The 57671-nt window shown below is 28.5% G+C and carries 55 protein-coding genes (1 of these 55 running past the window's edge); 13 read left to right on the top strand and 42 right to left on the bottom strand.

The genetic code is table 11. From position 1 onward, the window contains the following. Together B5F09_RS07165 and B5F09_RS07160 are read right to left on the bottom strand one after the other, a co-directional pair. Positions 1–798: the 5' portion of an ABC transporter ATP-binding protein gene (locus tag B5F09_RS07165; protein ID WP_087373202.1), read on the bottom strand. It extends 60 nt beyond the left edge of the window; only the first 798 of its 858 coding nucleotides appear in the window; the start codon lies at positions 796–798; the stop codon falls past the left edge of the window. Positions 799–811: 13 nt separating this feature from the next. Then, positions 812–1189, bottom strand: coding sequence for a GntR family transcriptional regulator (locus B5F09_RS07160; RefSeq protein ID WP_087285801.1), 378 nt, complete (start codon positions 1187–1189; stop codon positions 812–814). 360 nt (positions 1190–1549) lie between these two features. On the opposite strand from B5F09_RS07160, the gene B5F09_RS07155 reads away from it, so the two are divergent. Both B5F09_RS07155 and B5F09_RS07150 read left to right on the top strand, forming a co-directional pair. Continuing rightward, a complete protein-coding gene (locus tag B5F09_RS07155) occupies positions 1550–2272 on the top strand; it encodes an MBL fold metallo-hydrolase (protein ID WP_087373199.1) in 723 nt (240 codons plus the stop codon). Next, the gene (locus B5F09_RS07150) at positions 2269–3171 is read left to right on the top strand and encodes a hypothetical protein (RefSeq protein ID WP_087373196.1); all 903 of its coding nucleotides are present in this window, start codon (positions 2269–2271) and stop codon (positions 3169–3171) included. The genes B5F09_RS07155 and B5F09_RS07150 overlap by 4 nt, the downstream gene beginning before the upstream one ends. 193 nt (positions 3172–3364) lie before the next feature. Here the strand turns inward: B5F09_RS07150 and guaA are convergent, their stop codons facing one another. Further along, entirely contained in the window at positions 3365–4912 is a 1548-nt protein-coding gene (gene guaA / locus B5F09_RS07145) for a glutamine-hydrolyzing GMP synthase (protein ID WP_087373193.1), read from the bottom strand. A 12-nt stretch (positions 4913–4924) separates the two neighbouring features. Beyond that, complete coding sequence (locus B5F09_RS07140; protein WP_087373190.1) at positions 4925–6202, bottom strand: adenylosuccinate synthase; 1278 nt, start codon at positions 6200–6202, stop codon at positions 4925–4927. 303 nt (positions 6203–6505) lie between these two features. Between B5F09_RS07140 and B5F09_RS07135 the strand changes: the two genes are divergently transcribed. The 3 genes from B5F09_RS07135 (at position 6506) to B5F09_RS07125 (ending at position 10296) form a co-directional block, all read left to right on the top strand. Then, entirely contained in the window at positions 6506–7399 is an 894-nt protein-coding gene (locus B5F09_RS07135) for a LysR family transcriptional regulator (RefSeq protein WP_087373185.1), read from the top strand. A gap of 70 nt (positions 7400–7469) precedes the next feature. Next, the gene (locus tag B5F09_RS07130) at positions 7470–9263 is read left to right on the top strand and encodes a flavin reductase (protein WP_087373182.1); all 1794 of its coding nucleotides are present in this window, start codon (positions 7470–7472) and stop codon (positions 9261–9263) included. 133 nt (positions 9264–9396) lie between these two features. Further along, positions 9397–10296 (top strand): restriction endonuclease, encoded by a 900-nt coding sequence (locus tag B5F09_RS07125; protein WP_087373179.1) that lies wholly within the window; start codon positions 9397–9399, stop codon positions 10294–10296. A 454-nt stretch (positions 10297–10750) separates the two neighbouring features. Here the strand turns inward: B5F09_RS07125 and B5F09_RS07120 are convergent, their stop codons facing one another. From B5F09_RS07120 to pyrF, 10 genes are all read right to left on the bottom strand, one after another. Further along, complete coding sequence (locus tag B5F09_RS07120) at positions 10751–11818, bottom strand: molybdopterin-binding protein (RefSeq protein ID WP_087373176.1); 1068 nt, start codon at positions 11816–11818, stop codon at positions 10751–10753. 103 nt (positions 11819–11921) lie between these two features. Beyond that, the gene (locus B5F09_RS07115) at positions 11922–12761 is read right to left on the bottom strand and encodes a DUF368 domain-containing protein (RefSeq protein WP_087373173.1); all 840 of its coding nucleotides are present in this window, start codon (positions 12759–12761) and stop codon (positions 11922–11924) included. A 78-nt stretch (positions 12762–12839) separates the two neighbouring features. Further along, on the bottom strand, positions 12840–14162 hold the full coding sequence (locus tag B5F09_RS07110; RefSeq protein ID WP_087373170.1) for a replication-associated recombination protein A: 1323 nt from the start codon (positions 14160–14162) through the stop codon (positions 12840–12842). Positions 14163–14241: 79 nt separating this feature from the next. Then, the gene (locus tag B5F09_RS07105) at positions 14242–16086 is read right to left on the bottom strand and encodes an ABC transporter ATP-binding protein (protein ID WP_087373166.1); all 1845 of its coding nucleotides are present in this window, start codon (positions 16084–16086) and stop codon (positions 14242–14244) included. After that, positions 16079–18307: an ABC transporter ATP-binding protein gene (locus tag B5F09_RS07100; RefSeq protein WP_087373163.1), complete on the bottom strand. Its 2229-nt coding sequence runs from the start codon at positions 18305–18307 to the stop codon at positions 16079–16081. The genes B5F09_RS07105 and B5F09_RS07100 overlap by 8 nt, the downstream gene beginning before the upstream one ends. Further along, positions 18307–18759 (bottom strand): MarR family winged helix-turn-helix transcriptional regulator, encoded by a 453-nt coding sequence (locus B5F09_RS07095; protein WP_087373160.1) that lies wholly within the window; start codon positions 18757–18759, stop codon positions 18307–18309. The genes B5F09_RS07100 and B5F09_RS07095 overlap by 1 nt, the downstream gene beginning before the upstream one ends. A 157-nt stretch (positions 18760–18916) precedes the next feature. Next, a complete protein-coding gene (locus tag B5F09_RS07090) occupies positions 18917–20143 on the bottom strand; it encodes a glutamate-5-semialdehyde dehydrogenase (protein WP_087373158.1) in 1227 nt (408 codons plus the stop codon). Beyond that, positions 20143–21276 carry a glutamate 5-kinase gene (proB, locus tag B5F09_RS07085; protein WP_087373155.1) on the bottom strand — a complete coding sequence of 378 codons (1134 nt, stop codon included), beginning with the start codon at positions 21274–21276 and terminating at the stop codon, positions 20143–20145. The genes B5F09_RS07090 and proB overlap by 1 nt, the downstream gene beginning before the upstream one ends. Positions 21277–21385: 109 nt before the next feature. After that, positions 21386–22018: an orotate phosphoribosyltransferase gene (gene pyrE, locus B5F09_RS07080; protein ID WP_087300352.1), complete on the bottom strand. Its 633-nt coding sequence runs from the start codon at positions 22016–22018 to the stop codon at positions 21386–21388. 16 nt (positions 22019–22034) lie between these two features. After that, complete coding sequence (gene pyrF, locus B5F09_RS07075) at positions 22035–22742, bottom strand: orotidine-5'-phosphate decarboxylase (protein WP_087373152.1); 708 nt, start codon at positions 22740–22742, stop codon at positions 22035–22037. Positions 22743–22918: 176 nt separating this feature from the next. On the opposite strand from pyrF, the gene B5F09_RS07070 reads away from it, so the two are divergent. Continuing rightward, on the top strand, positions 22919–24682 hold the full coding sequence (locus B5F09_RS07070) for a glycoside hydrolase family 2 protein (RefSeq protein ID WP_087373149.1): 1764 nt from the start codon (positions 22919–22921) through the stop codon (positions 24680–24682). 268 nt (positions 24683–24950) lie between these two features. On the opposite strand, the gene B5F09_RS07065 is transcribed toward B5F09_RS07070, so the two are convergent. The 7 genes from B5F09_RS07065 to B5F09_RS14865 form a co-directional block, all read right to left on the bottom strand. Further along, positions 24951–25166: a hypothetical protein gene (locus B5F09_RS07065; RefSeq protein ID WP_087373147.1), complete on the bottom strand. Its 216-nt coding sequence runs from the start codon at positions 25164–25166 to the stop codon at positions 24951–24953. A gap of 279 nt (positions 25167–25445) precedes the next feature. Next, positions 25446–25745, bottom strand: a complete 300-nt coding sequence (locus B5F09_RS07060; RefSeq protein ID WP_087373144.1) for a hypothetical protein — start codon at positions 25743–25745, stop codon at positions 25446–25448. 181 nt (positions 25746–25926) lie between these two features. After that, positions 25927–26421 (bottom strand): hypothetical protein, encoded by a 495-nt coding sequence (locus B5F09_RS07055; protein ID WP_087373140.1) that lies wholly within the window; start codon positions 26419–26421, stop codon positions 25927–25929. Positions 26422–26680: 259 nt separating this feature from the next. Then, complete coding sequence (locus B5F09_RS07050) at positions 26681–27208, bottom strand: hypothetical protein (RefSeq protein WP_087373137.1); 528 nt, start codon at positions 27206–27208, stop codon at positions 26681–26683. A gap of 15 nt (positions 27209–27223) precedes the next feature. Continuing rightward, positions 27224–28132: a hypothetical protein gene (locus B5F09_RS07045; protein WP_087373134.1), complete on the bottom strand. Its 909-nt coding sequence runs from the start codon at positions 28130–28132 to the stop codon at positions 27224–27226. Between the two features lie 373 nt (positions 28133–28505). Next, a complete protein-coding gene (locus B5F09_RS07040) occupies positions 28506–28790 on the bottom strand; it encodes a hypothetical protein (protein WP_087373131.1) in 285 nt (94 codons plus the stop codon). A 2-nt stretch (positions 28791–28792) separates the two neighbouring features. Then, positions 28793–28969, bottom strand: a complete 177-nt coding sequence (locus tag B5F09_RS14865) for a hypothetical protein (RefSeq protein WP_158095826.1) — start codon at positions 28967–28969, stop codon at positions 28793–28795. A 214-nt stretch (positions 28970–29183) separates the two neighbouring features. Between B5F09_RS14865 and B5F09_RS07035 the strand changes: the two genes are divergently transcribed. After that, positions 29184–29450, top strand: a complete 267-nt coding sequence (locus B5F09_RS07035; RefSeq protein WP_143357492.1) for a hypothetical protein — start codon at positions 29184–29186, stop codon at positions 29448–29450. A 17-nt stretch (positions 29451–29467) separates the two neighbouring features. Next, the gene (locus tag B5F09_RS07030) at positions 29468–29851 is read left to right on the top strand and encodes a tyrosine-type recombinase/integrase (RefSeq protein WP_087373125.1); all 384 of its coding nucleotides are present in this window, start codon (positions 29468–29470) and stop codon (positions 29849–29851) included. Between the two features lie 167 nt (positions 29852–30018). Here the strand turns inward: B5F09_RS07030 and rpsD are convergent, their stop codons facing one another. Both rpsD and B5F09_RS07020 read right to left on the bottom strand, forming a co-directional pair. Next, entirely contained in the window at positions 30019–30624 is a 606-nt protein-coding gene (gene rpsD / locus B5F09_RS07025; RefSeq protein WP_087300309.1) for a 30S ribosomal protein S4, read from the bottom strand. A gap of 281 nt (positions 30625–30905) precedes the next feature. Beyond that, a complete protein-coding gene (locus B5F09_RS07020) occupies positions 30906–31325 on the bottom strand; it encodes a very short patch repair endonuclease (protein ID WP_087373122.1) in 420 nt (139 codons plus the stop codon). A gap of 99 nt (positions 31326–31424) precedes the next feature. Here B5F09_RS07020 and B5F09_RS07015 point away from each other — a divergent pair, with 99 nt between their 5' ends. The 3 genes from B5F09_RS07015 to B5F09_RS07005 all read left to right on the top strand — a co-directional run bounded on the left by B5F09_RS07015 (position 31425) and on the right by B5F09_RS07005 (position 36445). Further along, positions 31425–34256: a DEAD/DEAH box helicase gene (locus B5F09_RS07015; protein WP_087373119.1), complete on the top strand. Its 2832-nt coding sequence runs from the start codon at positions 31425–31427 to the stop codon at positions 34254–34256. A gap of 81 nt (positions 34257–34337) precedes the next feature. Continuing rightward, positions 34338–36068: a M3 family oligoendopeptidase gene (locus B5F09_RS07010; RefSeq protein WP_087373116.1), complete on the top strand. Its 1731-nt coding sequence runs from the start codon at positions 34338–34340 to the stop codon at positions 36066–36068. Between the two features lie 95 nt (positions 36069–36163). Beyond that, positions 36164–36445: a CoA-binding protein gene (locus B5F09_RS07005; RefSeq protein ID WP_239404277.1), complete on the top strand. Its 282-nt coding sequence runs from the start codon at positions 36164–36166 to the stop codon at positions 36443–36445. 357 nt (positions 36446–36802) lie between these two features. Here B5F09_RS07005 and B5F09_RS07000 read toward each other — a convergent pair whose 3' ends face one another. Then, positions 36803–37558, bottom strand: a complete 756-nt coding sequence (locus B5F09_RS07000; RefSeq protein WP_087373115.1) for an exodeoxyribonuclease III — start codon at positions 37556–37558, stop codon at positions 36803–36805. Between the two features lie 140 nt (positions 37559–37698). On the opposite strand from B5F09_RS07000, the gene B5F09_RS06995 reads away from it, so the two are divergent. After that, positions 37699–38169: a TspO/MBR family protein gene (locus B5F09_RS06995; RefSeq protein WP_204215253.1), complete on the top strand. Its 471-nt coding sequence runs from the start codon at positions 37699–37701 to the stop codon at positions 38167–38169. Positions 38170–38203: 34 nt separating this feature from the next. On the opposite strand, the gene B5F09_RS06990 is transcribed toward B5F09_RS06995, so the two are convergent. The 6 genes from B5F09_RS06990 to B5F09_RS06965 form a co-directional block, all read right to left on the bottom strand. Beyond that, positions 38204–38611: an MG284/MPN403 family protein gene (locus B5F09_RS06990; protein WP_087300331.1), complete on the bottom strand. Its 408-nt coding sequence runs from the start codon at positions 38609–38611 to the stop codon at positions 38204–38206. Between the two features lie 106 nt (positions 38612–38717). Beyond that, complete coding sequence (locus B5F09_RS06985) at positions 38718–39452, bottom strand: tyrosine-protein phosphatase (protein ID WP_087300333.1); 735 nt, start codon at positions 39450–39452, stop codon at positions 38718–38720. Positions 39453–39508: 56 nt separating this feature from the next. After that, positions 39509–40153, bottom strand: coding sequence for a TatD family nuclease-associated radical SAM protein (locus tag B5F09_RS06980; protein WP_087300335.1), 645 nt, complete (start codon positions 40151–40153; stop codon positions 39509–39511). A 14-nt stretch (positions 40154–40167) separates the two neighbouring features. Then, entirely contained in the window at positions 40168–40980 is an 813-nt protein-coding gene (locus B5F09_RS06975) for a pyridoxamine kinase (protein ID WP_087373112.1), read from the bottom strand. Between the two features lie 195 nt (positions 40981–41175). Continuing rightward, positions 41176–41661, bottom strand: a complete 486-nt coding sequence (locus B5F09_RS06970) for a hypothetical protein (RefSeq protein ID WP_087373109.1) — start codon at positions 41659–41661, stop codon at positions 41176–41178. A 5-nt stretch (positions 41662–41666) separates the two neighbouring features. After that, positions 41667–42155, bottom strand: coding sequence for a Panacea domain-containing protein (locus B5F09_RS06965; protein ID WP_239404276.1), 489 nt, complete (start codon positions 42153–42155; stop codon positions 41667–41669). A 467-nt stretch (positions 42156–42622) separates the two neighbouring features. Here B5F09_RS06965 and B5F09_RS06960 point away from each other — a divergent pair, with 467 nt between their 5' ends. Further along, positions 42623–43246 (top strand): peptidylprolyl isomerase, encoded by a 624-nt coding sequence (locus B5F09_RS06960; protein WP_087300343.1) that lies wholly within the window; start codon positions 42623–42625, stop codon positions 43244–43246. Between the two features lie 47 nt (positions 43247–43293). On the opposite strand, the gene B5F09_RS06955 is transcribed toward B5F09_RS06960, so the two are convergent. From B5F09_RS06955 to aroF, 12 genes are all read right to left on the bottom strand, one after another. Then, a complete protein-coding gene (locus B5F09_RS06955; protein ID WP_087300345.1) occupies positions 43294–44187 on the bottom strand; it encodes a PEP phosphonomutase in 894 nt (297 codons plus the stop codon). Positions 44188–44256: 69 nt separating this feature from the next. Continuing rightward, on the bottom strand, positions 44257–45597 hold the full coding sequence (locus tag B5F09_RS06950; protein ID WP_087300347.1) for an MATE family efflux transporter: 1341 nt from the start codon (positions 45595–45597) through the stop codon (positions 44257–44259). A gap of 54 nt (positions 45598–45651) precedes the next feature. Continuing rightward, complete coding sequence (proS, locus tag B5F09_RS06945) at positions 45652–47088, bottom strand: proline--tRNA ligase (protein WP_204215251.1); 1437 nt, start codon at positions 47086–47088, stop codon at positions 45652–45654. Between the two features lie 66 nt (positions 47089–47154). Further along, entirely contained in the window at positions 47155–50187 is a 3033-nt protein-coding gene (locus tag B5F09_RS06940; protein ID WP_087373103.1) for an AAA family ATPase, read from the bottom strand. Continuing rightward, a complete protein-coding gene (locus B5F09_RS06935; RefSeq protein ID WP_087299237.1) occupies positions 50177–51313 on the bottom strand; it encodes an exonuclease SbcCD subunit D in 1137 nt (378 codons plus the stop codon). The genes B5F09_RS06940 and B5F09_RS06935 overlap by 11 nt, the downstream gene beginning before the upstream one ends. A 12-nt stretch (positions 51314–51325) precedes the next feature. Next, complete coding sequence (locus B5F09_RS06930; protein WP_087373100.1) at positions 51326–51730, bottom strand: GNAT family N-acetyltransferase; 405 nt, start codon at positions 51728–51730, stop codon at positions 51326–51328. Positions 51731–51866: 136 nt separating this feature from the next. Then, complete coding sequence (locus tag B5F09_RS06925) at positions 51867–52361, bottom strand: shikimate kinase (protein WP_087373097.1); 495 nt, start codon at positions 52359–52361, stop codon at positions 51867–51869. Between the two features lie 9 nt (positions 52362–52370). Then, on the bottom strand, positions 52371–53489 hold the full coding sequence (gene pheA, locus B5F09_RS06920) for a prephenate dehydratase (RefSeq protein WP_087373094.1): 1119 nt from the start codon (positions 53487–53489) through the stop codon (positions 52371–52373). A 3-nt stretch (positions 53490–53492) separates the two neighbouring features. Then, entirely contained in the window at positions 53493–54563 is a 1071-nt protein-coding gene (gene aroC, locus B5F09_RS06915) for a chorismate synthase (RefSeq protein ID WP_087299245.1), read from the bottom strand. Continuing rightward, on the bottom strand, positions 54541–55821 hold the full coding sequence (gene aroA, locus B5F09_RS06910; RefSeq protein ID WP_087373091.1) for a 3-phosphoshikimate 1-carboxyvinyltransferase: 1281 nt from the start codon (positions 55819–55821) through the stop codon (positions 54541–54543). Before aroA ends, aroC begins: the two co-directional genes overlap by 23 nt. 1 nt (position 55822) lies before the next feature. Next, on the bottom strand, positions 55823–56881 hold the full coding sequence (gene aroB / locus B5F09_RS06905; protein WP_087373088.1) for a 3-dehydroquinate synthase: 1059 nt from the start codon (positions 56879–56881) through the stop codon (positions 55823–55825). A gap of 61 nt (positions 56882–56942) precedes the next feature. After that, the coding region (gene aroF, locus B5F09_RS06900; RefSeq protein WP_087373083.1) for a 3-deoxy-7-phosphoheptulonate synthase at positions 56943–57671 on the bottom strand (729 nt) is incomplete at its 5' end.

Here is a 57671-nt window from a genome sequence, read left to right as displayed (position 1 = left end):
TATACAGTTTGGATATTTCTTTGCCATTTTTTCTCGGTCTTTAACCAAAATTTCTACTTCATAAGTTTTTATACGATAACGTATAATATCTTCCTTTTCAATCTTATCAAATTCATCATTACGACATTTCATTAGACCATATTCGTAAATAAGCTCATCTTTAGAGGTAGATAGAATAAGTTTACCTTCATGAATAAATGTAATGTAATCTGCAATTTTTTCTAAATCACTAGATATATGTGATGATAATAAAATTGCATGATTCTCATCTTGCACGAACTCCATAAAGACATCTAAAATTTCATCTCTCATAATTGGATCTAAACCACTCGTTGCTTCATCTAATATAAGTAGTTTAGGTTGGTGAGATAAAGCAATGGTAATAGCCATCTTCATTTTCATTCCTCTACTGAAATCCTTGATCATTTTATTTAACGGTAGTGCAAACTTTTGAATATAATAATCATAGACTTCATGATTCCATTGCTTGTAAACATCCTTCATAATGTTTTCAACTTGCTTTACAGTATAATTATCATAAACATCACTAGCATCTAATACTACTCCTATATTTTCTTTTAGTGATACATTGTTTTTGTCATTTTTTTGCCCTAAAACAGATATGCTTCCTGAATCCTTTTCAATGATATCTAAAATACAATTGATGATCGTTGATTTTCCTGCACCATTTTCTCCAATCAATCCCATAATATGACCACATGGTAAAACAAATGATATATCATCTAATTTAAAATTCTTATATGTTTTTGAAATATTTTTTATTTCTAACGCATTCATAACAATACCCTTTCTACTCATCGTCTTCATAAAACATTGTCAATAATTCACATAACTTATCTAACGGTATTCCATTGGAACGTCCTATATTTGCAGCTTCTTGAAGTTTTTCTTCAGCTAATCTCATCTGTTCTTCTAAAATAAGCTCTTTATTAGGAGACGAAACAAATGTACCTCTACCGGCAGCACTTTCAATAAATCCACTTCTTTGTAACTCCTCATATGCCTTTTGAGTTGTGATCACACTAATATGTAACTCTTTTGCTAGAGCTCTCATAGAGGGAAGTGAGTCACCGCATTTTAATTCTCCACTCATAATAGCACTTTTTATTTGTGTAATAATTTGTTCATAAATAGGCGTGGTTGTATTATTACTGATTAATATTTGCATTACTTCACCTCCCCTTGTACATGAATGTACATGTTGTACATGTACATTATATTACATCAAGATCAAATGTCAACACTAATTTAATCTATAAAATTTAACATATTTATTATATTTAGTTTTTGTTGCTAATTTAAATATTTTACATTATAGAAAAAAAGTGAAATTAGTCCTCTTCATAACTAAAATTATCACAAGTTCAGATTAGCTTGCGAATTTCTGTATTTTTTCAAGTCTTGTAGATTTTGTTGTATACAAAATCTACATAGTTTATAATGTACATGACAATTAATCATGCAGTACTTTTAAACAATCTTTGATTGATAAATTTGAATTTGTCAAATGGGAAAGTGAGAATTAACTATGGATATATATAATGCAGGAAGCAGGGTAATGAACACTTACATCTATCATACGGTAAATGGATATATTATGATTGATACAGGATATGAACACAGTATGAAAAACGTAGAGAAAAGAGCTAATAAGCAAGGTATAGCATTTTCTGAAATTAAATATATCTTTTTAACTCATGCTCACGATGACCATGCAGGTTTCTTAAACGAACTATTATCGAAATATCCCGAATTAAAGGTTATCATAAGTCACCTTGCTATGCCCACGCTATTAAGAGGACAAAATTCATTTGTTGGTGGTTGTAGCAGTTTGATTGCATTGATATTTTGTAAGTTCATGAGGATTGTCGGCCATGGTAATCATCTCTTCCCTGCAATCGACAAAAAATATATTAATAGGTTTATAGAAATAACCCCTCAAAATTTAACAGAATTGGAGAATATATTACAAGGAAAGATTTTATTTACACCAGGACATACTTGTGATTCCATTTCTCTTAAATTAGGTGATATTATTTTTTGTGGAGATGCTGCGATGAATGGTATACCGAGTCTAAGAAAAATCACGATATGGATTGAGGATAAAAATGCTTTTCGAAATTCATGGAATATACTGATTGACGAAAAAGCAAATTGGATTTATCCTGCACATGGAAAACCATTTAGACCAGATAATTTGAAAAAAAACATAAATTACATACGCAAAATAAAGCTTTATAAATTAAAATGATTTGTGCAAATCCTAATTTAAATTCTCGAGAAAACGATTTAATCTCATTACTTCAACATTTTTATAAATCAGCTAGATATGAAAGATACAATGTTAATGGAAATAATAATGTTGAAATAGATATGTTCAATACATATATTAACAAACATATTCATAAAATTCATAGAAGCGTCACTGATGGCTGTATTCTACTAACTGATGATATTAAAGAGTTTTTAGGAAGAGTAATTGGAAGTATTTTCAACAAATATTACCAATTAATCATAGAAGGAAGTAAAAAGAATAATACCTATACTTACGAACTTAGAAATGGATCAAAAGTTGAAAAAGTTTTTTTAGGAAAATATAGAAAAAATTCATTAATCGAAGGAAAATTGAATGAAAGAATTTCATTTAAAGAATTGTTAATATATTTAAGAAATTGTAAAGATCAATCAGCTTATTTGAAATTTATCGAAGAAATTCCACCTTTAGATTTTGATCCTCCTTTAGTCATGTGTTATATAGATAATATTTCAAAAGGAAACATTCCACAAGAGTTAATAGACGAAATTGAAACATTATATGATGAGAATAACTACAGTTATGAAAGAGTACAACTTGCTGATTTAATTGGATGTTCAAATGTAGAATTTGAGTATCCTTATATTGATGAATGCTTTCAAATATTAAATAATGTAATAAAGACTAAAAAAATTGATGACGATACTATCAAATCTATCAATGAAAATTTATATTATATTAACGATGATGAAATAGTTGAAATTATGGAAAAAATCAAAGCTTCATATAAATCATATGAAAAAGATATTAGTAGTTTAGATGAATTGTTGATTTTAATAAAAAACTATTATGATGAGTACCGTAAAATCATAAATGATGAATTTGATGAAATATAAAACAAACTATATATCATTCAAACACCTTTTAGCAAGTACATATTGAGTACTGCTTTAATCGCCGAATTTGGCAATTCTTTTTATCTAAGCAAAAAAATGACCCCTTCTTTGACTTTTTAAGGTCAATTTAAGGTCATTTTCTTTTTAATATTCAAAATATGCTTTATTTATCGGCTATTTTTAAGTTACCTTTTTATTCGAACTCGATTGTTCCTGGTGGTTTTGAAGTGATATCATACATTACTCTGTTTACCCCACGAACTTCGTTAATGATTCGAGACATAACTTTATTTAATACTTCATATGGGATTTGAGCAGCTTCAGCAGTCATGAAGTCAATTGTGTTTACTGCACGTAAAGCAATTGCATAATCATATGTTCTTTCATCACCCATAACCCCTACTGAACGCATGTTTGTAAGAGCTGCGAAGTATTGACCAATTGTTTTATCAAGACCGGCATTTGCAATTTCTTCACGATAGATTGCATCAGCATCTTGAACAATTTTAACTTTTTCTTCAGTAACTTCACCGATAATTCTGATACCTAAACCTGGTCCAGGGAATGGTTGTCTAAATACTAAGTATTCAGGAATTCCAAGTTCTAAACCTACTTTACGCACTTCATCTTTGAATAAATCACGTAATGGTTCAATGATTTCTTTAAAATCAACAGCATCTGGTAAACCACCAACATTGTGATGTGATTTGATAACTGCAGATTCACCACCCAATCCACTTTCAACAACATCTGGATAAATAGTTCCTTGAACTAAGAAATCAACAGCTCCGATTTTTTTCGCTTCTTCTTCAAAAACACGGATGAATTCTTCACCAATGATTTTACGTTTAGCTTCTGGTTCAGTTACTCCTTTTAATTTATTATAATATCTTTGTTGTGCATTTACTCTAATGAAGTTTAATTCATAATGTCCTTCAGGACCAAATACTGCTTCAACTTCATCACCTTCGTTTTTACGAAGTAATCCATGATCAACAAATACACAAGTTAATTGATTACCAATAGCTTTTGAAAGCAATACAGCAGCAACTGATGAATCAACTCCACCAGATAAAGCACATAATACTTTACCATTTCCAACTTTTTCTCTAATAGCTTTAACTTGTTCTTCAACAAATGAATCCATACGCCAATCACCAGAACAGTTACATACATCCATTACGAAATTAGATAAAATATTTTTACCATATTCAGTATGTAATACTTCAGGATGGAATTGAATTGCATATAATTTTTGCTCTTCATTTTCACATGAAGCTACCGGACAATCTTTAGTATAAGATGTAATTTCAAAACCTGGAGCAATCTTAGAAATATAATCAAAATGACTCATCCAGCAAATACTTTCTTTTGGCACATCTTTAAATAATTTAGATTCAGGTTTGCTAATAATAAGATTAGATTTACCATATTCTCTTACATCAGCACGTTCTACTTTACCACCTAAAACATGTTGCATTAACTGAGCACCATAGCATAATCCAAGTACTGGAATACCTAATTCAAATAATTCTTTTTGATATGTAGGAGAATCTTCTAAATAACAACTATTAGGACCACCAGTTAAAATGATACCTTTAGGGTTCATTTTTTTAATTGTTTCTAAATCAGTTTTATATGAATAAATTTCACAATAAACATTACATTCACGAACTCTTCGAGCTACTAATTGATTGTATTGTCCACCAAAGTCAATAACAATAACTAACTCTCTTTTCACACACTAACCTCCTTAAAATTTAATATCTTTTAATACTACTGTTTGTTCACGATCAGGACCAACTGAGAACATTACAATTGGACAATGAATTAATTCTTCAATTCTTCTAATATAATTTTGACAATTAACAGGTAATTCATCAAAAGATTTTACATTAGTAATATCTTCTTCCCATCCTGGCATTTCTTCATAAACAGGTTCTACTTCTTCAATACCTTTAATAGTTGAAGGTAATCCATGAATAATTTCACCTTTATATTTATAAGCAGTACAAATCTTTAAAGTTTCAAAACCACTTAAAACATCTAATAACATCAAACTAATCCCTGTTAAAGATGACATTCTTCTAGATTGATTAACTACAACAGCATCAAACCATCCAGTTCTTCTAGCACGCTTAGTAACGGTACCATATTCATGACCTCTTTCACGAATTAAATCTCCGATTTCATCATGTAATTCAGTTGGGAAAGGTCCAGCTCCTACTCTAGTTGTATATGATTTAATGATACCAATTGATTCTTTAATATATAAAGGTCCAATTCCTGTTCCTTCACTTACACCATTAGCACCTGGATGTGAACTTGTTACAAAAGGATATGTACCATAATCAATATCTAACATTGCTCCTTGAGCCCCTTCAAACAATACTTTTTTATCTTCTTGTAAATATTGATCTAATAACATTCCAGTATCACATACTAAAGGTTTAATTTCTTTTGCATATTCTTTATATTCATTATAAATACTTTCTACTGTAAATTTACCTTCTAATTCTGGATATTCTAATAATTTCATTGGGAAAGTTTCTTTTAATCTTTCTAAGAATAATTCTTCATCTACAAACTCACCCATTCTAATACCAATACGGCTATATTTATCAGTATAACAAGGTCCAATTCCTTTTTTAGTTGTTCCAATACTATTAGCACCTTTACGCTCTTCTTGAATAGCATCAATTTCTAAATGATAAGGTAAAATAACATGACAACGATCACTAACTTTAATTTTGCTTGTATCAATTCCTGCATCATTTAAATACTTAACTTCTTCTAAAAATGCTTTTGGATTAACAACCATTCCATTAGCCATAATTACTTCATGACCACTAAAAATACCTGAAGGAATCAATTTCAATGCAAATTTCTTTCCATCATAAACAATCGTATGTCCAGCATTATTTCCACCAGCATAACGAACTACTACATCAGCTTTTTGGGCAAGGTAATCAGTTACTTTTCCTTTACCTTCATCGCCCCACATACTTCCAACTACGACTACTCCAGCCATTAAATTCACACCTCTCTTATTTACTCTTACATTATATACAATAAACAAATAAATTGCATTAAAAATTAATCATAATCTAAGAGTTTATCTACTTTACTAACTAATTATATTATAGTCTTAGCTATTAGTAAAATTAATATATCATATTTATGATATAAGTAATACTAATACATTAATAATTATATAATAATACATCATTTAGTTATTTTTCTTTAATAATAAAATTGGCATTTTAATTTATAATATGTAAAATAATAATGTAGATCATTAAATATTAACACATCGTTATTAAGGAGAACTAAAATGTATATCAAATTAGAACAGTATAAAATTTTTAACGAAGCTGCTACCACCCTATCATTTTCTATTGCCGCTAGAAATCTATTCATTTCACAATCTGCTGTCTCGCAAACTATCAGCAGTATCGAAAAAGAATTACAAACCCAATTATTTATCAGGCATTCTAAAGGAGTCAGTTTAACTAAAGAAGGTAAGCTGCTCCATCAGCAGATCGATAAAGCACTAGCAATTATTACTAGTGTTGAAAATCAGATATCTAATTTTCATGAATTAAAAGATGGTCAATTAACAATCGGTGCTGGAGATACTTTTAGTGAATATTTCTTAACTGATTATATTGTAAAATTTAAACAGCTATATCCCGGAGTTAAAATTAAAGTTATAAATCGGACTAGTTTAGAAACACGGGAATTATTAAAAACAGATCAAATCGATCTAGGTTTTTTAAATCTACCAATCAAAGATGATGCATTGATCATTAAAGAATGTTTCCAAGTTCAAGATATTTTTGTTTCTAATAAAAAAGATCCGCATATATATACATTTGAAGAACTTGCGAAAAAATCACTAATTCTTTTTGAAAAATCATCAAATACTAGAAACCGAATTGATAACTTCTTTGCGAAAAAAGGAATTTTATTAAATCCTTCTATTGAATTGGGTGCCCATAATTTATTATTAGATTTTGCTAAAGCTGGCTTAGGAATTTCTTGTGTTATAAAAGAATTTTCTCAAGAATATTTAAATCAAAATATTCTTCATGAAGTTAAAACAATTTCCAGCTTACCAAGACGATCAATTGGTTATGCATATTTAAAAAGAAGGACTCAATCAGTTGCGACCAATAAGTTCATTGAACTTATTGCAAATGATAATCAAAACAATATTAATTACTAATATTATTTATTTGATTTAAATATACTAATATACTATAATTTTATTGACGGAAAAAGAAAGGAAGTTGAATATGGAAATTACAAAGGATATTCGTTATGTAGGTGTTAATGACCATCAGGTCGATTTATTTGAGGGACAATATGTAGTTCCTAATGGAATGGCTTATAATTCGTATGTTATTATGGATGAAAAAATTGCAGTTATGGATACTGTAGATATTCATTTTACTCATGAATGGTTAGATAATTTAGCTGATGTTTTAGGTGATAGAAAACCTGATTATTTAATCGTACAACATATGGAACCAGACCATTCTGCAAATATTCAAAATTTCATCAAAACGTATCCAGAAACAACTATTGTTGCTAATGCTAAAACCTTTACAATGATGGATCAATTTTTTGATTTAGATCCTAATGTAAAGAAATTACAAGTAAAAAATGGTGAATCATTAACTTTAGGTTCACATACTTTAACATTTGTTTTTGCACCAATGGTTCATTGGCCAGAAGTTATGGTAACTTATGATAATAAAGATAAAGTTTTATTTTCAGCTGACGGTTTTGGAAAATTTGGTGCTAATGATGTTGAAGAAGATTGGGCTTGCGAAGCTAGACGTTATTATATCGGAATTGTTGGTAAATACGGTGTTCAAGTTCAAGCTTTATTAAAAAAAGCTGCTGGTTTAGATATCGAAATCATCTGTCCTTTACATGGACCAGTATTAAAAGAAAACTTAGGATACTATATTAATTTATATGATATCTGGTCTTCTTACAGTGTTGAAAGTGAAGGAATTGTTATTGCTTATACATCAGTTTATGGAAATACCAAAAAAGCTGTTGAGTTATTAGCTAATAAATTAACTGAAAGAGGATGCCCAAAAGTATCAGTATTTGATTTAGCTCGTTGTGATATGGCAGAAGCTGTAGAAGATGCTTTCCGTTATGGAAAGTTAGTTTTAGCAACTACAACATATAATGCTGATGTTTTCCCATTCATGAAAGAATTCATCAATCACTTAACTGAAAGAAATTACCAAAAACGTACTATAGCTTTAATTGAAAATGGAACATGGTCTCCACTAGCTGCTAAAGTAATGAAAGAAATGCTTTCTGGATGTAAAAATTTAACATTTACTGACACAACAGTAACTATCAAATCAGCAGTTAAAAGCGACACTATTGAAGCACTAGATAATTTAGCTGATGAATTATGTCGTGATTATATTGCTCAATCTGACGACAAAGCTAACAAACATGATATGTCAGCATTGTTTAAAATCGGTTATGGTTTATATGTAGTAACAAGTAATGACGGTAAAAAAGATAATGGTTTAATTGTTAATACAGTAACTCAAGTTAGTGACTCACCTAATCGAATTGCAGTAAATATAAATAAACAAAACTATTCACATCACGTAATTAAACAAACAGGTAAGTTGAATGTTAACTGTCTTTCTGTTGAAGCACCATTTAGTATTTTTGAACGTTTTGGTTTCCAAAGCGGAAGAACAGCAGATAAATTTGCTGATTTCAAACCATTACATTCAGATAACGGTCTAGCATTCTTACCACGTTACATTAATGCATTTATTTCATTAGAAGTAGAAAATTATGTTGATTTAGGTTCTCATGGTATGTTTATTTGTAAAGTAACTGAAGCTAGAGTAATGTCAGATAAAGAAACAATGACATATACATATTATCAAGATCATGTAAAACCAAAACCTAATACAGAAGGTAAAAAAGGATGGGTATGTAAAATCTGTGGTTATATCTACGAAGGTGATACACTACCAGATGATTATATTTGCCCACTTTGTAAACATGGTGTTGCTGATTTTGAACCAATTGAAAATTAAGTATTCATAGTACCTACTAGAATCCAATTCTAGTAGGTTTTCTTATTTTATAAATAATTTGTGATAATTTTATAACAACTCTTCTTATTTTTAAGATATAATAATAGTAAACTATATTATAAGGAGACTTACTATGATACCTAAATATAACGAAATGTACAATGAAGTTCTAAAGGTTTTAAATAATCATGATGAAATGCGCTTAAAAGATATTGTTAGCGAAGTATCTGATCTATTAAATTTATCAATTGAAGATAGAAATTTAATGTTAGATAATAACAAATCAACAATTATATACTATCGTTTAGGATGGACTAAAACATATTTAGTCAAAGCAGGTTTATTAGAAACAATAAAAAGAGGAGTTTTCAAAATTACTCCTGAAGGTAAGTCAGTTTTACAATCTGGAATAAAAATAACTGATGAATACCTAATGAAATATGATAATTTTGTTGAATTTTTTCAACGGTATAAAGAAATGTCTGAGCGAAATTCTAATAAAGAGAATATCACCCCACTTGAAAATATTGACATGTCACTAAAAATGATATCATCTCGTTTAAGTGATGAATTATTAGAACTAATTTTTTCTAAAGAACCAATTTTCTTTGAAAAACTTGTCTTAGATTTATTAGAAAAAATGGGATATGCTTTTGATACCGAATCAATAATACGCACTAGATATGGTAACGATGAAGGAATTGATGGAATTGTAAAGGAAGATAAGTTTGGATTTAGAAATATTTATGTCCAAGCTAAACGTTGGAATAATAGTGTTGGAAGACCAGAAATACAAAAGTTTTTAGGAGCTGTCGCTGGTCAAGGTGGTACTAAAGGGTTGTTTATAACTACTTCTACATTTACTAACGAAGCTTTAGAATATGCAAAAAAGCAACTTCAAGTTAAACTTGTTTTAGTTGATGGAAAAATGTTAACTAATCTAATGATCCAATACAATTTAGGAGTAAGTGTTGTTAAAACATATGAAATAAAACAAATAGATGTTGATTATTTTAATAATGATCTTGTCTAATTATCTACTACTATTTTAAGATACCAACTTAATACTATTAAATTATAAAAAAACCTATGATCTATAGTTATACAACTAATTATCATAGGTTTCATTTACTTTAAACTAAGATTTAATTATTTTTATCAAATCTAAACCTGCAGTATTTGTTATTGATTTACATTTCATCAAATGATTAGATTAATAACCCGTTTTTTCTTAATAGCTTTAATAACGTTTAATAAGAATTAACAAACAAATATATTTATTCTATTATCATTTAGCAATAACCATAATAGTATTTGTATTATTTCATAATACACACAGTCGAACTCCGTCTTTATTTACATAATAGACATCGACAAATAGTTTTTGATATATTAATATCTTAACATATAAATATTATTAAAGAAAAATTTTGTAAATAATATAGTAAAATTATTTAATAAATATCTTTAAACAATCTAAAAATATATTAATTTAATTTTTGCGTTAATAAACGATAAACACGTTCAATTATTTTAGATTCTAATTTATTGTATGATAATGTCGGATCATTTAATAATGGTACTTTAAAGTAATCAACTTGATCATGATATTCTAATTTGATTTTAATAATAGTTCCTAATTTATGTTTTTCAGTGTCAATATAAATATTCATCAAATCATTTCTAGCACCATGACCCAAACTAAATCCATCACGTAATTTAAAATCATCACAATCATAATATATAAAATACGTTGGCATAATCTTAGCTAATGCTTCTTTTAAATTCTTTTCTTTAATAATGAAATTACCTAGTGCCTTTTCTATTTCAATTTTGATTGGTTCCATCTTTTTATCAGCATTCTCTTGATTACTAGCCTTACATCCCAAACGAATTCTTACCGTTTCTTCTGAAGCATATAATGCGATACTTACATCACTTTGATGATCTATTAAATCTGCTAGTATTTCATCAACTTTGCTTTCACCAATTCCCATAGTTAAAATATCCACAGTATAAATAATATCTTGTTTATATTTGCTTAAATAATCTTTTAAAACATGATCAACAACAAACTTCATCTCTTTTGGTGGCCCTGGCAAATTGATAATCATTTTTTTATCTTTTGACATGACACAACCATTAGCAGTTCCAACTTCATTTTCTAAGACAAAGCAATTTTCAGGAAAATAAGCTTGTTTAAAATTATTGTCTGGTACATCATCATTTCCATTAACAAAGCGACATTTTTCATAAACTTTGCTTGCTTCATCTTCTAAATATATTAACTCTAATCCTAAATATTCAGCTGACAATTCCTTAGTTAAGTCATCTTGGGTTGGTCCTAATCCACCTGTTGTGATTACACAATCAGCACCTCTTTTAAAAGCAATATCTAAGCATTCTTTAAAACGATCATGATTATCACCAACTGTAGTTTGAAAATATACATTAAAACCAAGCTCCTTACACATTTTTTGAATATAAGTAGCATTTGTATTAACAATTTCTCCTAATAAAAGTTCTGTTCCGACATTAATTATTTCTACGTTCATTTGCTAACCTCCTGGAATAACAATTATATTATAATTCTTTTTATATATTTTTCCACCATTAATCATTATAAAACAAAAGATTGCTACTCGTAGCAATCTTTCATTATTGAATTTTTGATAAACCAAATACAATTATACCACCAAAAAGTGCTGCTAATAATGATGTTAAAATCAAATTAAAATCATAACTAACATCAAAAGGAATCAATACCAATGAAGAAGCAATAATTAAACCTAAAATTAAACTTAAGAATCCTGCTTTATGTGTTCTAGTAAAATATTGACATAATTTAGCACTAACAACAATTCCAAAAGCAATTCCAATTGCCATAAAACCTAACGGCATAATTACATCAAGACTAAAACTTGTTACATGAGCTAAATATGACTTGAATAAATAGTATTCACCTAAAATCAATAACACCATACTACCACTAACACCAGGCATAATCATTGTTACTCCTGATATTGCTCCAATAATTACCATTTTAATAAAAAGCCCAGAACTAAGTGGTGGAAAATCAGGATTAACAACTGTATTTCCTTCACCAGGATTTAAAAATTCTAATCCAAAAATTATTGCTAGACCGCAAACAAAAGGAACAATAGCCAGCTTTTCACCTTTCATTTCTCCTTTTACAAATAATGGGATACTAAAAGCAATTAAACCAATAAACCAATAAATTGTTTGGGTAGGATAGTATTCGAATAATATTTCTAATATTTTTGCAAAACCAACAATCCCGATTGCTGCTCCAACTAATACTTGAAATATAAAGATAATATCATCCTTACGATTAGGATTTACTCGTTTAAAAATTCCACTTATCGCTTCCATCATCCGATTAAAGATTCCTAATATTACCATCATTGTTCCCCCACTGACACCAGGGATGACATTGGCAATACCAATAGCAATACCACCAATAATATTTTTTATCATTTTAACCTTCCCTTCTCGATACCTGCTTAATTATAATAAAATAATGGCTTTATCACAAGTTATTTTTAAGAAATTAAACTATCCATCTTTAAAATGTTTTTTTAAATAAGCAATCTGTTCCAATCTTTTTATTACTTTAGCTTCAGTTCCCTGATTGGTTGGATAATAGTAGCGATGAGTTTTTATATTATCTGGCAAACATTGCATATCAGTAATTTTATTACTATAATCATGAGCATACTGATAGCCTTTTCCATAATTTAATTCTTTCATTAATTTAGTTGGGGCATTACGAATATGCAATGGTACTGGATCAGCAATTGTTTTTAAAGCATCTCGTTTAGCTTTTTCATAAGCAACATATAAAGCATTTGATTTTGGTGCTAAAGCCAAATAAGTAACACAATGTGCCAAATTCACATTACATTCTGGCATACCAATATAATGACATGCCTGATAAGTAGCAACAGCAATTTCTAAAGCACGACTATCAGCCATTCCAATATCTTCTGAAGCAAAACGGATTAATCTACGAGCAACATATAAAGGATCCTCTCCTGCTTCAATCATTCTTGACATCCAATAAATTGAAGCATCTACATCACTATTACGCATTGATTTATGTAATGCGCTTATTATATTGTAGTGTTCTTCTCCTTTTTTATCATATAATAATGATTTTTGATTAATGCATTGTTCAATAATTTCTTTATTTATAAATGTTTGATTATCTTCAAATGTTCCATTAAAAACTGCCATCTCTAATGTATTTAAAGCTACTCTAGCATCACCATTGGCAAATCCAGCAATCATATATAATAGATCATCATCAATATTTACATTCAATGATTTTAATCCTTTAGGACTAATCAATGCATATTTTAATAACTTCATAATATCATCAACATTTAATGATTTTAAAACAAATACTTTACATCTAGATAGTAACGCTGAATTAACTTCAAATGAAGGATTTTCAGTCGTTGCCCCAATTAGAATAATACTACCTCTTTCTACATAAGGTAAAAAGGCATCTTGTTGAGCTTTATTGAAACGATGAATTTCATCAACAAAAACAATTGTTTTTTGTCCAGTATCTTGCAATTCCTGGGCCTCTTTCATTACTTTTCTAATATCTTTAATACCACTTGTTACAGCACTAAAATTAATAAACTTTGCCTTGGTTTGATTGGCAATAATCCTTGCCAATGTTGTTTTCCCAACTCCCGGTGGACCCCAGAAAATCATTGAGGGAACAATATCACTATTTATTAATTGATATAATATTTTTCCTTTACCAATTAAATGTTGTTGACCAACATATTCTTCTAGGGTTTCTGGTCGTAATCGATTAGCTAAAGGTTCTTTTGACATATCTTCAAATAACGATTTTTGTTTCACATTTTTCACTTCCATTCAACAATATTATAACCAATATAATTATCAATGGCAAAAAAAGAAACAGCTTAATAGCCGTTTCTTATTGTGATACACCTTCAAATTGAGAACGATATAATGAAGCATAGAAGCCGTTTTTAGCAATTAAATTATCATGATTTCCAAGTTCAACTATATCCCCATCTTTCATAACAATAATCGTATCAGCATCTCTGATTGTTGATAAACGATGGGCAATAACGAAGCTTGTTCTTCCTTCCATTAATTTTTCCATTCCTTTTTGAATCAAGACTTCTGTTCTAGTATCAACTGAAGATGTTGCTTCATCAAGAATTAAAATTTTCGGATTTTTCAAAAATGCCCTAGCAATTGTTAAAAGCTGTTTTTGTCCTTGAGAAATATTAGACGATTCTTCATCAATAATTGTTTCATAACCATTTTCCAATGTCTGAACAAAATGATCAACATAAGCTATCTTACATGCTTCTTGAATTTCTTCATCGCTAGCATCTAATTTACCATAAACTAAATTTTCTTTAATTGTTCCATTAAATAACCATGTATCTTGCAATACCATACCAAATAAAGAACGTAAATCATGGCGGCTAAAATCACGAATATCTTTACCATCAATCATTATGCTACCTTTATTTAATTCATAGAATCGCATTAATAATTTTACAATTGTTGTTTTACCAGCACCAGTAGGTCCAACAATCGCAACAGTTTGTCCAGAATGAACATGTAAACTAAAATTATGAATAATTGTTTGATCTCTTAAATAACCAAAGTTTACATCAGCAAAAGTTACTGAACCTTCAATATTACTAACTTCTTCACTAGTAATTTTAGGTGTTTCTTGTGCTAATTCTTCTTCATCCAAGAATTCAAAAACACGTTCAGCAGCAGCTGCTGTACTTTGTAACATATTCATTGTTTGAGCCAATTGACTAATTGGTTGATTAAATTGTCTTACATATTGGATAAATGCTTGAATATCACCAATGGTAATTGTATTACCACTAGCTAACATTCCACCTAGTAAACATACTGCAACATAACCAACATTTCCGACAAATCCCGTAATTGGTTGCATTAAACCTGAGAAAAATTGTGATTTCCAGGCACTTTCATATAAAACATCATTATATTCATTAAACTGTTTTACTGATGCTTCTTCACCATTAAACGCTTTAACGACATTATGTCCACCATACATTTCTTCAATATGACCATTAACATCACCTAAAGCAGTTTGTTGTCTAGCAAAATATTTTTGAGAGTGTTTCATTACAAAGCCAATCAAAATTACTGATACAGGTAAAACACATACTGCAATTAGTGTCATAATTGGCGAAATAGTTAACATCATGACAAAAATACCAACAACTGTAACTGATGAAGTAATTACTTGTGACATACTTTGGTTTAATGATTGAGCAATTGTATCAATATCATTAGTAACCCTACTTAAAATATCACCACTTGTATGCCGATCAAAATAACTTAATGGCATACGATCCATCTTCTTAGATATAGATGTTCTTAAATCAAAAGCAACCCGCTGTGATACTGTTGAAGTTATAAATCCTTGGATATAACTAAATAAAGCACTTACTAAATACAAACATACTAATATAAAGATGATATGACCAATGTATTCAAAATCAATACCGCCAGTACCAGCAACTTTAGCTAAAACACCTTCACTTAACTTATCAGTAGCTTTAGCTAATATTTTAGGACCAACAATAGAAAATACGGTTGAAGCTGCTGCAAATAAAATTACAACAACTAATTTAAAATAATATGGTCTTAGATATTTAAATAATTTTGTTAAAGTACCCTTAAAATCTTTAGCTTTTTCATTATTACCACGCATACCTCCGTGTCCGAATTTAGGGCCATTTCTTTTTTGATTACTCATGTCCTAATTCCTCCTTTGATAATTGTGAATAAGCAATTTCTTGATATACTTCACATGTATTCATTAACTCTTCGTGAGTTCCTTTCCCAACAATTTTTCCTTCATCTAAAACAATGATTTGTTGAGCATTCATAATTGAAGCAATTCGTTGTCCAACAATTAAAACAGTATTTTTAGTCTTTTTGATCATTTCATTTAATTCCTGTCTTAATTTTGCATCAGTTTTAAAGTCTAAGGCTGAAAAACTATCATCAAAAATAAAGATTTCTGGGTTTTTAGCAATCGCTCTTGCAATCGCTAAACGTTGTTTTTGACCACCTGAAACGTTAGTTCCACCTTGAGAGATTTCACTATCAACACCGTCTTCTTTTTGATCGATAAATTCTTTAGCTTGAGCAACTCTAATTGCTTCTTCTAATTGCTCATCACTAATATCAGGAGCACCATATTTTAAATTAGATTTGATTGTTCCTGAAAATAATAATCCTTTTTGTGGTACTAAACCAATTTTTTCTCTTAAATCATGTTGTTTAACATCACGGATGTCAACACCATCAACTTTAATACTTCCTTCAGTCACTTCATAGAAACGAGGAATTAGATTAATTAAAGTACTTTTTCCAGAACCAGTTGAACCAATAAAGGCAGTTGTTTCCCCTGGCTTGGCTGTAAAACTAATATTTTCTAATACCGCTTCATTAGCTCCAGGATATTTAAAAGTAACATTATTAAACTCTACTAATCCTTTTTTAGTTTCATCAAAAGATTTTGGATTTTCTGGATCTAAAATTCTTGGTTCCATTGATAAAACTTCATAAATACGATCAGCAGCTACACTTGCACGTGGTAACATGATTGCAATCATTGCAATCATTAAAAATGACATAATTATTTGCATTGCATATTGCATAAATGCCATCATTTGTCCAATTGCAATATTACCTAAATCTACTTGTTTAACACCATAGTATACGATTAATAGTGTAACAACATTAAAAATAAACATCATAATTGGCATTAAAGCCGACATCGTTCTATTAACAAATAAATTAACTCGTGTTAAATCACGGTTAGCTTTTTCAAATCTTTTTTCACTGTGTTCTTCATTACCAAACGCTCTAATTACTAACATTCCTGATAAGTTTTCACGCATTGTTAGATTTAAGCGGTCAATTAAAGATTGCACAATTTTGAATTTTGGCATTACGATTGCAAAAGCAACCCCAATAATACCAAAAATAACAATTAAAACTAGTCCAATAATCCATGTCATTGATGGAGTATTACTAAATGCTTTAATCAATGCTCCAATACCCATCATAGGCGCAAAACAAACTATTCTAATGAACATTACTACTACCATTTGAACTTGAGTAATATCATTAGTCGTTCTTGTAATTAATGATGCAGTTGAAAATTTATTAAATTCCTCATTAGAGAAACTTTCTACCTTTTTAAAGACTTCACTTCTTAGAATTCTTGATACCCCTGCACCAACTTTACTAGCTAAAAAACCACATGCAACAGCACAGATAGTACCCGCTAAGGCTACTCCTAGCATCTTAACACCGGTTTGTAAAATATATTCATTTTGAACTGTAGCACTATCACAGCCAAGTTTTTCATATTCTGCTTTAACACCATTTCCAGCTGCAATCTTTAAAGTAGATTCACCCATTGTTTCCATTTGGGTATCAATTTGACTAAACATCTGCTCTTTAGTAGCTTCATCCATCATTGCAATTGCATCATAAGGTGTCATTCCTGCAGGCAATGAACCAAACTGTTTTTGATATTCTTCACTGTTTACATCCATACTATCAATTGAAGTTACCATCAACATTGGTTTTACCATAATATCTTCTATGTCTTCAAACTCATCTGAATCTAAATCTTTTAATTCATAGATGCCTTGTTTTTGAGCTTGAGGAAATTTTTCTTTAGTATCCTCATCTAAATCAGCACTTTCAACAAAACGATAAGCATCCTCAAATTCCTTTTGATCATCTTCATCCATCATTACATATAAATGATTATAAGTTTCAATACTTAAAACATCACTTACAGCACTATCAAATCCACCAGCCTGGATTCCTACTGAAACAATATCAGACATATAATCTGGCAATGCTAATTCTGATTGTGACTGTAAAAATAATAATCCAACACAAAGTAAAATTGGAGCCCAAAACTTTTTAAAATAATGTTTTAATTTTAGCATTATTGTTCTCCTTTACATCTTTCAATATTTTTTTTCATGATGTCAATAACATCATTAATAACCATTATTTGTTCTTTAGAAACGCCATCAAAAATACTCATAGCTTTTTTCTGCATTACTTTTGTTGCTGCTTGAAAAAAGATTTCTCCATTTTCAGTAATATTTATAATATAGTTTCGTTTATCTTTTTTATCTTGAGTTTTGCTTACATAACCCATCTTTTCAAGTCTTTGTAAACGCACTGATAACGTTGCCTTAGTAATATTTAATTTTTTTGCTAAAACTTTTTGTGTTATGTTTTGATGACTTTTTAAAATCAATAATAATCTTGTTTGTTCAGGTGACATTCCAAATTCTTCAGTTTCTTTCATTAAAGTATAATGCATAGTTTTATTTAAACTTTTAAACTTTACTATTATTGCTTGAATATCATCAAAACTCAAATCAGTCATAACTCTCCTCCTTTCTCCTACACCACTAACAATTAGTTAGTATACTAATGATTATAGTTAGTACACTAACTAATGTCAATATTAATTATTTACCATATTTTTACATAAATATTAAATAAAAATAAGATCCGCTAAAAAGAGCAGATCTTATCAAAATTTATCTAATTTGACCATTTCCAAAAATCAAATATTTTGTTGATGTCATTTCTGGTAATCCAATTGGTCCTCGAGCATGAAGTTTTTGAGTACTAATTCCTACTTCAGCCCCAAAACCAAATTCACCACCATCAGTAAAACGTGTTGAAGCATTATGATAAACACAAGCTGAATCTAATGATTCCATAAAATATTTTGCAGTATCATTATTTGTAGTAATAATACTTTCAGAATGTTTTGTTGAATAATTATAAATGTGTTCGATTGCTTCATCAATATTTTTTACAACTTTAATATTACAGATGTAGTCATCATATTCAGTTGCATAATTCTTTTCAGTAGCAATAGTACCATCAATATATTTTAAAGATTCCTCATCACCAAACACTTTGATTTGCTTAAACTGTGGTTTTAATGCTGTTAAAAATTCACCTGCTACATCTTGATGAACCAAAATTGTTTCAATAGCATTACATACAGAAGGACGCGAAATTTTAGCATTAACTGCAATATCTACAGCCATCTTTAAATCAGCCTGACTATCGACATATAAATGACAAATGCCTGCTCCTGTTTCAATAACAGGTACTGTAGCATTTTTAACTACATGTTGAATTAATCCTGCCCCACCTCGTGGAATAATAACATCAACATAATCATTAGCACATATTAATTCAGTTACTACTTGACGATCATTATTTTCAATCAAATTAACAACATGATCAGGTAAAATATCTTCGATTGCTTCATTTATAACTTTTATTAAAGCAATATTAGAATTAATAGCTTCTTTACCACCCTTTAAAACACATACATTATTTGTTTTAATGCAAATAGAAGCAATATCAACTGTTACATTTGGTCTTGATTCATATACTACAGCCACTACCCCAATTGGGATTCTAACCTGTTTAATTAATAGACCATTAGGGCGTTTAATCTCCCGAATTACTTCACCAATACAATCATTTAAATCAGCAATTTTTAAAACATCCCTAGCAATACTTTCAATTCTTTCTTTAGTTAATAATAAACGATCAACCATTGCATCACTAATACCATTTTCTTTAGCATTAGCAATATCTTTTTTATTTTCATTTATAATATAATCAACATTACTTAATAAATTACTACTTATTTTTTGTAATGCCTTTATCTTAGTTTGACTATCAATATTTTGCATTTTTAAACAAGCTCTTTTAGCCTGTTTTAATTGTTTTTCAATCATTATTTATTCACCTCTTTTACTAAAACTAAATTATTAGCATGAACCACTTCATCATAATCTTTATAATGAAGAACTGTTTCAATTTCACTACTATTTAAGCCCTTGATTAATCTAATTTCATCACTAGAATAATTAGCAATACCACGAGCAATTAAATCATTATTACAATCAACAATATCAACAATCTGTGACATTAAAAAATTTCCTTCTACATTAACTATCCCTTTAGGTAACAGACTAGTATGCTTATTAACTAAAGCTAATCGAGCACCATCATCAACAATAATTTTACCTTTAGGCATGCTTCGATACATAATCCAATGTTGTCTTGAACTTAAATGACGTACTGGAGTGCTATCAAAATAAGTCCCTACTTCCTTACCTTCTAACAAATCAATTAATACATTAGGCTGGTTACCATTAACGATTGCTAGATCACAGCCAAATTCGTTACATATTTTCGCTGCTTTAATTTTAGTAATCATGCCACCAGTTCCTACTTTACTAGAAGCATCTTTAGCCATATTTTCAATTGTTTTGGTTATACCAGCAACATTAGATATCAATTTAGCATCTTTATTTGTATGAGGATTGTCATCATATAATCCATCAATATCACTTACGATAATAACTAAATCAGCATTAACAGCAGGAACGATCATCGATGCTAATGTATCATTATCTCCAACTTTGATTTCATCTACTGCTAAAGTATCATTTTCATTAATAATTGGAACCACATCATAATCAATTATCGCCTGCATTGCGTTATTAAAATTCATTAATCGTTTTCGATCATCGAAATCATCATGATTTAATAATATCTGGGCACATTTTAATTTAAATAAACTAAATAAATCCTCATATATTTGCATTAACGAGGCTTGACCAATAGCTGCTAAAGCCTGTTTTTGGGGTATTGTATCGGGTCGTTGTTTTAAATTCATAATATGGACACCAGCATTAATGGCACCACTACTAACTAATGTAATTTTTATGTTCTTTCTTTTAATATATGCTATTTGTTGAATCAAATTTAAAATTTTTTCTTTATCAATATTTCCGTTTTGATCACATAAAGAAGATGACCCAATTTTAACAATTATATTTTTTACTTTTTCTAAATTTCGCAATTTACATACCCCCGTAATTATTTTCTTAATTATACTAGGTTTAACATTTCATCTCAATAAAAAAACACCGAAAAGGAACATTTCCGGTGTTTATTAGCAAATAAAATTATTATTTTTCCATCCAGCTTTCATCATTTGGATCTTTTTTCCAAGCTTTTAATTTTTCCATATCAGCTTCTTTAATATAATCATGTTCTTTAGCAACTTCGATCAATGTATCATAATCAGTGATTGTTGCAAATTTGCAATTTGCTGCTTCAAAGTTTGTTGTTGCTTTTGGTAATCCATAAGTAAAGATAGCTACTAAACCGATTACTTCGCATCCAGCTTCACGTAAAGCTTCAACACATTCTAATGAACTTCCACCAGTTGAAATTAAATCTTCAACTACTACTACTTTCATTCCAGGTTCAATTTTACCTTCAATACGGTTATTACGTCCATGGCTTTTAGCACCACCACGAACATATCCCATTGGTAAATCTAAAATTTCAGCCGTTAATGCTGCATGAGCAATTCCTGCAGTAGCAGTTCCCATTAAGCATTGTGCATCAGGGAAGTTTTCTTGAATTAATTTTGCAAGTCCGTTTTCTACATCTTTACGAACTTTTGGATATGATAATGTTAAACGATTATCACAATAAATTGGTGATTTGATTCCACTTGCCCAAGTAAATGGTTCATTTGGTCTTAAAAAAACTGCTTTAATATCTAATAAATCTTTAGCAATTAACTTTTTCATTATTAATAAATCTCCTTTACCCTTGAAAATCTTGATATACTTTTTTGTATGTTTCATATGGATCACTTGATCTAGTGATTGTTCTTCCTACAACGATATAGCTTGATGTAAGTTCTCTAGCCATTGCTGGTGTAGTAACTCGTTTTTGATCATTAACACTATCATCAGCTAAACGAATACCAGGAGTGACTGTTAAAAAATCTGTTCCTAAATTTTCGTGAATAATTTTTGATTCTAATGGTGAACAAACTACACCGTCTAAACCAGCAGCTTTAGCATTAGTTGCCCATTTTAAAACAACATTTTCTAATTTTTCATTAATTAATAATTCATTATCTAAAACATCTTGATCTAATGATGTTAAGCAAGTAACCGCGATACAAAGTGGTCTTTTATCACCAGTTTTCCCTTCTTCTAAACCTTCTAGTGCTGCTTTCATCATTGCAATACTTCCAGATGCATGAACATTAATCATATCAACATCTAATTTAGCTAATTGTTTCATAGCACTTTTTACAGTGTTAGGAATATCATGTAATTTTAAATCTAAGAAAATGTTATGACCCATTTCTTTGATCATCTTTACCATTTCAATTCCTTCACCATAGAATAATTCCATCCCGATTTTTACATATAGTTTTTCATCACCGAATTTTTCTAAAAATTCTTTTACTTCTTCTTTAGTTTGAAAATCTAAAGCAATACATATTCTACTATCTGTCATAATTACCTCCATGTTATTATGATTATAACAAATTATTTGAATTAATCCATTATTTTTGTATAAATTTCTAGTATTTCCTTTATCTTAGATAAAATTTAACAATCTAAAAAATAATTATCTTTCAATATTAATAAATCTCATTGTATAATATAAATAGAATATTAAGGAGGTATTTTATGAAATTACTCAATGCAATTAAAACTATTAACATATTTCAAAAAAAAGAACCTCTAATACCGCTCTATACAAAATGGGGAAAAGAAATCGATTATCGTCATGTTCTTGAAGAATATCCCCGTCCCTATTTAAAAAGAGACAATTATTTAAATTTAAATGGTTTTTGGCAATACTCGATTACAACAACAAAATGTTATCCACAATATTTTCACAATAAAATATTAGTACCATTTTCTCCAGAATCATTATTATCACAAGTAAATAAACAATTAAAGCCTGATGAATACTTATGGTATCAACGATTCGTTATTTTAGAGAAAAAGCCTAATACTCGTCTTATTTTGCATTTTGGAGCAGTTGATCAAATTGCAGAAATATATGTTAATCATGAAAAAATATATTGTCACGTTGGTGGTTATCTACCCTTTGAAGTAGATATAACTAAATATATTAATAATGGTATAAATGATTTTACTGTTTGTGTCCAAGATAAATCAGATCATAGTTACCATGCTAAAGGAAAACAACGTCTTAAACGTGGTGGGATGTATTACACTGCTCAAAGCGGTATATGGCAAACAGTATGGTTAGAAGAAGTACCAGAAGTATATATTAAAGATGTAAAAATTGTACCTGATTTTGATAATGATCAAATTTCAATGACTATCATTTTTAATCAAGCAAGTGATCAATTGATAAAGGTAAAAATTGAAGGTGAAGAAGAAATCTCTTTTTCTTCAACCGGAAAAATAATTGATAAAAAAATTAAAATCACTAATAAAAAACCATGGTCACCAGATACCCCTTATCTTTATACTTTAACAATCACTACTAATAATGATAAAGTAGATAGTTATTTTGCAATGCGAACATTTACAATTGAAAATGACAAAGATAATATTCCTAGAGTCTGTTTAAATCACAAACCTATTTTTATGCATGGTGTATTAGATCAAGGTTATTGGTCTGATGGCCTTTATACAGCCCCAAGTGATAAAGCCTTAATTTATGATATTGAAACTATCAAAAAACTTGGATTCAATACAATTAGAAAACATATAAAAATAGAAACAGCCCGCTGGTATTATCACTGTGATCGTTTAGGAATAATCGTCTGGCAAGATATGGTAAATAGCGGTTCTCCTTATCATCCATTGATTGTTACTTATTTGCCAACTTTGTTCAAAAGTCTTAGAAAACGTACTTCTGATAAACATCACTATCTGCTTGCAAGAAACGATAAAACCAATCGGCAAGAGTTTATTAATGAATGCAAAGAGACTATCAATTATTTATCTCATTTTCCATGTATATCAACATGGGTTTTATTCAATGAAGGCTGGGGCCAATTTGATACAGTTGAATTAACAAAATATCTTCGCACGCTAGATCCAACACGACTAATTGATTCAGCTAGTGGCTGGTTTGATCAAAATTGTGGCGATTTTAGAAGTGAACATTATTATTTTGATAAACCAAAAATAATTCCTGATAAGCGGGCATTTGTAATCTCTGAATATGGCGGATACGCTTATCAAATTAAAGATCATGTAAGTAGTAACAATGTTTATGGTTATCAAAATTATGATTCTAAAGAACAATTCCAAAAAGAATATCAAGAACTTTTAAATTCTACAATCTTTCCCCTAATCAAAAAAGGTTTGTGTGGGGCAATTTATACTCAGCTTTCTGATATCGAAGATGAAATCAACGGTTTATTAACATATGACCGTGAAGTGTGTAAATTAGATATTGATAAATAAATACTATTTATCAATATCTTTTATCTATAAAATAAAAAGGTATACCATAGCTATAAAGTAAACCCAAAAAGTTGAACTTACAACTGATATGTATCCTCCTTACTGGTTTGTCCAGTGAAGAGAGTACAAATCAAACTTGTTCACTTTTTTTCTGTTTTTTAAGTTTGCGGTACTGCCAACTTGCAACAACTAGAAATAGATAAACCTAGATCATTCGCACTAGCTCGATATTGTTTAAACATTCTATCTTGATCCTTCATGTATTTATCTAAAAAAATTGGATCCTTTGGTACATTAGATTTAGCAATTGTTCAACGTATATTTCAAATTCTTCTTTTTGTTTCTTTGATAAATAAGATGGAGGGATAATATTTTCTACAATAGGCTTAACCTCACTATCCCGTCTCGCCTGAATTTCTTTTTTAGTAATATGTTTATTCCCTTTTGTAATCACAAGATCGATAGGCTGTTTTTGAGCTGCCATATTATCCCTCCTTTCAGTTTGGTTTCTCGTGGGGACTTTTTTCTACAAAGAACTCCACCTGTATAGTTATCTCCAAAGCTTACACAAAGTTTTACCTACCCTTGGGTTAATATTTAGATTGTAAGCTAAAAACTAATATATTTATATCAATAAAACAAAAATATACCTAAAAGCTTTGTATTAACGTCTTTTACATTCACGTTTCTTAAAACGATTATGTTTATTATTATAACACTCTATACATAAAGATTGCGTATTATTATAATCAAGTCTTCGTTCCTATCCTTCAGGTATTTGAATAGCTTCTATATGATCCACCTCATTTGCTATCCTACCGCACATCACACACCTATAACAGTCATCTTGTAGTCTCTTATATGAAAATATACGCCATTCTTTGGAATTATAAAATTTAATATATTTGGGATTACGTTTCTTGTTATAGCGTTTGTTACTGTTTTGCCTATATTCTTTTATTTTAGCTTCTCGTTCAGCAGCAATAATTGGTGTACATGATTTACAATATACCGAACCATACGGAATAAGTTTTCTACATCTTTTACATTCTTTTAATAACATAAAATTCCTTTTATAAATATGTATCAAAATAGCATATAAATTTAAAAAGTTATTTAATAAATTTCCAAACAAAAAGGCACTACACCAGTAGCACCTCTGTCATAAATCTTATATTAACATATTAGCATGTTTTTGATAGGAAGATACGACCACATCTGAATATATTTAGTAATTCTTAGCATTAACTATACTTGTTTTCTTTTAATTTAGTTTCAATCATTCGTTTAGAATCATATATTGTATCGTGTATTTTATATTTTTTTTCAATCTCGCTTATATTAAAAAAACAAACTATTTTCACTTTAGCTTCTTCCATAGCAGCACACATGAACATCACTTGTTGATTAATATCTTCTGAAACACTGTTACAATCATTAACCAATTTTTCTAAGATCTCAACACTATCAATTTCAGTCTTTAATATTTCAGCTTTTACTTTGATATCATTTTGGTGCATAAATATATTATTATTTATAACTAATATACTAACTAAACAGTCATTAAAAGACTGTTTATCTTCGTGGTTTATTGATAACATCTTATTAATCATTTCATTTCTTTTTATAATTACATCCTGTAATAAATTTATATGTTTCAAAGTTTCATGCAATAAGTTATTTTTATAATCTCTCTTGTTATTATTTTTATTTACTTTTATTGAAAAATAATACGCCAAAACAGCACCAAAAAAAACCGAAAAAAATGTACAAGAAATATTTAACCAATCAATAGAATTTCCCCCCCGATTATTTCAACCTTTTGTATATTTTCTAAAACAAACATACTATCCCTCCTTTGTAAAAAGGATATCAAAAAAAAGTATAAAACGAAAGTTTATTTACTTACTTAAACAACAACCAAAAAGCTGCTACTTGCTCTATCCTACCATACTTTAGGTAAAAGAAAAACCACAACTAGTGTGGTTTAATAGCAAATTATTTTTTTCTTTTCAAATTCTTTTTTAATTGCTTGATTGAATAAACAAAATCTGAAACCATTAAGGCTAATAATAAAATTGATAATCCAAATATAAATTGATAAAATACCAGAATGTGCTGATTGTCTATATCAAACATAATAATTATAAAATATAAAAATATATGTAAGATAAACATTATTATACTTCCATATCCTTTATAAAACAAATTATCTAAAAAATCATTTTTAAACAAGTTTTTAATATGTTCAAACTCAATCAAAGCTAGTATTATTGCTAAACCAGCAAATACAAATCCTGATAAAGTAGCAGAAACTGTAACAAAAATATCTATTTTTTGTTTTATTTTTACAATCGAAAAATATTGTGAAAATAAAATGAAAATAGCTATATATAACAATATATATGATGCACATTTTAGTAGATAATTATTTTTGTACTTTAAATCTTTAGAATGCCAAAAGAAGATGGCACTTATAATAAATAATAAAATAATAATTATATTTTTAAATATTGTTATGTCCATCTTCTTTCCTCCTTTTTATTGAATAAAATCTTCTAATGTATTTTTTATTTTTTTATATTCTTGAGTAATAATATCAAAAAAATCATGTTCTGTTTTCAAGGATAACATAGAAATATATGTATATCGGGCAAATTTATAATCTAATAAATTATAATTTATAGTTTCTTCATCATAATCTTTAGCATTCATTGTGAGTGATTGTAAATTTTGACCATGTTCTTTTAATAATTCATCTTTTAAATTAAATATATCTTGTATTTTATTAGTTATAGACTTAGATCTAGGCGGTCTCAAACTTACAGTAATTACAGATTTATCAGCATTTAAAGAAGATAGTAATTGTTTATTTATACCTGGAATATTTTCTATTACACATTCCTTAGGATTACAATACGAATACTTAATAGTTCCAAGAACGTTTTTCTTTGCAAGATTTTTAATTACGTCTTTTGTCGTAATGGGAACACAATCAAAATCTATATTTTCATCATTTTCGTTAAGAAAATATGAAAAGCTAGTTCTGCTAGGAGTTCCCGAAAGAACCAAATATGATAAAATCATGTTTGTCAAATCAATATAAATATATGTATATGTTTCGATATTTTCACTATCTTGTAATTCAATATTAAGCAAATCCCCTGATAACGTATCTCTCTTACCTATAGTATTTTCATTTGTCTTTTTTCCTATACGGGCAAATAACATAGAATCATCAAATTTTATAAATTCAATAATATAATCATTAAAACCCATCTCAAAAGATTGATATTTGTAATTATTACTGTTCACATTTAAACCAGAACAAATAGATTGAAGATGTTTTATTATTTCATCTTTTGATAATTCCTCTTTTTTATTTTCTATTGTTTTTGTGGCTTGAATTTGATAAAAATTTATTCTTTTTTTAACCGGTTTACTAGGCATAACATCAATGCTCCTTTTCATAATATATATTCTTATTTTATACCATATTAAAAATTAAATAAATAATATAATCCACATTCTTTATTTTATCAAAAAACAAACATTAAGTTTTATAAACCAATTATTTAAAATCCATAAATACGTATTTAAACAAAAAAAGCACTACACCGGTAGCACCTTTCTCTTTCGTAAACCGTATATTAACATATTAGCATGTTTTTGAGGTGAAAATAAGACCATTTACCAATATCTATCTACATAACATTTAATGCCTATTTAACTTACTTTTAATAATATCTAGGTATGCATCATCTTTAATATCATCTTTTTTATATTTTCAACTAAATCAATTAAGGTTAATAATTGTTCATTTTCATGAAGAACATTGAAATATAATTGCAAATGTTTTTTGTGTATTTTTAAAAATAAATAATGATGTAGCACCTACAATTTCTAACAACGCTGAAGAAATAATAGGTAAATATGTTAAAATATTATTTATAAAAAATAAAATTGCTGCATTTATTATACAAATTATTCCAACAACACTGCTAAATATAGCTAATATAAACGAAACATTTGCAAATTTTTTACCCATAGAATAATATTCTTTTATTTCTACTACACTTTTTTCCAGTACAGACTTTGAATTAATCACTTCTATAGCTTTTTAAACTCTTTTAATTCTTTATTTGATTTTCTAGAGGAAAAATACATCGTAACAATTAACGTTAATATTAGTAACATCATTATGGCAAGCAATGTATATCCTATCGTAACATTTTCAGTCTTAATATACCTAATATATTTAGTTGTAGTATCCATAAACTCAAACATTATAATCACCTTCGTATATTATCAAAAAAAATTACTTTTTTACAATACCTTCTTCAAAATGTTTTTTGCTGTCCTATACACTTGTGTTTCATTCTTAATTCCATATTTTTCCATTACCAACTTAAACTTCATCTTATGATCAACATAAAGATCATTGATAAATTCTCTGTCTTCATCATTCAGCTTGGAAAGATAATACTCAACAGTTGAAAATATGATAAAAATTTTTAATGGCGTGTTTAAATACGCATATAATTTACATTATATTAATAGATTACCTTATTCGAGGTTGAAAATAACTGGTAAGATATCTAATACAAAAAATAAAAACACTATTACAGAAAAAGAATTTAAAGATTTGATTATTGGAGTAACTAACAATAAGACACAAAGATATCGATCTTATGCCATAGCTTTAAAAATTGGTTATTATACAGGAATGCTATTGGGTGAAGTTTTAGCCTTAGAAAAAAAGATTTAGATTTTACTAACGAACTTATATATAGAGATAAAAGTGTATATTATGATCAGTATAATAAGGAACTTATTGTTAAAATAGCTAAGACCGAAGCATCTAATAATAATATTCCCATTCCAAAAATATTAAAACAACTATTACAAGATTTTATTAAAAATAATAGTTGCGATTATGTAGTTACCGACAATGATTTAAATATGATCAATCTACAAGTACTTAAAACATATCTAGAAAGATATAGTAAAAGATCTGGTGTGCATATTAGTTTTCATATGTTAAGACATTCTTTTGCAACTAGATTGCGGAAACAAAATGTTGATGTAAAAATTGCTCAAAGACTGCTTCGACATGAGAATTATCAAACGACGTTAGATATTTATACTTCTTTAGAAAATGAAAATTAAAACCAAATTGTAAATGATATTTTTTCATAATTTTTATAATAATTTTTGGCACTTTTCGTGTGCGATACTTATACAATATCTATAGATTAGTTGCGATTTTTTAGATAATAACAAAAAAGGTATACCATAGCTGCAATGTTATGATATACCTTTTAATATTTAATTTATTAACCTTTACGGTTGTAATATTCAACGATTAATGATTCGTTAACTTCTTGATTTAATTCAGATCTTTCTGGTAAACGAGTAAGTTTTCCAGTTAATTTAGTATCATCTACTTCAACGAAAGCAGGTGTGAAAGTTCTACCTTCTAATGTTGATTTAATAATAGCTAAGTTTTTAGATTTTTCTTTAACTTCAATTACATCACCAACTTTTACAGTGAATGATGGGATATCAGTTTTAACTCCATTTACTAAGAAATGTCCGTGGTTTACTAATTGTCTTGCAGCACGTCTAGTTGGTGCAAAACCTAATCTGTAAACTACGTTATCTAATCTACTTTCTAATAAGCATAAGAAATTGTAACCATGGATACCATCCATTTTACCAGCTTTTTTGAAAGTGTTATGGAATTGTTTTTCATTTACTCCATACATATGTCTTACTTTTTGTTTTTCAGCTAATTGTAATCCATATTCTGTTTGTTTTTTTCTTTTTTGACCATGTTGACCTGGTGCATATGGTCTTTTGTTTAATTCTTTACCATTTTCTAATGTAGAAAATCCTAAACGACGAGAGATTTTCCATTGTGGTCCTGTGTAACGTGACATTAATTTTCCTCCATTTATTGTTTTATTTGCATAAAACAATAACATTGCATAGATTAATTGAACTGTGTTTATATTAAGTATTTCACTTTGCAGCTAGCTACTTTACAAACAAAAGTTATAAACGCAATTTTCAAAACTCTATGTGCTGCTATCATTCGTTGCCTATTAAATATACACTTTTTTTGCCTATTAGTCAATCTTTTTTTCTTATTAATATCATAATATAAGAAATTATTTATCATACCTAAAAGTATTCAATTAAATACTCTATTACCCTTACATTATCCTTTATTAATTATCTCTTCTATCAGTCTTTCCATACGATATTCAAAACATTCCTTAATTTCACATTCCCAAACTATAATCACCTTATAATCCAGCTGTTTTAATTCATTATAATGCTTTATATCATTTTCCACATTTTTATTAATTTTTGTTAACCAATAGTCTTGTCTCGTTTTAGGAAGAGTAGCATATTTACAATTATAATGATGATGCCAAAAACAGCCGTTTACAAAAATTGCAGTGCGATATTTAGAAATAACTATATCCGGCTTCCCTGGTAAAGATTTTACATTTTTACGATAACGAAAGCCATGATGATACAAATATTTACGAACTTTTATCTCGATTGAAGTATCTTTTCCTCTAATATGTGACATATTCTTAGAACGTTGTTCCTTTGTCATTACATCTGCCATTTTACCACTTCCTATTTACTTAATTCTATCACCTAAATGAAATATTAACTAGTCTTCGTCTACAAAATCTATTATACTAATGCATAAAGGAGCAATATAATGAATACTTTAAACCACATAACAGCTGATAATATTACTAACTCTGCAAAATTATTAACAAATAATTACCAAGAAGGAATCAAGCTATCTCATGAATTGATTTATCAATTCAATTCATGTAATGCTTTTTATCTATCTGTCGCTTTTATCAATAAATCTGGATTAGCCGTTTTAAAGCAAACATTAATTGATTTAAAAAACAAAGGCATAAAAGGAAAAATAATCACATCGTCTTATTTAAATTTTAATCATCCTGATATGTTTAATGAATTACTTAAATTTGATAATATAGAAGTTAGAATTTTCGATAAACCTAATATTGGTTTTCACCCCAAGGGATACATTTTCAAAAACATAGATTCATATAACATCATTATTGGTAGTACCAATTTAACCCAATCTGCATTATCTACTAATCAAGAATGGAATATTCTAGTATCTGGTAATAAAAATAATGAACTGATTTTTAAAGTTTTAGAAGAATTTAAATTACAATGGAATCACTCCATACCTCTTACAATAGATTGGATTAAAAAATATGAAACTATATATACTTCTATTCCAACGTTAAAAGAGAAAAAGAATTTAAATATTGAACCAAATCTAATGCAGCAAGAAGCATTAAATTCCTTAAACGCATTAAGAAACGAAAACAAAAATAAAGCTTTGATCATTTCTGCTACTGGAACCGGGAAAACATATCTTAGCGCTTTTGATGTTAAAAACTATAACCCTAAAAGAATGCTATTTATCGTTCATCGTGAAAATATTGCTTTAGCTGCAATGAATTCTTTTAAAAAAATCATTAAGAATCATAGTTTAGGTTTGTTCTCTGGTAATAAAAAAGAGTTAGAAGCTGATTATATTTTTGCAACAATACAAACAATTCATAAAAAGGAATATCGCGAGATATTTTCTCCCGATACTTTTGACTATATTATTATTGATGAAGTTCATCGTGCTGGAGCATCCTCTTATCAAGAATTAGTTGAATATTTTAAACCGGATTTTTTACTTGGAATGTCTGCAACACCTGAACGTAGTGATGATTTTGATATTTATAAGATGTTTGATTATAATATCGCCTATGAAATCAGATTACAGCAGGCAATGGAATATGATTTATTATGTCCTTTTCATTATTATGGTATAACAGACGTTCAAGTTAATGGCGTATCTTTAAATGACAAAACGGATTTTAACAACCTGGTTTCTAGTAATCGCGTTGATCATATTATTGATCAAATAAATATTTATGGTTATTCTGGTAATCGAGTTCGTGGATTAGTATTTTGTAGTCGTAAAGAAGAAGCCAAAGAACTATCTAAACTATTCAATGAACGTGGTTATAAAACTACTGCTCTAACTGGAGAAGATAGTGAAGAAAAAAGACGATTAGCGATGGATAAATTAGAAACAGATAATCCTAATGATTATCTTGATTATATATTTACTGTCGATATATTTAATGAGGGTATTGATATTCCAAAAGTTAATCAGATCGTTATGTTACGCCCTACTCAATCAGCAATTATTTTTGTACAACAATTAGGACGTGGATTACGTAAGCATAATTCTAAAGATTATGTGGTTATTATTGATTTTATTGGCAATTATGAAAAAAACTTCTTAATTCCAATTGCACTAAGCGGTAATCTTAGTTACAACAAAGATAATTTAAGAAGATTTGTAAGTGAAGGCTCTTTAATAATTCCTGGTGAATCAACTGTTTCTTTTGACCAGATTTCTAAAAAAAGAATTTTCGAATCTATTGATAAAGCTAATTTTAGTGATGTCAAAATTATAAAAGAAGCTTATTTTAAACTAAAACAAAAATTAGGACGTATCCCTAGATTACAAGATTTTGATACTTATGAATCAATTGATGTTTTACGTATTTTCCAAAATAAAAGTTTAGGCTCTTATCATAAATTTTTATCAAAATATGAAAAAGATTATAATGTAAAATTCAATAATGTCCAAGAACAGTATTTAACTTATATTTCTACTAAATTAGCTTCTGGAAAAAGAATTCATGAATTATTGGCAATTAAATTATGTATTGAAAACAATCAAAATATTATTAGTCTTTTAAAACAAGAACTAAAAAATAAATATCGTATCGATTTCAAAGAAGTAAATTATTTATCAATTGTAAACCAGCTAAGACAAGAATTTGCTACTGGTGGTGCTAAAGCAACCTATAAAAATGCTATCTTCATAGATGAAAATCTAAATACAGAAAAACAATTGATCGATTTATTTAAAGATGGTAATTTCAAAAAACAGCTAATAGAAATAATTAATTTTGGCATCAACAGATATAAATCATTTTACAGTAATAATTATAAAAATACTGATTTTTGTCTGTATCAAAAATATACATATGAAGACGTATGTCGTTTATTAAACTGGGAAGTAAATGCTGTTCCATTAAATATTGGTGGTTATAAATATGATCAACGCACAAATACAATGCCTGTATTTATTAATCACGATCTTGATGCAAATCATGGCGGTAAATATCAACATCAATTTGTCGATTCTAAAACATTAATATGTTTTTCAAAACCAAATCGAAGTATTGATTCTGATGAAATACAACGAATATATCATGAACAAGAAAATCATATTCAAATTCATTTATTCGTAAGAAAAAACAAAAACGATACTATTTCCAAAGAATTTTATTATATGGGACAAATACATACTATTGGTAACCCTATTAAAGTTCAATTACCTGATAATAAAAATTCTGCAATTCAATTTACATATCGATTAGAAAATGAAATTAGAAAAGATATTTTTGATTATATTACCAATAACGATTAAGGATAGTTAACGCTATCCTTTTTTATTAAATTAGTTAATATTTAAATTTTTTATTGGTATAATATTATTCGAGGTGATTTTATGAATAAATGGAATTTAGATAATTTATATTTATCTTTTAATGATGAAAATTTCTTAGCAGACTTCAAAAAACTGGAAAAAATACACCAGCAAATAAATGAATATCGTAACTATCACGATGAAAAATCTCTAGAAAACTATTTAATTGATTCAATTGAATTAAATCAATTAATTGAAAAACTATCTTGTTTTATTAGTTTAACATTATCGGTAGATACAACTAATGAATCGGCCTTAAAATATAGTGATCAATTAGATAACTTAATCGCTAGTTTTGTAGAAGATGATGTTGCCACTCAAGAATGGATTGCTTCATTTGACTTAAATAATATTTCTAGTGATCTTATTAAAGAACATCAATATATTTTAACCGAAATACAAAACAAACAAAAACACACGCTTGATAAAAATAGCGAAAGTATTATAGCTCACATGCAAAACACTGGTAGCAATGCTTTTGAAAAATTAAAAGATCAAGTTGTTTCAAGTATTAAAGTTACAATTGATAATAAAACCTATCCTTTAACTGAAGTTTTAAATATGGCTTATGATAAAGATAAAGAAGTTAGAAAAAAAGCATACTTAGCTGAAATAGAATCTTATCATGAAAAAGAACAAACTATTGCTGCTTGTTTAAATGGTATTAAAGGCGAAGTATTATATACTACAAAATTACATGGTTATCAAGATGAACTACAGAGAACTTTAATAAATTCAAGAATGTCTAAAAAAACTTTAGATGTTTTATTAGAAACTATGAAAGAAAATCTTGATATTTTCAAAGATTACTTAAAAACTAAAGCTAAACATCTAGGCCATGAAAATGGATTGCCTTGGTATGATTTATATGCTCCTGTTATTGAAGATAAAAGCAATTATTCTTATGAAAAAGGCTGTGAATTTGTTGTAAAACAATTCTATACTTTTTCTAAACACTTAGGAGATTTTGCTTTAAAAGCCATTCAAAACAATTGGATCGATGTTTATCCTGCTAATGGAAAAGTTGGTGGTGCTTTTTGTTGTAACCTTCACAGCATCAAAGAAAGCCGTTTTTTACTAAATTATGGTAATAGCTTCTCTGATGTGATTACTATGGCTCATGAATTAGGTCATGGTTTTCATGGCGAATGTTTAAATGATGAAACAATTTTAAATAGTGAATATCCAATGCCAATTGCTGAAACAGCTTCAACATTTTGCGAAACAATAGTTACAAAAGCCGCTTTAAAAGATGCTGATGATAAAACAAAACTAGCTTTATTAGAAGATGAATTATCAGGGGCAACACAAGTAATCGTAGATATTTATTCTCGCTATTTATTTGAATCTAACTTTTTTGAAAGCAGAAAATCGGGAGCTTTATCCGTTGAAGAAATTAAACAATTAATGTTACAGGCTCAAAAAGATGCTTATGGCGATGGACTTGATAATAATTATTTACACCCATATATGTGGACTTGGAAACCTCATTATTATGATGCTAGTTATTCATATTATAATTTTCCATATGCTTTTGGTTTATTATTAGCCAAAGGTTTATATGCCCTTTATTTAAAACAAGGTCCTAAATTTAGCGAAACTTATGAAAAACTATTATCGTTAACAGGTAAAATGGACTTAGAAGATATTTGTATGAGTGTTGGTATCGATTTAACTGATAAAACTTTTTGGCAAAGTTCTATTGATACTTTTAAAGAAGATATTAAACTATATAAACAATTACTTGGCTAGCTGTATTTTTACAGCTAGTTTATTTATTATTAAGCATATTTGTTGTAATTTTCTTATTTCTCCGTTACAGTAATATTATACAAGGAGAAAATAATATGGAAGCAAAAGATGTTTTAAAAAATTATCAAAATTTCGCAGTAATTGGTGTTACCACTAATCATGAAAAATATGGGTATAAAATTTTTAAATGTTTAAAAGAATTAGGAAAAACTGTTTATGGTGTTTCTCCAATCTATAAAGAAATTGATGGTGAAGCCACTTTTCCTAATCTAAGTGCTATTAAAAATCCAGTAGATGTTGCTGTATTTGTTGTTAGTCCTAAATTTGGCAGTGATTATGTTAAAGAATGCAGTTCTTTAAATATTGAAAAAATCTGATTACAGCCAGGAACATATGATGATAATTTGATGCAAGAAATAAAAGACTTGAAATTAGAATATTATCAAAATTGTGTTTTAGTAGAAAGCGAAAATCTTTAGGTTAGTTTAATGACTAACCTTTTATTATATAATAAACAAAAATAATATTTCATTTCAAAATACAAACAGCCAATTTTATTGTTATTATAGAAATTAATTTCAATAAAAAATGCAATCATTTCGATTGCATCTTCACTGTTTGTTTTTAATTTTTTGATATGCGACACATATAAAGAAAAAAATAACCAATCCTAATAAAATATAAAATGATAATAATGTTATTGGTGTCATAGACACGATCTCCTTTAATTCACATTATAAATTTATTTCTAAACCAACTGGGCAATGATCACTTCCCATTATCTCTGTACAAATAAAAGCATCTTTAATTTTATCTTTTAAAGAATCAGAAACAATAAAGTAATCAATCCGCCATCCTGCATTATTTTTACGAGCATTAAAGCGATAAGACCACCAAGAATAAATACCAGTTTGATCAGGATATAAATAACGATAAGTATCAATATATCCACTTTCTAATAATCTTGTCATTTTTGCTCGTTCTTCATCTGTAAAACCAGCATTTTTACGATTGGTTTTAGGATTTTTTAAATCAATTTCTTTATGTGCTACGTTTAAATCACCACAAAGGATTACCGGTTTATGTTGATTTAAAGTATTTAGATAATTTAAAAAATCATCTTCCCATTGCATTCGATAATCAAGTCGTTTTAATTCAGTTTGACTATTTGGTGTATAACAATTGACTAAATAAAAATTATCAAATTCCAAAGTCACTACACGACCTTCTTGATCATGTTCTTCTATACCAATACCATAGCTATAATTTAAAGGTTTAACTTTAGTAAAAACTAATGTTCCACTATATCCTTTCTTTTTAGCACTATTCATATAAGTATAATAACCATGCTTTTCAATTTCTATTTGACCTTCTTGCATCTTTGTCTCCTGGATACAAAAAATGTCAGCTTGACTATCCTTTAATACATCATAGAACCCTTTTTTAATACAGGCTCTAATTCCATTTACATTCCACGATACTAATTTCATTTTTTTACCTCTGCTACCATTATACATGAAAGCGCTTTTATATAGAAGCGTTTTTTTCTATTTCAGAAAATATTTTATCATTATTTATCATTTTCTTAAGATTTCTCATATTTTTTTAAATATTGTCTATAATAAATTAGGTGATAAAATTGAAAAAATACAAGTATATAATTTTAAATATTGCTATTTCTTTAGGAATTGGTGGGTTAAGTGCATTTTTTACTATGAACTCAATGGATATCTACCAAAATATCAATCGTCCTAAACTGGCTCCGCCAGGATATATTTTCCCTATCGTTTGGACAATTCTTTATGTTTTAATGGGAATATCAAGTTATCTGATTCATCGTAGTAACCACAAAAACAAAGAAACTGCATTAATAATTTACTATTTTCAACTATTAATTAATTTTAGCTGGCCGATCTTTTTTTTCAATTATCAAAACTTTCTTCTTGCTTTAGCAATTTTATTTATACTAAATATTTTAGTAATTATCCTAATAAAAGTAACATATTCTATAAACCACTTAGCTAGTTATTTACTCATTCCTTATCTAATTTGGATTTTATTTGCATTATATTTAAATTTTTGGATTTTTATCCATAATTAATATTATAAAAACTTTCATCAGAAAGTTTTTATTTCTATGAAATATTTACATAAAATAATATTTCTTCTAATGCCCTGGTTTTCATTCGATAATATGTCGCACGACTATAATATTCATTCCACCAGTCACTATCTTTTTTTAAAATAAATTCATTATTAATGATAACCTGACTTTCTGGAGATAATGCATTAATAACAATTTCAAAAGCAGAAATTAATTTTTTCAAATCATCTTTATCATCGATCCTTTGATTTAAACGAGCTGCAATTGAATTTTTTCCATAAGTATGTTTTCTTTCTTTTACTAAACTTGTACTTATTTCAGGATAGAACGATGTATTTTCTAAGCAATATAATTTTAGTTTTGCACGATGATATTGTCTAAATAATTTTTCTACCGCATCTTGTTTTTGCTTAAATGTCAATTTACTTTTTTCTTTCATAAAAAAACCTCCTATTTACTTATACATCTTTAAATAGGAGAATTTCTTTTTTATTTTATTAAATTTAATAATATTAACCAATCAATGTATTAACGTAATATATAACTTAAATAGTAAAATTTTCAATTATCTCTTCAATCTTTTCAATTTCCAAACCACATTGTACTAAATATTCTTTAGCACTACCATAATGTTCTCTTAAATAATCTAAAAATTTCATCATCATCTTAGGTGATGATTCCAAAAAAGCCCGATTATCTTCATCAACTAGTTCTTCAAGTTTAGCCATAACTTTAAGATTATTTTCATAAGACTCTGAATAATCTTTGACAATATCATATTCATGACATCCTGCTAAATCCATTAATAATGCCGCAATTACTCCAGTACGGTCTTTCCCGGCTGAACAATTGAACATAATTGCATTATAAGGATGCTGATAAAAAATTTCAAAGACTTGTCTAAATTGTTCTTTATTAGATTCTAACATAAACACATAGAACCCTGATAAATCATGATAATTTCTAACTTCACTTGGTAAAACATTTAAATTTTTAGACTGTAATAAATTTATATTATAATACTCAATATCTTTATAACCTTTTAAAGCACTTGGCTGCTGATCTACTTCAAAATCACTTCTTAGATCAACCTGTACTCTAATTCCATAATCATACAAATATTCTTTTTCATCTTTAGATAGATTACCCGGATTTGTTGAACGTACGAATTTATGACTTTTAGTATAGTAACCATTTTGAGTTTCATATCCACCCAAATCACGAACATTAGTCATACTTTCAACTTTTAATAATCTTTCTTCTCTACTTAATTGCATCATTTTTTATTACCTCACTGATTGTAATTTTATCATATTTAAACCAGTGATACAAATATTTACTCTTCAAAAGGTCTTACTCGTAATTTTACCCCAATATCATCAGCAATCTTTTTACATGCCGCTATTTTTTCTTCACCAATAATATCTACAACTGTCAATACCACGTTAGGAACATACTTTTTACATTTCTTAGCAAAATCTAACATATAATCAAAAGAATCTATTCCAAAACTAGCTCTTGTTAGTTGATAATATTCTTGTTTATCTGGTGCATTTAAACTAATAGAAACAGTATCTATTAAATCTTTAAAATCTGGCGTAATATCTCGTTTAGCACTAACTGAAGCTAAGCCATTAGTATTAATTCTAATCATTAAATCAGAACGTTTGTTTTTCAAATAACGCGCTACTTCCATTAAGTCATCATGACGAAGTAACGGTTCTCCAAAACCACAAAAAACAACTTCTTTAAAAGCATTCAAATCATATTTTTCAAATTCATCAATAATTCTTTTAACATCAGGTTCTTCTTTTAACCATAATGAATTAGACTCACTCATTTCTTTAGTATTTCTTAAACAAAATGTACAAGCACAATTACAACGATTAGTACTATTTACATAACAAGTAATCCCTTGATAATCATCTAAATCTTTAATATCAATATAACTATTACCAGCCAATGTATATAAGATTACCATTTTAATTTTCCTCCTTATAATTCTTTTAAAAACGGTTCAAAACATAAACCTAAGTGATTATGAGCCCCTATTTTTTGACTATAATCAATACATTTGCAAGCAAAATCAGCTGCTTTTTGTACGCATTGATAAAAATCCATACCTTTAGCGTAACTTCCCGCAATAATACCACTTATTAAATCTCCAGTACCACTACGATCTTCACCAATTCGCTTAACTTTAATTAATTTAGCTCCCCTATTTTTTTCATATGCGAAATTAACTATTTTATCTTCCACATTAATTCCTGTAACAACAATCTTCTCTGGTCCTAATTGAGACAGTCTTTGACACATTTGTTCTATTTTATCAAAATCAATATTATTTCCTAAATATTCTTCTTCCAACAATGCACATAACTCTGTCAAATTAGGAGTAATTATTGTTGCATATGGGATTAATTCCCGCATTTTATCCTGCATTTTCTTTGTATAAGTAGGATAAAGTTTTCCATGATCTCCCATTACTGGATCTACTAATACAAAAGTATTTTTCTTCTTAAAAGTTTTAAAAAAGTCTATTACAATATCAATCTGTTTATCAGAACCTAAAAATCCTGTTACTATTCCATCGAATTCTACATTCATTTTCTTATATGTCAAAATATAATCAGCCATTCGATCAGTATAATCATCAAAATAATATTCTGGATGATATGTATTAACCGATAATATTGCAGTTGGCACAAAAACACATTCAACTCCTAAAGCAGATATTAAAGGCAATTGAATAGCAACTGAACAACGGCTATATCCGGTCACATCATTTATTAAAGCTACCCTTTTCATCATAACCTCCTTGATTGTCTTATATTTTATCACAAAAATAGCAATTTTAATCATGACAGTTTTTAATATTTTTATATGGACAAGATATTAACACTATAATACGGACTTTAATCGATTTGTTACTTATTTAGTACGTTTTATTGAACTTTTCTACATAAAAAAACCTAGGGCATTAAGCCTTAGGATTCTATGATTTTAAAATTTATTAAATTCATGACCTGGATCAAATGCTAACACATAAAACACACTATCATAATTAACTCCAAATATTACAAATTTACCATTTCCATGTCTTTTTAAATGTAAATGAATAATATTACTCTCAAGCAATCCTTTTTCATCAGGGTATGCAGTTTCAAATTCTTTTTTAATACGTTTTATATATTTATTATTATTATCAATTTTACTTCCATTTTTTGAAGTATATTGTGTTATCAATTCTTCTAAATTAGAACATTTATCAATTTCATATAAAAATTTTTGTAGCTGATCAAAAATTCCTTCTTCAGTATGATTTTTATGATATTTATTTAGCCCCTTAAAACAACATACATTACATTTATATAAATATTTAAAATTTATCTCGGGATGCTCTTTTTTATTAATTACTGAATCTGTAAGAATTATCTTTTTATCATCTGGTATTCCTATTTTAGCTAATTTCTTTCTATTTCTACTCATAATTATTAGATTGCAATAGATTTATAATATCTTTTCATTGTTTCTTTAGAAATCTTTCTTGTACTACTTTGAAATTTTCCTAACCCTTTTCTTTGTTCTAACCACGGTTTTTCAGTATGGGTTAATGCCTCTAATTGATCAGCTCCATATTCACCATAAGTATCCCAAACAGATTCTAAAACTTCAATTTGTTCTTTTGTAAAAAGTTCATCTAATCTTTTTTTAACAACTACAGGATTAGTAATAGTTAATTCCTGCCATCCAAATCCTTTAAATTCGTTATATAAAGTCTTGCTTACAGGGCCATGAACCCAAGCTTCAAAATCACTATTTTGAGAGATATCTTGATCTAATAAAACCAAACTCCACGCTTCAGCATAATAACATAATTTTTGGATTTTTTTATTTGACATATTTTCCTTTAACAAAAACCAGTCAGCTACATCTTTTATATCAGCTTTAATTGGTATATTTACCGCTTTAATTTCCCCCATTTTATTTGCCTCCGATTCATTGTCCGTATTATCTATTTTTCTAAACCTAATATATTTGTAACATTTCCTGGTAAAAATTACAATAAATGTAAAGAAAATAATCAAAATAATATAATACAACATATTTTTCTCCTTTTAAAATCTCTTACTATTATATACATTTAAAATATTATGATTACTTCTATTATTACCAAAAAATCCTAAGATTGTTCTATATATTTATTGTTAATATAGCACTATTAAATATATATTCTTTCTATTTTTTAGTATACTATGTTAATTTTTACTATATTTTCAATAAATCAATCAATTGAAAAAATAAATCTACTTTGTGAATTTAAGATCGACTATTATGTAAATTAGGATAGAACTTAGTTTTACGATTAATGTTTTACTTAGAAAAAACAATTAATGTAGACAACTAATAGTAATATTCGCTATAATTAAATTTATGAAAGGAAGATATTATGAAGAAATTTTTTAAGTTTACAGCTATTATGGCTTTAGCTATTTGTTTGGTTGGATGTGGAAATAGTGGTGACAGTGATACTGATACATCAAGCAATAATGAAACTAATACTGAAGATTTATTAAGCGGTAATCATCATATTGAAATTGATGTTCAAAATTATGGGACTATCAAAGTAGAATTGCAAGCTGATGAGGCTCCTATCACAGTTACTAATTTCATCAATCTAGCAAAAGATGGTTTTTATGATGGATTAACATTCCATCGAATTATTGATGGATTTATGATTCAAGGTGGCGATCCTAATGGTGATGGTACTGGTGGATCTGATGAAACTATCAAAGGTGAATTTAGTGCTAACGGTGTTGATAATCCGTTAAAACATACTCGTGGTGCTATTTCAATGGCTCGTTCTAGCGATTATGATAGTGCTAGTTCCCAATTTTTCATTGTTCATCAAACAACTGAATCATTAGATGGACAATATGCCGTTTTTGGTTATGTATACGAAGGAATGGAAGTTGTTGATCAGATTGCTACAACTGTTCCAGTTACTGATAATAACGGTACTGTTGAAAAAGCAAATCAACCGGTTATCAATACAATTAAAGTAATCGATTAAAAAAACTACTTAGATTTTAAATCTAAGTAGTTTTTATATTAACATTATTAACGATTGATTGAAGAAGCAATTTTATGATATGTCCAACGTTTACCACGAATAGCAATTGATAATGCCATAATGTTTTCTGGAATTGCCATACCACACCATCCAGCATCACCAATATGTTGAATATCAACACCACAGCGTTTATTAATTAAAGCAATTTCTCTAATTGTTTGTTCATCAGCACCTTCTTGGCTTGTACCAATAGCACTTAATGATAATGCTCCATGTTCTTTAATAAATTTACATGCTTCAGTTAATGTTTGTTCGCTTAATCCTGGTACAGTGTTAACTGCTGGCATTAAAATAACATCAGCTCCAGCTTCAATAAATTCTTTAATGCTATCTAAATCAACTAATGGTTCATCAACACCTGCAGCATGCATTTTTCCAGCAATAATTAAACCACTAAAGTTTTCTTTAGCTACTTTAATACATTTTGCAATTGATTTGTTTGTTACTCCAGTTCCTGGATTACCTGTTAAACAGATAAAATCAAACCCTAATTCTTCAGCTTTTTGAATAGTTTCTTTAGTTGCTTGTCTACCAGCAGCAATTACATGACGAGTTTCCATCATTTTCGCATCTGGATCAACTGGTTCCAAGTTACATCCAACTGGACGGCCAACTAATCTTTTTAATTCTTTAACTGGTTCATCAGTTCCTTCGATTCCATTAATAACAGGATTATTGCAATCAAATACGTTTAATAAAACCATATCTGATCCAAAAGAAACTGCTAATTCAGCATTAGTTAAATCTCCTAATAAAGGTGGGATAGCAACAACAGTTTCTGTCATTACTGTTCTTCCTTCACAAGCTAAAATTGATTGTTTCAATTCTTCACCGTTCATTGCTAGAGCTTCACTTGTTGTACAATTTAAAAGTCTTTTCATTTCATTTCCTCCATCAAAAATTAACCTATTTATATTATACGCCTTTTATTTGATAAAGAAAACGTTTTACTAATTAATTTTAATTTTCCTGATTGATTTAATAAATAAGAAAATTGTGATTAAAAACGCAGTTAAATCAGCAATTGGAACAGCGATAAAAATACCATCAAGACCAATTAATGATGACAAAATCAAAATCATTGGAATTAAAACAATTACTTGTCTTAACAAATTCAAAACACTAGCAACTTTAATTTTACCAATACATTGAAAATAATTTGCACTCATGATCTGAGCCCCTAATAATGGTAAACAAATAAACCAGATTCTTATTGCCCTAGTACCTAATTCAACTACTTCTGGTTCGTTATTAAACATTAAAATAATTGTTTTAGGAAATAATTCAACTGCTAAAAAGCCAAGTAAAGCAATAATTGTTCCCCCAATTATTGAATACTTTAAAGTCTCTTTAACGCGATCAATTTTTTGAGCACCATAATTATAACTTATTAAAGGCTGTTGTCCTTGCATTAAACCAGTCAAAGGCATTTGACAAATTGTTTGGAAACTTGTAATTATTCCAACAGCTGAAATAGCAACATCGCCACCATATGTACCTAAACTACTATTCAAAATAAAATTCAAAACACTATTTGCCATTTGCATCAAAAAGGCTGGTATTCCTGTTCTAATAATATCTAAAGCAAAGCTAATTCTTATTTTAATATGTTGAAGATCTAATTTAATCAATGAGCGATTTGAACATAGATAACATAGCTGCCATATCATACTTAAGAATTGTCCACCAATTGTAGCTAAGGCTGCTCCTTGCATTCCCATATTAAATTTAATAATTAATATATAATCAAAAACAATATTAAAACCAGCTCCTATTAACTGAGAAATCATCGCATTTTTAGGATTCCCCTGTGCTCTGGAAAAATTATTACCACACATTGTAACACATTGAAAAACTGCCCCATATAATACTATTGATAAATAATCTCTAGCATATGGTAATACCCTGTCACTTGACCCTAGCATAACTAACAATGAATTAACAAAAAGATTACCAAAAACCATAAAGATCAAACCAAAAATAACCGTTAAAATAATCGCATTTCCTTGATAAATTGCTGCTTCTTTATGCTTTTTTTGTCCTAAAGCAATACTAAAACGAGTAGCGCCACCAACTCCGACCATTAACGAAATTGCCATTAAAACCAAAGTAACCGGATAACTAATTGTTATTCCTGCAATTCCGATTGCACCTAATCCTGGTGCATTTCCAATAAAAATACGATCTACAACGTTATAAATCGCATTAACTAGCATCCCAATAATAGCCGGTATACTAAATTCTACTAATAACGGTAATATTTTTTTACTTCCCATTCTTTCATCATTCATTATTTTTACTCCTTTCTACCCTTTCCTTAAAAAAAGATACGATTAAATCGTATCTTAATATGACTTAGCAAAATAAACAACTTTTTTAGCTGGCTTTCCACATACTGGGCAAACATCACTAAACGCTTCTTCGTCTTCTTTAATACAACGACTAGTAGCAGTAGTATCTGCTTTAATTTTATTTTCGCATTCTTCATCACCACACCACATGATTTTTACATATCCGCCTTTAGTAGCAATAATATCTTTGAATTGATCATATGTTGTAGCTTGTCTAATATTTTCATCACGATGTTTCAATGCCTTTTGATACATTTCATCATGAATAGTATCTAACAATTTATTAATTGTATCAGGTAATGTTTCATCTAATGAATAAGTATTTTTAGTTCCATCGTTTCTTTTAGCAATAACGCAAGCATTATTTTCAATATCACGAGGTCCAATTTCAATTCTTAGTGGAATACCACGCATCTCAGCATCCGAGAACTTCCATCCAGGTGTTTTATCACTAGCATCAACTTTAGCACGAATACCTGCTGCTTTTAATTGTTCCATAACTTCGTTAGCTTTATCAAGAACACCAGGTTTTTGTTGTTGAATTGGAATGATCATTACTTGAATAGGAGCAACTCTTGGTGGTAAAACTAAACCATTGTTATCACCATGAACCATGATAATCGCTCCAATCAAACGTGTTGAAACACCCCATGATGTTTGGTAAACATATTCTAATTTATTTTCTTTTGATAAAAATTTCATATCAAATGCTTTTGCAAAACCTTGTCCAAAATAGTGACTTGTTCCTGATTGTAAAGCTTTACCATCATGCATTAAAGCTTCAATTGTATATGTTGCTTCAGCACCAGCAAATTTTTCTTTTTCAGTTTTACGACCAGTAACCATTGGAATTGCTAATAATTCACGAGCAGTATCTTCGTAAATCTTTAACATTTGTAATGTTTCTGCCCAAGCTTCTTCTTTAGTAGCATGAACAGTATGTCCTTCTTGCCATAAAAATTCAGCCCCTCTTAAAAATGGTCTAGTTGTTTTCTCCCAACGAACAACAGAACACCATTGATTATATAACTTAGGTAAATCACGATAAGAATTTACAATTTTAGCATAATGTTCGCAAAAAAGTGTTTCAGAAGTTGGACGAATTAATAAATTTTCTTCAAGAGTATCTAAACCACCTTTTGTAACAGTTGCACACTCAGGAGCAAACCCTTCAACATGATCTGATTCCTTTTGTAATAATGATTGGGGAATTAATAGCGGCATATATACATTTTCATGCCCTGTTTCTTTGAATTTTTTATCCATATATTGCTGGATCATTTCCCACATTGCATAGCTATAAGGACGATAAATAATAAATCCTTTAATACTGCTATAATCCATTAATTCCGCTTTTTTACAAACATCAGTATACCACTGCGCGAAATCATCTTCCATTGCTGTTATCGCTTCATTTTTTTTATTAGCCATCATTTCTCCTCATTTCATTATAATCTTTCCCTATTTTACTATTAAAAGCTATAATATGCAAGATAGTTATTCAATTGATATTTTTGTTTGCTTATTTATTCTTGTAAGAACTATTTTTTGATCAATTCGTTCTTTTAATTCACTAACATGTGAAATAATGCCAATTAATTTACCATCTTGTTGCAAATCTATTAAACAATTAATTGCCTGATCCAAAGACTGGCTGTCTAAAGAACCAAAACCTTCATCAATAAACAACGTATTTAACTCAATACCACCAGCATAATCCTGAATCATTTTAGAAAGCCCTAATGCTAGTGATAATGCTGCTTTAAACGATTCTCCGCCAGATAATGTTTTAACATCACGAATCATACCACTTTCCATATCTAAGACATCTAAATCTAAACCTTGCTTACCAGCACCCTTACTTCGATTATCACGACGATATAATTGATAACGGCCTTGAGACATTCTTTTAAGTAAAACATTGGCATATACTAAAATATTTTCAAAATAAGCCGCTAACACATAACGCTCAAAAGAAATACGATATTGATTTTTACCAGAAGCAACCTCGCTTAAATCTAAATAACACTTATATTTATCATAACTTTTGCTTAACTTTTTATCGATTGTATTAATATCATTTACTGTCTTTTTAATTGTTAAAAACTGCGCCTGGTTAATATTTAATTGTTTAGCCTTGGCATCTAACTCTTCTTTTAGAATTTTAACATCTTTTTCATATTCTAAAAGATCGGTTTTATTTTGATTAGTTAATTCTTTTTCTAATTGCATAATCTGTTTTTCTAATGTTTCTCTAGAAACTAAATAATTCTGATACTTATTTTCCAATATTTCTAAATTATCAATATCTTTTAAAGCTGATAAAAACATCTCTTCATTTTCAAATAATTGTTTTAATTTAGTTTGATATTCAGGAAAATATTTTTGATAGTTACTATTTTGTTCATCAATTTGTTTTTTTAATGATTCTTGTTTCGAATTAAGCTTTATTGTTACTTCTTTAATTTGTTGATAGTTTTGTTCGGTTTGAGTAATTAAATTAGTTAATGACGTTATTTTATCTTGCTTTACTTTTATGGTTTTAGCAATCTGTGAATCATCAAAATCTTTTAAATCATCATTTTGACTGTTTCGACCAATTAACTGATTTATTTTTGCTTGATATTCTTGAATTAAAAGATTATTTTTATCAACAGTTTTACTTAATTGTCCAACATCATTTTGGTATTTTTCGACACTAACTTTCAATTTTTTTAAATAACTTATTTCTTCACTTATTTCTTTAGCATTTTTTAATAAATGACGCTCTTTAATATTAACTGACCCCAATACTTTAATAAAAACTTCTTTCCCTAGTTCATCATCAATACCTAATCTTTTAGCATCTTCATCTAAATGCTTTTTCATTAATTCAGTTTCTTTTTGTTTTAACATCAGTTCATTAAAAATTTCATTTCGTCTTTCACTAAAATGATCAAACTTCTGTTTTCCCCTTTTTAAATCATCATGATCGACAATTTCAAAATCTATACTAGCTGGATGGGGATGCTTTAATGAACCGCAAACAGGACATGGCTGATTATCTTGTAACTGGCTAGCTAAAATACCTGCCTGACTGATTCGATAACGATGTTCAATATCATCGTAAACTTTCTTTTCATACTGATAATCTTTTTCAATATCTTGATATTGTTCACGAAGTTCACAACAACTATAATCACTTAAAACATAATTATCATACTCACTATTTAAAGTATGGATTTCTAATTTATGCTGATGAATTTTTTCATATTCCTGGTTTGTTAATTCATACTTACTTTTTAATGAATCCAAGCGACTTATAGTTAAAGTATCTTTTTCAATTAATTTATTATATTTAGATAATTTATTTTCTAATTCAATATTTTTGTCTTTTAAAAGCTGCCATTTTTTTTCAACCATTTCTTTTTCCAAAATATCCTTTTGATATTTAGTAAAACGTTTTTTTGTTTCCAACAACTTTTCATATTCAATTTGCTCATTTGCTAATTGATTACGATAATTAGGAATCTGTTGATATTTTTCTAATTGCGTATTCAAAACACTTTGTTTATTTGATAATTCTTTTTGTAAATCATCTAATTGTATCGTTAATTTATCAAGATTTATTTTAGTATTTTTTACTTGATTATAGCTATTTTGTAATTTAGTAGCTTTTTTTAATTTTGTAATTGTTTCTTTTAATGAATTATACTCAACTTTTTGTTTTTCAATTTTTTCAAATTTATTTTTTAACTGTTCTAATTGTTCAAATCGTTGATTTATCAAACGATAAAGATTCAATTCCTGATTCTTTTTATTATACTCATTTTGTACTTGGCGATATTGCTTTTCCTCTTTAATAATTTTATCTTGATACTCTTTGATATACTCTTCTAAATTAATTTCATTATTTTCTAAATTTAAATTTTGATATAAAAGATTACGCTGATTAAATAATAAATCATATTTACTTTTATATTCCCGCACCTCATCTTTTAAGCGTTCTTGTAATAAACCTAAATTATCTGTTTTAAATAAATTTCTTAATACCTTTTCTCTATCTTCACTAGTTGCATAAATCAATCTAGTAAATTCACCTTGAGCAATCATTACAATCTGTTTAAATTGCTTATCATCAATACCTAACAATTCTTTGATCTTTAAATTTACTTCCTTAACCCCTTCAATCATTTTGCCATCAGGCATTGTCAAAATTGCACTAGGCATTTTTGGAGTTTTACGATTAGTTAAATAATATTTAGGAGAACGTCTAACTTTGTAGTTTGCTTGATGTAAAACAAATTCTAATTCTACATATGTTGGAGTGTCATTACCAGCTAGATCACTACGAAATTGTTCGCTACTACGTTCACTACCACTTGAAACGCCATATAATGCAAACATAATAGCATCAAAAATCATAGTTTTACCAGCTCCGGTAGGACCTGTGATTAAAAAAAGACCATTATTAATAAAATTTTCAAAATCAATATTAACAGTCTGTAAATATGGCCCAAATGCTGACATTGTTAATTTTTTAGGCAGCATTATCATCACCTCCAAGCAAAATTTCTGTTACAATTTTTTTACCCTCATCACTTAATTGTTCGCCTTTTATTTTATTATAAAACTGCTCAAACAATTCTACAGGATTTAATTTTTCAAATCCACTATCAGCTTTAGTCAAATTATGTTCATCCTGTTCATTTACTAAAGATGGATAAGTTATTTGTAGAACATTTAAAAATTTAGATCTTAAATAATCGATGGCATTTGGAATCAATGATTTATCTAATAATTCAATCGCAATAAAATCTAGATTATTACCTGGATAAGTATCAGCCATCAATTCATCAAAATAGCCACTGATTTTGATTAGATTTTGTTTAGGCTTAAGACTAATTAATTGATAAGATACATTTTTATTGCTGATTTCAACATCAACAATACTTTTACTTTGATTAACTTCATCAAATGAATAAGCCATTAAACTACCACTATAACGAATTGCTTCTTTAGAAATTTTTTGTGGTGCATGAAGATGTCCTAAAGCAACATAATCAAATTGCTTAACTAAATTAACATCAATAATTTCTGTTCCACCTACATTTAAAATAGCTTCACTATCACTTCTAATATTATCTTGATTACCGGCAATAAATTGATGCGTAATTAAAACATTGGTTTTAGAATAATCTATATTTTGATTTTTTAAATAGCATGCAAAAGCATCCTGATATGTAGTGATTTTTTCATCTTTAAATAAATAACGAATATAAGAAGGTTTAAAAAAAGGCAGTAAATAAAAATTCACTCCATCTATTGTAACAGGTTTTAATTCTTTAGGTGGGTAAGCTTCAATATATAACCCTTCTTGTTTTAATAATCCACTAGCAAATTGCAAACGACTTGCACTGTCATGATTACCAGCAATCATCAACACTTTTTTATGATGTTTTAAAATCACTTTAGTTAAAAAATCATTTAAGACATCAACTGCTTCATTACTTGGGATACTACGATCATAAATATCACCTGCCATGATCAATACATCAATATCATTATCAACTAGATAATTGCATACCTGATCTAATAAATCTGCTTGAATATCTAACAAGCTTTGCTGGTAAAGCCATTTGCCAAGATGAATATCTCCGATATGAACAAATCTCATTTTTATACTCCTTTATAATTCTATTATATAAATTTCTTTAACTCTTTCATCATCCCTGAAATCTTTTTGATATTCTGGTGGTATCGTTTTTGTTTCAAGATATTTAGCGTTTAATTTTTTTATCGTCTTTTTAGAAGCAATATTATCAGGTGAACAAGTAATTACTAACTGTTCAAAGCCTAATCTTTTAGCTATCTTTTTTAGTTTTATTACTGCCTGATAGGCATAATTATGACCACGGTATTGCGGCTCTACACTATAACCAATATGGCCATCATAATAACGCTGCTCGATTGTTCCTTCACGTAAAACAATTTTTCCAACTTCTTCATTATTTACCTGAATTATAAATATATAATATGGTTTCCAGCCTTTAGGTAAATCTTTATCGACATATGCTTGTTTAATTAATTCCATTTCTCTCACCTAAGCTAAATTATAGCATAAATATAAATCATATCGAGACAAAGAATAAAAAATACAGGTATAAGTGAAATGAACACCATTATTTGCATGTCCAAATAACGAAATCCATTTCAACATCCTGTATTTATTAATTATCATTAATTATTGAAATAATATTATTAACAATGTTTTCTAAACTGCTATCATTAATCAAATGATAATCACAAGCATCTAAATATAACTGGTGTCTTTGTTTATCAAGATCATAAAGTTTTTGTGGTCCTTCTTGTAATAATGGTCGTGAAGCAACATGAACATCTTCGATAATATTATCAATAGGACGATCAATATAGAAAACAATTCCATTTTTCTTCAAATAATCAATATTTTCCTTTTTTAAAATAACTCCACCACCAGTAGAAATTATATGGTCTTGAATATCAGCAAGATCTTTACAACATGCTGTTTCATTTTGACGAAAATAATCTTCGCTGATTGCAAACATTTCATTAATTGATTGATTATATTTTTCAACAATATATTCATCAATATCAATAACCGGACGCTGTAATTTTTCAGCTAATAATTTAGAAATAGTAGTCTTACCACAACCCATGATACCAATTAATACAATATTTTTCATTTTAACCCCCTATGCATGTTGATAATTTCCAATTACTCGTAGTGTTAAACATTTAGTTTTCATTTGTTCAAGTGCCAGTTTAACATTATCATCATGCAAACTGCCTTCAAAATCAATATAAAAATAATATTGCCAGCGTTTATCTTTTATTGGGCGCGATTCTATTCTTGATAAATTAATATGATGGTCTCTGATTGTTTTTAAAACACTATATAAACTTCCAACTTGATGTTCTAAAGTAAAAACAATACTAACACGATCAGTTTGTTCATGATCTTCTAAATGTTTACCGATAATAATAAACCTTGTATTATTACTTTGTTCATTATGAATATTTTCTTGAATTATATCTAAATTATATAATTTAGCAGCAATTTTTGAAGCAATTGCTCCTTTAGTTTTATCATTACTTTCACTGACAAATTTAGCTGCTGCTGCTGTATTTGAATAATCATGAACAGTTATATTTTGATGAGCTCGTAAATAATTAGACGATTGCATAATTCCTTGAGGATGGCTATAAACATCTTTAATATCTACAATTTTTGCACCTTTTAATCCAAGCAAATGCTGAGTAATATCAACGCTATGTTCGCCAACAATATAAAAATCATAATCACGAACTAAATCATAGTTATCATTAATAGCTCCGGTTGATGAATTTTCTAAAGGTACGATACCATAATCAATTTCATCATTTTTCAAAGCTTCATAGACATCTTTAAAATTAACATAATTAATATTATTAACATCACCAAAATACTCAAGCATCGCCTGATGAGCAAAAGCCCCAGGTACTCCTGCATATCCTACTTTTACATTTTCATGTTTTCGACAAGCTAAATGATAAGCATCTTTTAAAGGAATGAAAGTAGCCTGATAACTTTTTCCAATATCCATGATGTCTTGAACAAATTTTTTAGCATACTCTTTTAATTCATCATTTTCAATTCGAGCCGCATTTTTTTCAATTACTTCATGTTCACGTTGAGGCTGGAAAATTTCCATATCATGCGCTAACTTATAGGTTACTACTTCTTTACTTAACGACATCCGTTTTTCAAAAAGTTTTATTAATTGTTTATCTATTTCATCAATTTCTTGTCGACACTGTTTTAAATCTTTCATAATCTACCTCACCAAATCTAACATTGCTAATGCAGCCATCGCTTCAACTACAACTGTTGCTCTAAAAACAATACAAGGGTCATGGCGTCCTTTAATAGCAAGGGTAGTATTTTCCTGATGTTTTACATCAATAGTTTTTTGCTCTTTTCCAATTGATGGTGTTGGCTTGATTCCTACAGTAAAAACAATTGGCATACCATTAGAAATACCACCAGTAATACCACCATTATTATTAGAAGTAGTTTTTACTTTTCCCTCTTTATCATAATAATAACAATCATTAGCTTCACTACCATATAATTCACTGATTTTATCATTACCAAAAGCAACTGATTTTACCGCTGGAATAGAAAATAATAAACTTGATAAATGACTTTCAATCGAATCAAAAAATGGTTCCCCAAAACCAGGTTCTAATCCAACTATTGCACATTCAATTTTTCCCCCAACTGAATCTAAATTCATTCGAGCTTGATCAACTGTTTCAACAAACTGATCATAAATTTCCTGATTAATTACTGGATAATGCTGCTTGCTAAGATAATTTAATGTATCTAATGATAATCTTTGATCAAAATTTTCATCATATATATTTTTAATACTTAAAATATGTGCCCCAATATAAATCCCTTTTTGCATTAAAATCTGCTTTGCAATAGCACCAGCAAAAACAATCGGCGCAGTAATTCGACCTGAAAAATGACCGCCACCTCGAACATCATTAAAACCTTTATACTTAACAAATGCTGGATAATCACTATGACCAGGACGCATTTTTTCTTTCAATAATGAATAATCTTTAGAATGCTGATCACTGTTATAAATCATCCCGCAAAGAGGTGCCCCAGTTGTAATTCCATCTTGAATACCGCTAATAATTTCTACCTGATCAGCTTCTTTACGGCTCGTTGACATTTTATCCTGCCCTGGCGCACGGCGTTTCATTTCCTTTGCTACAGCATCAAAATCAATTTTAATACCACTTGGCAAATTTCCAAGAACAATTCCGATTGCTTTTCCATGTGATTCACCAAAAATTGTAATTTCAATATTATTTTTCCATGTCGATGACATCAATAATTCCTCCTAATGATTGATAGTCTTGCCAAAAACTTGGATACGACTTTTCAACGCATTCCATATTATCTAAAATAATTGGTCTATTACAGCGAGTAACAGCGATAGCTAGCATCATGGCAATTCGATGATCAGCAAAACTTTTACAATTACCACCATCAAATTCTTTTACGCCATTTATAATCATTCCCTCATCTAGTTCTTGAACTTTACCACCAATCTGATTAATTTGGGTAGTTGTTGCAACAATTCGATCACACTCTTTAATTCGTAATCTTCTTGCATTAACTACTTCACTTTTACCATTAGCTAAAGCCAAAGCAACACTTAAAACTGGAATGACATCAGGACATTGACTAGCATCAACCTTTATAGCACTTAAATTATCGCTAATAACTTTAATACCGTCACTTACAACATCGATCTTAGCTCCCATAACCGCTAAATAATCTAAGATCATTTTATCGCCCTGTAAAGAATCTAAATTTAAATCTGTCAAAACTACATCATTACCAATCGCACCGGCAACCAGGAAAAATGCTGCCTGAGAAAAATCAGCCTCAACGCGATAATTATGCGGATAATATTTTTGATTGCCAGGAATTTCAAATTTTTGATAATCATGATTTATTACTTTTATTCCGTATTGATTTAAAATCTGTAAAGTTAAATCAATATAGCCTTTAGATTCTAATGGCGATGTAATTTTTATTGTTGAATCACCATCTAAAAGCGGTAAAGCAAATAATAATCCTGTAATAAATTGTGATGAAATATTACCAGGTATTTTAAAACAATCTGGCTTTAATTTTCCATTGATATATAAATCTAAAATATCTTGTTTATATAAATAACCTATATTTTGTTCATCAAAAATTTCATAATAAGTATCTAATGGTCTTTTTCCTAAATTACCACGACCTGTAAAATGAACTTTATTGGAACAAACAATAGAAATAGGTACCATAAATCTTAAAGTAGACCCTGATTCTTCACAGTCGATCTCACAATTTTGTTTAGTATAAGTAGTAGTTCCATCAATAATTAAATAATCATCATATTGTTCAATTGTAGTACCTAAAGATACCATTGCTTTGATTGTTGCTTGAATATCCTTTGAATATTCAATATTATCAATTCGACTAATTCCCTTAGCCAAACTAGCTGCAATTATTGCTCGATGAGCTAATGATTTAGATGGTGGAACCTGAATAGTTCCTGATAATTTAGTTGGTGTTATTTTTACTGCTGTCATTTTATATCCGATCCTTTGCTTTTATTAATGAATAATCACTTTGATAAACATAACTATCACCAATATCTTTTAATAATATCAATGATAATTTTTTATTTATATTTTTCTTATCTAAACTGATTGCATCGATTAATTTTTCAGTTTCCACATTACTAACTACTGGTAAATGATACTTTTGACAAAGTTCTTGTATTTGTAGATGCAATCCTTGTGGTGATAAATTATGTTCTTCAGCAATCTTTGTAAGTTGTACCATTCCAATACTTACTGCTTCACCATGTGAATATTTTTGATAATGATAATATTGTTCTAAAGCATGACCTAAAGTATGACCAAAATTTAAGACTAACCGATCACCAAAATCAAATTGATCTTTTTCAACTACATCACGCTTAATATCAACACAACGATATATAATTTGATCAATATCTTGATATAAATCATTAAAATCTTGATAACTGTTTAATTTATCAAATAATTTTTTATCTTTAATACAACCGTATTTTATTACTTCAGCCATCCCATCATAAATAAAACGTTCTGGTAAAGTCTTTAAAGTAAGCGGGTCAATTAATACCATTTTGGGGTGATAAAAAGCCCCAACTAAATTTTTTCCCTCTGGTAAATCAACCGCTACTTTACCACCTACTGATGAGTCAACTTGAGCTAATAAAGAAGTAGGAATCTGAACAAATTTTATTCCTCTTAAAAACGTTGCCGCCACAAATCCAGCCAGATCACCGATGACACCACCACCTAAAGCAATAATTAAATCTGTTCTTGTCAATTTAAAATTCAATAATGCTTTATATAACGATGGTAAGATATCAAACCGTTTTGATTGCTCTCCGTGTTCTACTATTACATGGTCAACTAGATAATCTTTACTTAAAAGATCCGTCAATTGTTTACCATAATAGCCATAAACCTGATCATCGGAAATTATCATTATTTTATTGCCTTGAAAAATTTGTTTAATATATTTATCTGCATGATTTAAAATTCCACTTTCAATATAAATTGGATAACTATTTTCTTTTAAAGATACCATTAAATCCATCGTTATAACTCCTTATATAATATTTTGTATGAAAATAAGACTCTTTAACTACTAGCAAAGATTACATTTTTTTACCAACTACAGTAGCAATTTGTGATATCTGTTTTAATAAATTTTCATATTTTTCTGGTCTTAATGATTGTGGTCCATCGCATAATGCTTTTTCTGGATTGTTATGCACTTCTACCATCAATCCATCAGCTCCCGCTGCTATCGCTGCTTTTGCCATTGGTTCTACTAACCACCATTTTCCTCCGGCATGACTTGGATCGATTACTATTGGTAAATGAGTTAATTTCTTTACTACTGGGATTGCCTGTAAATCTAATGTATTTCTTGTGTAGCTTTCAAATGTTCTGATCCCTCTTTCACATAAGATGACATTTGGATTTCCACTTGCCATTATATATTCTGCTGACATGATCCATTCTTCAAATGTTGCACTCAAGCCTCTTTTTAATAAAATTGGCTTTTTAGTCCCAGCTCCGACTTTTTTCAATAAATCGAAGTTTTGCATATTTCTTGCCCCTATCTGGATCAAATCAACTTTTTCATTGAATTCATCTAAATATGATGCATCCATCAATTCCGAACAGATTGGCAGTCCTGTTTCTTTTTTAGCTGCTACTAAAATATCTAATCCTGATGATCCCATTCCCTGGAATGCATATGGTGAAGTTCTTGGTTTGAAAGCACCACCTCTTAAAATATTAGCCCCTGAAGCTTTGATTGATTTAGCTATTTCAATTACCTGTTCTTCACTTTCAACAGAACATGGTCCAGCAATCAA

The organism is Erysipelatoclostridium sp. An173 (genome assembly GCF_002160495.1).
GTDB classification, from domain to species: Bacteria; Bacillota_I; Bacilli_A; order Erysipelotrichales; family Coprobacillaceae; genus Thomasclavelia; species Thomasclavelia merdavium.
Note: the sequence above shows the minus strand (reverse complement) of the source record. Positions and strands in the feature narration are given on the sequence as shown.

Excerpts from the sequence above, each read along its gene's own strand:
- B5F09_RS07160 (WP_087285801.1), bottom strand. The coding sequence starts at position 1,189 with ATGCAAATATTAATCAGTAATAATACAACCACGCCTATTTATGAACAA.
- B5F09_RS07155 (WP_087373199.1), top strand. The coding sequence starts at position 1,550 with ATGGATATATATAATGCAGGAAGCAGGGTAATGAACACTTACATCTAT.
- B5F09_RS07150 (WP_087373196.1), top strand. The coding sequence starts at position 2,269 with ATGATTTGTGCAAATCCTAATTTAAATTCTCGAGAAAACGATTTAATC.
- B5F09_RS07140 (WP_087373190.1), bottom strand. The coding sequence starts at position 6,202 with ATGGCTGGAGTAGTCGTAGTTGGAAGTATGTGGGGCGATGAAGGTAAA.
- B5F09_RS07135 (WP_087373185.1), top strand. The coding sequence starts at position 6,506 with ATGTATATCAAATTAGAACAGTATAAAATTTTTAACGAAGCTGCTACC.
- B5F09_RS07130 (WP_087373182.1), top strand. The coding sequence starts at position 7,470 with ATGGAAATTACAAAGGATATTCGTTATGTAGGTGTTAATGACCATCAG.
- B5F09_RS07125 (WP_087373179.1), top strand. The coding sequence starts at position 9,397 with ATGATACCTAAATATAACGAAATGTACAATGAAGTTCTAAAGGTTTTA.
- B5F09_RS07120 (WP_087373176.1), bottom strand. The coding sequence starts at position 11,818 with ATGAACGTAGAAATAATTAATGTCGGAACAGAACTTTTATTAGGAGAA.
- B5F09_RS07115 (WP_087373173.1), bottom strand. The coding sequence starts at position 12,761 with ATGATAAAAAATATTATTGGTGGTATTGCTATTGGTATTGCCAATGTC.
- B5F09_RS07105 (WP_087373166.1), bottom strand. The coding sequence starts at position 16,086 with ATGAGTAATCAAAAAAGAAATGGCCCTAAATTCGGACACGGAGGTATG.
- B5F09_RS07100 (WP_087373163.1), bottom strand. The coding sequence starts at position 18,307 with ATGCTAAAATTAAAACATTATTTTAAAAAGTTTTGGGCTCCAATTTTA.
- B5F09_RS07095 (WP_087373160.1), bottom strand. The coding sequence starts at position 18,759 with ATGACTGATTTGAGTTTTGATGATATTCAAGCAATAATAGTAAAGTTT.
- B5F09_RS07090 (WP_087373158.1), bottom strand. The coding sequence starts at position 20,143 with ATGATTGAAAAACAATTAAAACAGGCTAAAAGAGCTTGTTTAAAAATG.
- pyrE (WP_087300352.1), bottom strand. The coding sequence starts at position 22,018 with ATGAAAAAGTTAATTGCTAAAGATTTATTAGATATTAAAGCAGTTTTT.
- pyrF (WP_087373152.1), bottom strand. The coding sequence starts at position 22,742 with ATGACAGATAGTAGAATATGTATTGCTTTAGATTTTCAAACTAAAGAA.
- B5F09_RS07070 (WP_087373149.1), top strand. The coding sequence starts at position 22,919 with ATGAAATTACTCAATGCAATTAAAACTATTAACATATTTCAAAAAAAA.
- B5F09_RS07065 (WP_087373147.1), bottom strand. The coding sequence starts at position 25,166 with ATGGCAGCTCAAAAACAGCCTATCGATCTTGTGATTACAAAAGGGAAT.
- B5F09_RS07060 (WP_087373144.1), bottom strand. The coding sequence starts at position 25,745 with ATGTTATTAAAAGAATGTAAAAGATGTAGAAAACTTATTCCGTATGGT.
- B5F09_RS07050 (WP_087373137.1), bottom strand. The coding sequence starts at position 27,208 with ATGGACATAACAATATTTAAAAATATAATTATTATTTTATTATTTATT.
- B5F09_RS07045 (WP_087373134.1), bottom strand. The coding sequence starts at position 28,132 with ATGCCTAGTAAACCGGTTAAAAAAAGAATAAATTTTTATCAAATTCAA.
- B5F09_RS14865 (WP_158095826.1), bottom strand. The coding sequence starts at position 28,969 with ATGTTTGAGTTTATGGATACTACAACTAAATATATTAGGTATATTAAG.
- B5F09_RS07035 (WP_143357492.1), top strand. The coding sequence starts at position 29,184 with ATGATAAAAATTTTTAATGGCGTGTTTAAATACGCATATAATTTACAT.
- rpsD (WP_087300309.1), bottom strand. The coding sequence starts at position 30,624 with ATGTCACGTTACACAGGACCACAATGGAAAATCTCTCGTCGTTTAGGA.
- B5F09_RS07020 (WP_087373122.1), bottom strand. The coding sequence starts at position 31,325 with ATGGCAGATGTAATGACAAAGGAACAACGTTCTAAGAATATGTCACAT.
- B5F09_RS07015 (WP_087373119.1), top strand. The coding sequence starts at position 31,425 with ATGAATACTTTAAACCACATAACAGCTGATAATATTACTAACTCTGCA.
- B5F09_RS07010 (WP_087373116.1), top strand. The coding sequence starts at position 34,338 with ATGAATAAATGGAATTTAGATAATTTATATTTATCTTTTAATGATGAA.
- B5F09_RS07005 (WP_239404277.1), top strand. The coding sequence starts at position 36,164 with ATGGAAGCAAAAGATGTTTTAAAAAATTATCAAAATTTCGCAGTAATT.
- B5F09_RS07000 (WP_087373115.1), bottom strand. The coding sequence starts at position 37,558 with ATGAAATTAGTATCGTGGAATGTAAATGGAATTAGAGCCTGTATTAAA.
- B5F09_RS06990 (WP_087300331.1), bottom strand. The coding sequence starts at position 38,611 with ATGAAAGAAAAAAGTAAATTGACATTTAAGCAAAAACAAGATGCGGTA.
- B5F09_RS06985 (WP_087300333.1), bottom strand. The coding sequence starts at position 39,452 with ATGATGCAATTAAGTAGAGAAGAAAGATTATTAAAAGTTGAAAGTATG.
- B5F09_RS06980 (WP_087300335.1), bottom strand. The coding sequence starts at position 40,153 with ATGGTAATCTTATATACATTGGCTGGTAATAGTTATATTGATATTAAA.
- B5F09_RS06975 (WP_087373112.1), bottom strand. The coding sequence starts at position 40,980 with ATGAAAAGGGTAGCTTTAATAAATGATGTGACCGGATATAGCCGTTGT.
- B5F09_RS06970 (WP_087373109.1), bottom strand. The coding sequence starts at position 41,661 with ATGAGTAGAAATAGAAAGAAATTAGCTAAAATAGGAATACCAGATGAT.
- B5F09_RS06965 (WP_239404276.1), bottom strand. The coding sequence starts at position 42,155 with ATGGGGGAAATTAAAGCGGTAAATATACCAATTAAAGCTGATATAAAA.
- B5F09_RS06960 (WP_087300343.1), top strand. The coding sequence starts at position 42,623 with ATGAAGAAATTTTTTAAGTTTACAGCTATTATGGCTTTAGCTATTTGT.
- B5F09_RS06955 (WP_087300345.1), bottom strand. The coding sequence starts at position 44,187 with ATGAAAAGACTTTTAAATTGTACAACAAGTGAAGCTCTAGCAATGAAC.
- B5F09_RS06950 (WP_087300347.1), bottom strand. The coding sequence starts at position 45,597 with ATGAATGATGAAAGAATGGGAAGTAAAAAAATATTACCGTTATTAGTA.
- proS (WP_204215251.1), bottom strand. The coding sequence starts at position 47,088 with ATGGCTAATAAAAAAAATGAAGCGATAACAGCAATGGAAGATGATTTC.
- B5F09_RS06940 (WP_087373103.1), bottom strand. The coding sequence starts at position 50,187 with ATGCTGCCTAAAAAATTAACAATGTCAGCATTTGGGCCATATTTACAG.
- B5F09_RS06935 (WP_087299237.1), bottom strand. The coding sequence starts at position 51,313 with ATGAGATTTGTTCATATCGGAGATATTCATCTTGGCAAATGGCTTTAC.
- B5F09_RS06930 (WP_087373100.1), bottom strand. The coding sequence starts at position 51,730 with ATGGAATTAATTAAACAAGCATATGTCGATAAAGATTTACCTAAAGGC.
- B5F09_RS06925 (WP_087373097.1), bottom strand. The coding sequence starts at position 52,361 with ATGAAAAATATTGTATTAATTGGTATCATGGGTTGTGGTAAGACTACT.
- pheA (WP_087373094.1), bottom strand. The coding sequence starts at position 53,489 with ATGAAAGATTTAAAACAGTGTCGACAAGAAATTGATGAAATAGATAAA.
- aroC (WP_087299245.1), bottom strand. The coding sequence starts at position 54,563 with ATGTCATCGACATGGAAAAATAATATTGAAATTACAATTTTTGGTGAA.
- aroA (WP_087373091.1), bottom strand. The coding sequence starts at position 55,821 with ATGACAGCAGTAAAAATAACACCAACTAAATTATCAGGAACTATTCAG.
- aroB (WP_087373088.1), bottom strand. The coding sequence starts at position 56,881 with ATGGATTTAATGGTATCTTTAAAAGAAAATAGTTATCCAATTTATATT.